We start from the raw sequence: 57671 nt of genomic DNA, 5'->3' as shown, positions 1-57671 counted from the left end.
AAGTACCAGGGCGGGGCCGCCGGGTAGATGTGGTACGTGGTGAAACCGATGACGTTGAGCGCCAACCAGCCCCAGGTGAAACGCTGCATGGCCACGAAGTCGCGCTTGAAGAGGAACGCGGCAAACAGGATGCAGTAAAAGAGGAACGTGCCGTAGGGCACCGAGCACAGAAGATCGAGCCACGTGGTCGCATGTGCCTGGAACCAATCGTGGAGCGTGACGCGCGTCCCCCCCATATCGAGGCCGAACCAACGCAACTCAACCGCGCGCAGATCGCACAGGTGCACGCCAAACGTGTCGAACCCTGCGTGCTGAAAGAGCCGCATGGAATCGAAAAGTAGGGCGACGAGTCCCATTGGGTAGAGGCCTACGCACAGCTTCTTCGTGAAGCGGGTGCCATAAGCGAGCCCGATGACGACCAACGTGATGAGAACGTGGTCCCACCGCGCCTCGCCACGGTAGACGTTCATCGCGAGGTTGAGCACGAAGGGAACCGGCGGGAGCCACGCCCAGCGCGGCCAGAGCGTGCGCACGTGCGCGAGCGCCCTCTCCGTGAAGCTGGTGATGGCGAGCTCCGTCACGTGAGCCCCCAGAGATTCGTGCGCTTCGCCTCATCGAACACTTCACGCAAAACAGCGATGCCGTTCTTCGCCGTCTCGAGGTCGATGGTGAGCGCGGGTTGAATGCGGAAGCTCGGCGCGTACGACATGGTGAGCAGCCCACGCTGAACACACTCGTCGAAGATCCGGCGCGTCACCGCGCGCGAGAGGGGCTCCTTGGTCTTCTTGTCGGCCACGAGCTCGATGCCCATGAAGAGGCCGCGTCCGCGCACGTGCCCGACGAACGGGTACGCGTCGACGAAGGCAGCGAGCTCTTCGAGCATGGCCGCACCGACGGTGCGCGCGTTCTCGACCAGGCCGTCTTCCTCGATGGCCGTGAGGGCCGCGACACCGGCCGCCGCCGCCAAAGGATTGCCGCCGTAGCTCGACGACGAGCCCGACGGATTGGACCAGGGCTTCGCCTGCGCGATGGCGTCCGTGGTGAGCACGCCGCTGAGCGGGAAGCCTCCACCGAAGGCCTTGCCCAGGGTGACGATGTCGGGTTTGGCCCCCGAGTGCTCCACGCCCCAATAGCGCCCCGTGCGGCCGAAGCCGGTGATCATCTCGTCGGCGATGAAGAGCGCGCCGAACTCGTGCGCGAGCTCGCGCACCGCGGGGATGAAGTCGTCCGGCGGAACGACGTTGCCGGCCGTGCCCTGCATCGGCTCCACGATGAACGCCGCAATGGAGTTCGTCGCCGCATATTTCAGCTGCTTGCGGCCCTGGTCGATGCACCCGAGGCCGCACGAGGGGTACGTCGACTCGAGCGGGCAACGGTAGCAATCCGCGTACGGCAGAATGTGCGAACCCGGCACCATGGGGCCGAGGCCCTCTTTGAAGTTGGACCCCATGAGCGAAAGCGCGCCCATGGTTTTGCCGTGGAAGCCGCCCCAGAACGAGACGAATTCGGTTTTCTTGGTGTGGCTCTTGGCAAGGCGCAGAGCGCTTTCGACGGCCTCCGCGCCGCTCGAATACAGCTGCAGGCGGTGAACGCCCTCGGCCGGCGGGTGCTTGGCCACACGCTCGAGGAGCTCCACGCGGGCCTCCGAGGTGAACGAGCCTACCGAGGCGCGCGCCACTTGGTCCTGAATCGCCTTCACCACGCCGGGGTGGCTGTGACCGAGGGCGCCGACCCCAATGCCACCAATGAAGTCCAAGAACGTATTGCCGTCGACGTCGGTCACCGCGCTGCCTTCGGCGCGCTCGACCGCGATGCCCGCCATGACGGCATAACCCTGCAGGCCAGGGGCCACGTGCGCATCTTCGCGCTGGCGCAACGCCGTGCTGCGCGGACCGGGCACGATGGTCTTCAGATGGACTCTTTGCTTCTTCGGCGTACTGCTCATGTTTTGGGGGCCCCGAAAACGAAGTGACGTTGCAGGGGGAAATTCCAGAGAATGCTAACGACGATGGATACGCCCACCCGCGCGAGCAGGTAGTGCGCTCCGAGACTGTGATGAAGGATGTAAACGCCCAGGGAGTTGAACGCTGCGCTCGCCGCCGACACGATGGCGTAGCGAGCGGCCTGCGGCGCCGCCGAGCGCGAGGTGGCTCGGAAGATGCGACGTCCGAGGAGGAAGTTCACCACGGCACCGAACACGGCACCGACGAGCGTCGCAATGGCGGGGGAGAGAACGCCGAGCTCGACGAGCACGGTCATGGTCCCGAAGTCGAGCGCCGTTGCCACGACCGAGGCCATTTGGTGTCGCCCCAAGAGATGCAGCGTACTTGGCCCCAGGCGAACGCGGGATTCTGTTGTCATAGTTCGATTCATGATGCCGCCGAGGTGACTTCGGACCGGATGGCCGACGAGGCTGGCGGCGCCGCCTCGATGGATTCTTCTTCTTCTCGTTCGACGACGGGTTCCTGCGGGAGCGGCGACGCCGCATCCCGTGCCCGCAAGGTGGCTGCCAGTGCGGCGAGCCGGCGGATCGCGCTCACGTTGGAGAAGAGCGCCACCACCGCGAGGGCCGCAATCATCGGCACCTTGCCCAAGAGGGGAACCAAGGTGATGCCCACATTGAGATAGACCGCGCGCTCCGAACGACGCATCCACCCGCGCGGAACCTCCGCGTGGCAGGCCTCGGCCTTCGCCGTGGCGTAGCTCACCATGAAGGAACCGAGAAGCGCGGCGAGCGCGATGATCAGCGTGGGAACGTCGTCGCGGTAGTAGATCGCCAAGCCCGAGAGAAAGGTTCCCTCGAAGTAGCGATCCACCGCCGCGTCGAGCACCTCGCCCGCGTCCGACGCCACCCCGGTGCTGCGCGCGACCAAGCCGTCGAGCGCATCGCCCAGGGCTGCGACCGCCGTGATGACGGCGGCCACGCCGAAGTGACCGAAGGCGAGTGCACCTGCCGCGATCAGCGCAAGCCCCATCGAGGCCAGCGTGATGGCATTCGGACCGATTCCGAGCCGGATGCACAGGCGCGCCACCGGCTGGAGAGACCAGTAGGCCATCTCCATGAGCCGGCGGCCCAACAGCGGCGACGAGCCCGCCGCATCGACGCGCGCGAAGTGCGCCTCTCCCCGCAGGACGAGCCGCACCCCGTACGCGACGACGACCGCCACGAGCAGAGAGAGGAGTGCGAGCGAGCAGATTACGTCGATCACCGGTTCGTACCTTCTTCCAACACGTCTCTACCTTGCGATCACCTTGCCACCGACACGGCCGGACGGCGCGTGCGGTTGAGCCGGGCTGCGTCACCGAGCGGAAGCTCGCGCGAGCCTTCCGTCGCGGACTGGTAGGCCCGCGTGATGAGCTCGACGCATCGGAGGCTGTCCTCCGCCGACTTCCCAACGTGCTCACCGATCTCGACGGCGCGCGAGAAATCTTCCAGGAGCGACTCGAACCAGGTGACGTGGCTTGCGTCCATCCAGTTCGACGGAATGCTATCGCGCAAAGTTTGCCACTTGTGCGGCTCACCCTCGCGCGAGGTGAGGACGTTCACCTCGACATCGTCGTCCTCGACGCGAATCGCGCCGCGCTCGCCGTGCAAGGTGTAGATGACCTTGCGTACGCCTGCGGTCCACGAAAGATGTGCGCTCGCCGTTGCGCCCGGGAAGCTGATCGCGCAGCTGAGGTTGTCCTCCGTATCGTAGGGTCCCAGCGTAGACATCTTCGCAGTGATGGCCGTGGGGTAAGCCCCCAGCCAATCGAATGCGAGGTAGAACGTGTGGCTTCCGTGATCCATGGCGATGCCGCCACCCGACCAACGCTTTTCGCGGCGCCAGTCCGGACGGAATTCGGGAACGCCCCGCGCGTGGGTACTGCGAAACGTTTGCAGAGTGACCATCGACACACGGCCGATTCGGTCGGCGTCGAGCGCGCGCCGCACGGCCTTAATGACCGGGGCATGGCGGTAGTTGTGACAGGGATACAGAACGCGGCCCACGCGGCGGGCCCGCGCCAACATCGCGCGTGCAGCATCCGTCGTGGTGGCGAGGGGCTTCTCGCAAAGAACGTGCAGCCCGCGGTCGAGCGCCTTCAACGCCAGTGGCGCGTGCTCGGACGGGGGGGCGGAGATGTCCACGAAATCGAGCTTCGAATCCTCGGTGGCAAAAAGAGCATCCGCACTTTCGTAAATGCGAACACCCGGCATCTCGGCGCGCGCCCTCTCGCGGCGTGCCGCGCAGGTGTCGACGACGGCCACGATTTCCAGCGGGGCGCCCTTGTTGGCGAGCGCCTTGTACGCTGGAGCGTGTCCGCGCTCCGAAATGAAGCCATACCCAATGATCGCCCCGCGAAGTGACGGCCGACGATCGCTCATGGTTACCATCCCCTTTCCATCGACGCGCCCAAAGCTGGACGGAGTGCGCTTACCGCGCGGGCGCCGTTAACCGCAAAACTAGAATCGACCAACGCACTAAATGCGCCAAACACCGACGACTCGTTGACGCAGCGACTGTAAACGGCACGTAACGGCAACTGGGTTGCCGAGCTTCCGCCCTTCCTTGAAAAAGAACCAGTTTTTGTAAGTTCCAAGCCCAAAACGCTGGAATGTCTCGTTGGGTTCATCGCCAAATTCATCGCGTTCGTTCCTCGCCCTTGCGGGAGACCGCCGCCGTATTGCGAAAGCAGTGCCCGCGGCCCAGGCGAGCGTTCAGTGGAGCGTTCGAAAACCTGCGCGTTCAACCAGAGAAGCCTTTCGGGTGCAAGGATCACGTGCGGCTCCTCGTCCGGGGAACCGCACCGGCTCCGCGCAAAAAGAGGTCGACCACGCGCTCCGCTTCCTCGGAAACCGGCCGTGCCGCCGGGGACTCGAGCCGGTCCAGGAGGATAGCCCGCACCACACCCATGAGAAGCGCCGGATACAGGTCCGCCGCCTCCGGCCGAAGAGCTTTTTCTTTCAGCCCCAACTTGACGATGTCTGCCGCCTGTTGCTCGATTTTCAGCAGGGCAGAGCGCTCGGCCGGGTCGATCCGATCGAGGCATTGCAAGCGCAAATGTTCCGTCTGAAGCACGATAGACAGAAAATCGTGCCGGTTTTCGAAGTGCTGCAGTACGGCCTGAACGAACGCCGTCAGCTTTTCGCGAAACGGCAATTTTTGCGCTTCTTTGAGGACGGAATCGACTTCCGCGAACATTTGCGCGCGACGCGTGGTGAACAACTGACGAATGAGCTCGTCGCGATCGCGGAAGTGATTGTAAATCGTGCCCACTGCAATTCCTGCACGGGCTGCAACCGCGTTCAGGCTGAAGGACTCGACCCCCGCCTCGGACATCACCTCTTCGGTAGCGTCCAGTATCGCCATGGCCGTTGCCTCGCGTAGGCGACTACGCAGCCTTGAAGTGCGCATGGCATTTGATGAACGCGGATTCACGACTTGAAGGCCGGAAGATTTGGGGCTGCCAAGGCCCACCGTCAAGCGATTATTCCCTGTTTTTCTCGCTTTTTACCGGGCCTTAACGGTTCTTAACCGACGGCAGAAGTCGCCGTACGGTTACTTACGCGGACGGCGTGCCGGCGGTTTCACAGAATCGACAGGTACCGCTCGACAAAGTTCCCCAACTGGTTACTTAGGACCGATTCACGAGGTACCAAGTAATCGGTAAGGTCCCGCTTCGGGCCTTTTTCTGGGGCGTCTTTTCTGGGGCGTCTTTTCCGGGGCGTCTTTTCCGGGGACGGTCCGGCCGGCCGCCCTATCGTTGCTAGGGCAACGTTTCAGCGCGCAACGAGGGTGAAGTTGGCATAGTCGGCTTCGGCGAGCGTCTTGGTGCCGTCGCCGTCGGTTACTACGCCCACATAAAGGACTTTTTGGCCTTCGCAGGCGCCGTATTCTTTACGGTAGAGGGCGCAAAGGTCGACGCTCTCTTGGCGCCATTCGGGGCCTGCCGGTTCGCTCCGCAATGGGACCTGCAAGAGTCCGTGCTGGTGCGTGCCCGTCGCGCCGGGTTTGGCCAACCAACCGAACTTGAATCCGCGGCCGCCCACGATCATCGAGGGCTGCTTGATGATGACGTAGATGCCCGCCGCGCAATCCTCCCAGGCATCGTCCTTGACTTGAGGATGCCGGGTGACCCGCCACTTCCACTCGAGACTGGCCACTTTGTCGAGTGGCGCTGGATTCTGCTGGAACGGTTGGCCGTAGTGCATCGCCGGCGGACGGTCCTTCACCGCGCCGTCGTAGCGAGCGTGGAGGAAGCTAAAGTCGCCCTCCGTCCGCAGCGAATACACGCGGGCCAGGGTGTCGCGGTCGTGATCGAAGGGATCGAGCCACGCGAGCGGCCGTTTGGTGAATTGCTCCTGCCAATAGACCTGACGCGGAGCGGACGCATCGGATTTCGTGGGCGCGGCGGGCGCGGCGTTCGGCTCGGCGGCGGCATTGGATGCCGCGACCATCAGCCCCGTGGCGAGGAAACTCGCTGCCAGGGCAGCCAATGCGGAATTACGCCACGTGAAAATGAATCGGGATAATCGCTGCATGGAAACACGGGATCTTTAAGGCGACGCGGGCGCCCCTGCATTAGCACGAGGGTCTGCCCGGCGCCCACAAAGTACGATTCCCTAGCTTGGACGGTGCGCCACGGGGCCCTGATACAAATCAGAGCAAAATTAGCGGGTCGATGCCGGGCCGCCGCGTGACGAAAGCGGACGGCTCGAAGCCACGGCGCGGGCGCGAACGACTTGGCCCTCGGCGATGATTTCCACGCCGATGGTGCGGGCTCGGCGCGAGAGGCGCTCGGGATCGACCCCGGGCTGGACGATGAGTCCGCCGGGCGGCGACGGATCGACGAACAGCTCGGTCGTGGCACGGCGCGTTCGGAGCATCTCGCGCACGTTGGCATCGTCGACCCAAAGGAAGCCACCGGCGGCGACGAAGCTGCCCCGCCCCACGACCACACTGGCTTGCGCCAGGGTGCGCGAAAGGGTGTCGGGCAAGGGAGCGAGCGCTTCGAGGCGCTGTCGGAGCGACTCGGGATCGAAGCCCGCGGAAAGCGCGCGAGACAGCGTCTGCGGCGCGACGATGAGATCGATGGTCTCGGTGGCGCGGCCAACCTCGACGAAGGGTGCAATCTGCATGATGTTGCAGATGCGCGCGTGCACGCCCACGCGGAGCACGTTGCCCTCTTGGAATTGCGAGGGGGTGATCTCCGTGGACATCGGCCGGTCGAAGAGCAGCGAGCGACCGCGCGGCGTGAGGCGCAAGGTGACGGAGGCGTAACGATCGACCTCGCCGTTCTCGGAACGCGCGCCCTCGCCGTACGAGTCTTCCTCGCCCAGGTCGAGCACACCGAGCGCCGGAAGGCTCTCGTGCACGATGCGCGCAGCGACATCCATCGGATCGACGGCCTCGACCCCGACACGCTCGGCCCAGCGGCGCAAAAGGCGCGTGATGCCCGGGATGCGGTCGTCGCTCTTGAGGTAGCCCGCGAGCGAGGACCAGGGCACCCAGCCGCCCTCGGCCAGCTCGGCGACCGCGTCGAGCACCATCTCGCGCAGGACGCCGACCGGGCTCGGATCGCGTGACTCGGTGTTGATGCGAAAGAGCTCCGGCTCGGGCCGCGCTTCGTCCCACGAACCGCCGCGCCGCCAGGTGCGGAAGAGCGCCGGCGTGAGCTCGCCCAAGGTGAACGAGCCAGGGGGCGCCGAGGCGCTCATCGCGGAGTTGTCCCAAAGGCCCGCGGCGCGCGACAGCGTGATGAGCAGGCCCACCTGCGTGAGGTCGCGCCCGAAGCGCGTGGCGAGCCTTTGCACGAGCGACTTGGGCGTACCGATGCCCGCGCGCACTTCGTTGCCGCCCTCGCGGGCGACGATGGCGAGTGCAATGGCCAGCACCGAAGGATCCGCCGCGAAGCGCGCGCGCCTGGGCGCATGATCGCCCGAGACGACGAACGACTTCACCTGCTCGCGGCGCTCTGCGCGCTCGGCGAGGCGCGTGGCGCCGACGATGGCCGCCACCTCGGTGGGGATGATGTGACGGTTCGGATAAACCGGGATCAGGAAGCCGCGGCGTTCGAGCGACACGCCGACCCCGCGCCGCGAGGGCGTGGGGCCCGATGCGCTGCGCATGCGAAGGGGCTCGCGCTCGAGCTCGAGCAGCTCCTCGGTGGAGACTTCACCGCCCTCGCGATCGACCCCGTCGAGCAACCGACGCTCCGTCGGAGCAAGGCGCTCGATCTCCTGCTCGAGCCGGTTCTGATCCGTCAGCGCTTCCCACGCGACCTCGAGCGAGAGCGCGAACGGCTGCGTGGCCGGGCGCCCGAGGTAGTGACTCGCCACGGCGCTCATCGTTTCCGGCGAAGCTTGTGCGAGCAGCGCGCGCAGGCCATGCGGGTCTTCCCCTTCCCACGTGCGCAACTGCACGAGGTATGCGGGGGGCAAGATCAGCTCCACGGCGGGTCGCTTTTCCGACGACAGGGCATGCCCGAGCGCGGCGCGCGCGAACATCAACCCGCGGGCACTCAACGGTTCGAGGGCAGGTGGCACCGTCGGCACCACGAGCGAACCTCGAGCCTCCGCCACGCGATGCAGAAGCTCGACGCACGCATTCGGCAGCCGGCTCGGATCGCGAAGATCGGGCTGCGAAACGAGCGCGCGCGCGACCTGCGAAGGAACATCGAGCCGTTTGGCCGGATCGATGCGAATGTTGAGCCTCGCGATCAGCGACTCGAGCTCCGCCGCGGGAAAAGCGCGTAGGATCTCCACGAGCCGGTGCGTCGGCTTGGGTGAAACGGGAGGGGGGGATTGGTTCGGGGAGGGCGTCAAACGAAAACGGCGGGGCTAGGACGACGGAAAGAGTTTGCGAAATTTTCGCGGGTCTACAGCTAAAACCAGATGGTAACCCGAAAGTGAATTCGAAAGACTAGCATGAGCTGGCGAATTGGCACACAGGGCCACACTTCATCACCTGGATTACATTCAACTCCCCATAAAACTCCATGATCTTGCGCGATCCGGTTCACGGTCTGGTGTCGTTTGAAACCGACGAGGAGAACGTCGTCGAGCTTTTGATGGACACGCCCGAGGTTCAGCGGCTGCGGCGGGTGCGTCAGCTCGGGGTGACGTCGCTGGCCTTTCCCGGGGCGGAGCACACGCGTTTTGCGCACGCCGTGGGTGCGGCGCACGTGATGAAGCTCCTCTTGGCGCGCCTGCGGGCCATCCAGGAGGAGATCCCGTTCTGGCAGCAGGTGACGACGGACCGCGCGCGCGATGCGCTGGCGGCCGCCTTTCTCCATGACGTGGGGCACGGGCCGCTCTCGCATCTGTTCGAGGACGCGGTGCCAGGCACGCCGCACCACGAGGTGTGGACGGAGCGCGTGGTGCTCGATCCCGGGACGGGCGTGCACAAGTGCCTTTCATCGCTCGACCCGGCGATGCCGGAGCGGGTGGCGGCGCTGGTGCGCGGCGAGCATCCCCTGCCCTATCTGGCCAAGGCGGTGAGCGGCACGTTCGACGTCGATCGCTGCGATTACCTGCTGCGCGATGCGCATGCGACGGGCGTGCGCTACGGCGTCTACGATCTCGACTGGCTCCTTCGCAGCTTGCGCTTCGCGCCCGCGAAGGAAAACACGGCCCCGGCGTTGGCCATCGATGGGGCGAAAGGGCTACCGGCCATCGAGGCGTTCTTGCTGGCGCGGCTCTTCATGTTCCAACAGGTTTACCTGCACAAGGCGACGCGCTCGGCGGAGTGGATGATCCGCGCGGTGCTGGCGCGCGCCTCGTCGCGCATCATGGATGGAGACCGCCTGCCGCTCACGCCGCGCGCGATCGAGCATGCGTCGCATGGCGAGAACATCGCGCTGGGCGACTACCTGGAGCTCGACGACGCGGTGCTCACCGTCGCGATGCATGCCTGGGAGGACGCGAAGGATCCGGTATTGGCGGACCTCTCGCGGCGGGTTCGCAGCCGGCAGCTGTTCAAGACGTTGGAGCTGTTCGGCGAGCAGGCGAGCCTCTCCGGGCGCGAGCAAGCCTACGAGGAGGCGCGGGCCATCGCGGTGGCGCGTGGGCTCGATCCCGATGGCTACGTGGGGCTGGACGTGGCCACGAACACACCGTTCGGAGGCGAGCCCGATCCGCTATTGGTGGTGTTCGCCAAGGGTCCGCCGCGGCATCTGAGCGACGTGTCCTTCTTGCTCGCACGGCTCGCGGGCCAGGTGCTCTCGCGCGTGCGTCTCATCTTCGCCCCCGAGCTGCGTGAGGACATCACGCGCGCGATCGCAGGATGAAACGGGCTCTCGGTTCGGCCAGCGTTCTGGCCTTTCTCCTTTTGGCAACGCCGGCGCACGCAGAACGGGCGGGGATGCGCGGGGCGGATACGTCGTACGGCCGCATCGAAGGCGATCTGACCTTCGTGTTCGGCCTCGGTGCCACCCTCGGTCCGCGCGCACCGCGCGGCACGGTGGATGTTCGGCTCCGCTACTTGGACACCATCGGGATGTTCGCGACCTACGAAGAGGGCTTCGGCGGGGCCGCGGAACCGCGGCGGGTGCTGGCCACCGGTGTGGAGCTGCGGCCGTTGTTCATTGCGCGCTGGCTGCAGGGACGCGAACTCGACTCGCCGCGGCTGGACCTGGCGATTGACTCGTTCGGCCTCGAGCTGGGCGCGTTCTTCGCACATCCGGTGGGCGACACCTTCGGATCGCGGCGCGGACTTCAAGCGGGGCTCGGGCTCGAGCTTCCCATTTTCGCGCAGGCGAACGGGCCGTGGATCGGGCTCCACGGCGGTGTACGCTGGAGCGATGACGCGCTCGGGGGCGCGCCGCTGCGGGGCCCCTCCGATCGCGCCGCGTATTTCACCGTTACGCTGGCGTGGCACGCCATCTTCGGCGCCCACGTGGTCGACATCCAGGATCGGAGGCCCGAGCGATGAAGGAGCTGCTCGTCCAGGCATTTCGCGAGGTGTTGCGCTCCCTCGATTTCGAGGCGGCGGTGCGCGAGGGCATCGCCCGGCTTCCCGACGCGCCGCCGCGACGCGTGCTGGCCGTGGCCATCGGTAAGGCGGCGCCCGCGATGATGGCGGGCGCCCTCGCCTCGCCCTGGAACATCGAGCGCGCCCTCGTCGTGTGCCCGGACGGGACACCGTGCGAGCTCGCAGCGGGCCCGCATCTTCAGGTGCTGCGCGCTTCACATCCGCTTCCCGATGCGCGCAGCGTCGAAGCCGGCGCGCGCATTCTCCAGCTGGCCGAAAGCACGACCGCCGAGGACCTGCTGCTCGTGATGGTCTCCGGGGGAGCCTCCGCCCTGGCGTGCGCCCCGCACCCGGGCATCGACTTCGCGATGAAGCTCGACGTCACCCACGCGCTGCTGCGCGCAGGGGCATCCATCGTCGAGTTCAACACGGTGCGGCGGCATCTTTCGCGCCTCAAAGGCGGTGGCCTCACGCGCGCCGCCCGCGGGCCCGTGGTCGCCTTCCTGGCGAGCGACGTCATCGGCGGAAAGGCGCACGACATCGGCTCTGGCCCGACGGCGCCCGATCCCACGAGCGTCGACGATGCACGCGCCGTGCTGCAGCGGTATGCACCGCAGTTCGCGTCCCTCGAGCTGGTCCCCTCCCTCGCCGCATCGGACGAAGCGGCCGCGCGCGAGCGGCACTTCATCGTCATCGAGCCCGAGCTGCTCGCCGAGCGCGGAGCCCGGGCCCTCGAGCGCGCGGGATGGTCGGCCAAGGTGCTCCCTCCATCCATGGCCCCGGTCTCCGAGCTCGCGGACGACTATGCGCGGCTCGCGCGGTCGCTCGCGCCCGGTCAGGCGGTGGTGCGCGTCGCGGAGCCATCGCTCGAGGTCGACCCTGCCACGGCGGGCCGGGGCGGACGCTCGGGACACCTCGCCGCGGTGATCGCACCGCGTCTTCCTCGGGACGTCGCCTTTCTCGCGGGCGCTTCCGACGGCGCCGACGGCACCAGCAGCGCGGCGGGCGCGGTGGTGGACGCGGCATGGGCCGCGGCCGTCGACCCTTCGCGCCGGGCCGAGCACATTGCCCGCTTCGACACCGCCGCCCTTCATGCGGGCACGGGAAGCGCCATCGTCACCGGTCCCTCCGGTGTAAATCTATGCGATCTACATCTATTGGTTCGCGCTACGACTTCTTCCGGCGCGGCATGACGATGGCCACCTCGGTGCCTTTGCCAACCTCGCTCCGGATTTCCACCCTGCCGCCCAGCGCGCTCACCAGGCCGTAGACGGCGCTGAGACCGAGACCGCTCTTCGACGTCTGCCGCGGGCCGCGGGAGTAGAACGGATCGAACACGCGCGCGAGCTCGCCCTCGGGAATGCCGTGTCCTTCGTCGCTCACCGAGAGCACGACCCGGTCGCCGTCGTTGCGCACGCTGGCCTGGATGGTTCCACCGCCCGGCATGGCCTCCACCGCGTTGCGCGCGATTTGGAAGAGCGCCTCGGCCAAGGCCGCAACGTGGCACTCGATGGCCCCCACCGTCGGATCGTAATTGCGCAGCACGATGACGCCGGAACGGGCGCGCCCGATGGCGCTTTCCAGCGCGAAGTCGAGCATGGCGCCGACGTCGGCCGGCTCGAGGATGCCCTCGGCCGCCATGGCGAAGCGGCGCAGGCGATCGACGGTGCGGCGGATGCGTTTGAGCCCTCCGTCGCTCTTTTGGATGGCCGACAGCGAAGGCTCGAGCGGCTCCGAGAGCATTTTCGCGGCTTGCTGGTTCGAGGCGACGCTGACGGCGAGCGCGTTGTTCAACTCGTGCGCCATGCCGCCGACGAGCACGCGAAGCGCCTCCAGCTTCTCCACCACGACGAGCTGCTCTTGCACGCGCCGCATACGCGAAACCGCCGCACTGAGCCGCTCGATGCGGCGAAAGGTCGCGATGCTCACGCGGTGGCGCGACTGCGCGAGCACGACGCCGGCCACGCCGCTCATGAAGAGCGTCACGTGCGCATAGAGCGGCGGCTCCCCTGCGATCCAGAGGCCCGCGTACGACGCACACGCGTTGATCAGGGCGATGCCCGGCGGCAGCGGCACGGTGGCGGCCATGGCGAAGCCGGCCAGCGCGATGATCATGACGTAGTGGCTCTCCGGGCCGCCGGTGGCGCGCGCGATGAGGCCCCAGCCGAGCATCGTCACGCAGGAGACGGCGGTGGCGACGCCCAAGAGCGCTTCCACCCTGCGGTGGACGATGCGCGGCACCACCAGGCTGCAGAGCCCCACCAAGATGGCCACCGCAGCACCGGCGATGGTGGCCATGGCGGGCGGATTGCGCAGGTACAGGTCGAGCACCGTCAGGATGCCGGTGAGCGCTCCGATGGCCGCACTTGTCGGGAGCAGGCGTCCGGCGAGTTTCAGCCGCTGTTCAGCGAAATAACGGCGCCGCGAACGGCCGCTGCGGCCCGACTTCTCGTGGACGTGATCCGCGCGCTGACGCAGCGCACTCGGTGGCTGCAGCGAAAGGCTCGCCCTGGGCGCGGGCCCGGTTCGATCGGCAGAAGCCACGGTCGTGCGAGCAGGTTCCGTCATTCTAAAAGGATCCAACGATGGCCGCATGGCCCGGCGAGACGGCCAAGTGCGCGCTCTTCACGGCGGCACTTCCTTCTTTACCTTCTCCTTTGGACGCAGGCGCGCTGAGAAGCAAGTAAACGCCGATGCCCGCGGTCGCAAAACCCACCAGAAAGGATACATCCGCCAGGGTGCGAAAGGTGACACCGCTCGACTTGGCGTCGCTCGCCCCCGTGCGCTCGTATTCGTTCGCCAGCGACAGGGCACGCAGGCCGGCGTAGGTGCCAAAGCCCGCGACGGCCACGCCCCCGGCCACGAGCCCCCAACCCATCGCGCGCACGTTGGACGTTCCCGCGTCGGCCGGCGGCGTCGTCGCCAACGCCGGGGTCTCCGACTTGGAGCGCTCGACCTTCGCGACGTCCGCTTTCGGCCCGCTCGCTCCGTCGGCGTCCGCGACGCGCGCGTCGAGGGTCACGTTCTTCGGCGTGTTCTTCCCGGGCGATACGCGGATCGTCTCGTCGAAGGGCTCGTAGCCATCGGCCTCCGCATGGAGGGCATGCTCACCGGCCACGACGCGCACCTCGGAAACGCCCCCCGGAACGAGGGGCAACGGCTTCTTGTCGAGCGTCGCCCGCGCGCCGTCCGGTGCCACCTGGATGCGCAACGTCCCCAGATGCAACCGCACCTCCGCGAGGGCCGCGCGCGCGCTCTTCTGTTCTTCCGGCGCCGCCCCGCCGTCGTCGACCAGGAACGACAACAGATTCTGCTCGGCCTCGACGTACTCGCCCGTTTTGGCCCGCGCGAGGCCCAAGTTGAGCAGGATGCTCGGGTGCGAAAAGAGGCGGTAAGCCTCCTCGAATGCATCGCGCGCAACCGCGTAGTTTCCCGCCTTGGCCGCCGCCACGCCGCGACGAAATGCCGCGCGCGAGCGCTCCCGCGCCGCCTGGTCCTCCCGAGTTTCCGGTCCCCGCGGCGAAGGCGGGGCCGCGGGTGCAACGCGCACGACGAACAGGCTCGAGAGAATCAAGAAAAGCGGCCAAAGGACTCGCATCACGGGGTCAGTATTTGGGCCTTTCGATCCAGGTTGGGGAAGATCCTGCAGGCGGCGGTGTCACTTTGCGTTTCGTTCCCGTCGGAGCTTTCCAGCGTGCCTTCGCAGGCTCGCCCACAGGCGCCGTTTCCGCTCCCTCCGCAGGCACCGAAGGCTCGACCACCGCCGCATCGATGTCGTCCTCGGGCATCGCCTGCTCGACCACCGCCGCCGACGGAACCGCGAGCCCGTCGACCGCCGCCGCGTTGGCGCGCGCATGCCGGGTGACCACCGCGGCTACGGCCGCCGTTCCCAGGAGCACGGTGCCAATCGCAATGACCAACGCCGATCGCGAGCCTTTGGGCGGCGCGGGGTGCACCTCGATGCTGCTGGCCGTGGGCAAGGCCAGCGAGCCCGTGGACCCCACGGACACCGAAGGCAGCGACACCGGCGGCTGCAACGGGGGACCCATGGCATGCCACGCGTGCAAAAGCTCCGCGGCATTGGCATACCGATCGGCGGGCTTGCGTGCGAGGCACCGCGCGATGAGCCCATCGAGGTCCAGCGGGATGGCCACCTGCGTCACCGTCTTCAGGCTGCGGGCGGGCCGTTCCAGCTTGCTCGCCAGGATGGCCATTTGGCCCGCTGCGTCGTACGCGATGCGGCCCGAGAGCGCCTCGAAAATGACCATGCCAAAGGAATACAGGTCGGCACGCTCGTCGACGCGCGAGGCCCCGCGAATCTGCTCCGGGGCCATGTACGCGATGGTTCCCACCGACTCGCCGGTGACGGTCAGCTTTTCTGCGTCCTGCAAATCCAGCTTGCACACGCCGAAGTCGAGCACCTTGGCATGCTGGGTGCCGTCGTTCGCGTACTCGATGAAAATGTTGCCCGGCTTCAAATCGCGATGCACCACGCCCGCCGCGTGCGCGTCGATGAGCGCGCGCAGCACGTTGTCGCCCATCGCGTGGACTTCGTCCCAGGGAAGCGGCCCGCCCGCCCGCTTCATGCGCTCGGACAGCGATTCGCCGTGGAGCAGCTCCATCACCAGGAAAAGCTCGCCCTCCTCGGTGCCGTCCACGTCCAGCAGCTGCGGGATGTAGTCGCTGCGGATCCGGGCGACGGCCGCGGCCTCGCGTTCGAGGCGGGCCATGAGCATGTCGCCGATCATGGCGCGGCTCACGACCTTGATGGCGACGTTCGTGCCCGAGGCAATGTGCACCGCGTGGAACACCTCGCCCATACCCCCACGGCCGATGACGGCCAGGAGTTGGTACTTGTCACCTAGAACGGCGCCCACCTGCATACGGCAGGTACGAGCTTACCTTGTTTTGACGTCAGGCGCGCCAAACGCGGAGGTCGCGCTTGATCACCTTGCCCGTCGCGTTGCGCGGAAGAGCGTCGAGAAACACGAAATCGCGCGGGACTTTCGGCCCGGCGAGGCGTTCGCGTGTCCACGTTTTCAAGTATGCGTCATCGAGCTGGCTGCCGGGCCTGGCCACGACGAACGCACGCACCCTCTCGCCCCACTCCGCATCTTCGACCCCGACGACCGCCACTTCGGCGACATCGGGGTGTGCCTCCAACGCGGATTCCACCTCCGCCGGGTAGATGTTCACGCCGCCGGAGATGATCATGTCGCGCTTGCGCCCTTCGATGAAATAGCGCCCATCGCGGTCTTTTCGCGCCAGATCGCCCACGCTGAAGAAGCCCTCGCGCATGCTCGCGGCCGTCGCCTCGTCGTCCTTGTGGTACCCGGCCACCAAGAGCTTGTTCTTGACGTAAAGCTCCCCCACTTCCCCACGTGCCACCTCGATCCCGGCATCGTCGAGCAGGCGAATGTCGTTGCCGGGGATGGGCCGCCCGATGGTGCCGGGCGCGGCCCGCAGATCCTGCGGATTCGCCAAGGTGACCAGGCCCGTTTCGGTGGCTCCGTAAAAATTGAAGAGGATGTCACCGAAATGATCCATCACCCGAAGGCCGAGCGGCCCCGGGAGCGGCGCGCCTCCGCAGATGATCGTCCGCAGCGATCGCGTGCGGTAACGCCCGAACACCTCGGGCTCCAGCGACAGAACGCGGTGCATCATCGTGGGCACCACCGCCGTGGAGGTCACGCCCCAACGGTCCACGTCGCGCAGGAAAAACTCGGGCTTGAACTCGTCCATGAGCACCGCCGTGGCGCCGAGGACCTGGCTCAGGACGAGAAAGCCAAACGCCGTCGAGTGGTAGAGCGGGCAGGCCACGAGGTGCACGTCGTCGGCGCGCATGGGCGTCTGCGCGATGAAGCGAAGGGCCGCCGGGAAGGCATCCTTCGGGAACTTGCGCACCGCCCCTTTGGGTTTGCCCGTCGTTCCCGACGTGTAGATCACCACCGCCGCTTCCTGGTCCCCCGCACCATTGGCAGGAGCATAATTTTCCAGCGGCGTTTCATCGAACAGCTCTTCGTAGGCGGTGACGCCCTTGGGCACCTCGCCCGGCTCGGCGCCTACGACCACGAACTGCGACTTTTTCAGGTGCGGAAGCGCGCGACTCGCCTCCTCCACGACCGGCCAGAGCTCCGGGTTGAAGAAGATGAATTTCGCGCCGGAATGCGTGGCCAGGTAGCCCAACTCCGCGGCCGTGGAACGCCAGGAAACGCTCACGGCGGCCGCGCCAACGCGGGTGGCCGCATTTTGCGCCTCGACGAATTCGGGCCGGTTTTTCATCATCACGATGAGGCTGGATCCCCGGGAAAGGCCTCGGGACGACAAGCCCGCCGCCAAGCGCGAAATGCGCATTTCCAGCTCCCCGAAGGTCAGGGCCTGATCGCGCCAGCGCAAAGCCACCTTGTCCGGCGTATTGGCCGCGTGCACTTGGTACATCTGCGACGGATTTTGCGACCGCTGCGTGAGCACGTCCATCAGCGCCCGCACGCCCGGCACGTGGAGTTGCCACATCAGGCCCGTCTGATTGGCCACTTTGGCCATGACCCGCACGCGCCCGGGCGCGTCGACCAGGCGTTCTTTCAAGTCCGTCAACTTGGCAGCACTAGGAAGACGAGGCATCGATTTATTGTGATATCTTTACCTTCGCATGGAAAGCAATCCGCCGGGGTCAGTCCTAAACGGGCGATCGGCCTCCGCAGGCGAAAGTGGCGTGGATGACCTTTCCACCGAGTTGCCCTTCTCCTTGGAGAAGCGCACCGAAGAACGTTCCACGATCACGTTGCGTGTAGACTACAAGCGGCTCAATACGTTCTTTGCCGACTATACGAAGAACATCTCCAAAGGCGGGACGTTCATCCGCACCGCCAAGCCGCTCGACGTGGGGACGAAGTTCGTTTTCGTCCTTTCGTTTCCCTCGCGCGAAGGGCAACTTCGCCTGAAGGGAGAGGTCATGTGGACGGTGAGTGACGACCGTGCAACGGACGAGCAACCCCCCGGCATGGGCATTCGCTTCCTCTTCAACGACGACGCCGAACGGGAAAAAGTGGCGGTGTTCGTGGAGAAGCTCATGGCCGAGGCGTTGGGCGAACATATTTCGTCCCGTTTGCTCAAGCGACCCGTGCCGGTGCGGTAGCTTCTGGGCCGCTTCCAGGTATCTTGAGGAAGCGTGAACGGCACGCTGGCGACTCAGTGCGTGCTTGACAGAACCGAGGCCGGACCGCAAAGGTTACCGGCCTGTAAGCATAATGAAGCAGTCTGCGCTGTGGTTTGCCATGCTGGTTTTCGCCCTCATCATGATGGTGTGGGTCGTTTTTCCGCGTGCAGCCGTGGCGCAGGGCGTGGTCTACATTCCGAACGTCCAAGGCGTGTCGGTGCCGCTCGTGCAGGCGATGCCCGAGAGCGAGGAAGAGCTTTCCGACTCCGCGCTTCTCGATGTCGGCGGTGGCATGGAGAGCGACGGGCCGGACGTAGTTCATGCGGGCCTCGGGCTGGCGCCCCAGCCGACCGTCGTGCTGGGCGCGTCGGACGGGCATAGCAAGAGGCCGCTCGAGCCTTTGGTCCGAATTTCCCAGCCCTTCATCGGGTTGCACGACAAAGTTCCGCGATGAGGCGATAGCGTGCGCCAAAAGCGCCCGCTGCCGCGTGTCCCAATCCCGGAAGCTTGGATCAACCCCCCGTGCTGGAGGTTCGTGGTGTCTCGTTCTTCGTGTGCCTTCATTCGCGCTGTCGCCGCGATGTTGCTCGTACCTGCGGTGTCCATGGCGCTCGTCGCGTTGATGGAAAAGCCAGCCAATGCCGCTTGGCCCCCTCTTGCCGAAGTGTATCGGCGCGCCCGCGAACGCGCGCTCGCCGTCACGGAAGCGCAAGGAAACGTGGGGGTGGCCAAGTCGAGCATCACAGGCGCCCGCGTGTCGTCGCTGGGCAATCCTTCGCTCCAAGTCATTCTCGATCATGGCCGGGACGTCACTCGTGACGCTCAGGTGCTCGGGCAACTGCAGCTCCCCATCGAGGTCGCAGGCCAGCGTGGAAAGCGTATCCGCGAGGCGGAGACGTTCGTCGACTGGCGCACCATGAACCGCGAGGAGGTGCGCGCGCGGGTTGCCGGTGCGGCCATCGCGGCCTACGGGGATGCGCTGGTGGCGCGCGCGCGGCAAGTGCTCGCCGAACGCGGTGAGCGCGAGGCGCAGGCCGAGGCGCAGTACTTTGCCGCGCGGCTTGCTGCCGGCGACGTCAATTTGGTCGATCGCAGCTTGGCCGACGCCGAGCTCGCACGATGGTCGCAGCTGAGTGCAGAGGCAGGCATCATCCTGCTTCGCGCGCGGCAGGAGCTCGAGCTCCTGATGGGCATGGGGCACCTCGACGATCCGCCGGCCACGGCGGCGCCCGAGGCGCCCGAGCTGCACGTCAACACGGCCGATGTGTTCGTCGGAAGGGTGCTCAACGTATCGCCGCTCCTGCGCAGTCTGAGCAAGGAGTCGCAATACTGGCAGGCGCAACGCGACCGCGCGGAGTCCGAGAAGAATCCCCCCATTGCCGTCATTCTTTCCGGCGGACGGGGTGACACCGGCGAGGTGCGCTACGGAGGAGGTCTCGGGTGGACCTTCCCCATCACGCGGCGCAATCAAGGCGAAATCGCGCGGGCTTACGCGGAGCAGGGACGAACGGAAGGCGTTCGCGAGGCGACGCAACGAGCCCTCGGCATCGAGGCGGACCACGCTTTCGAGGCCTACTCCAAAGTGCGCTCCGGAATCGAAGCGCTCGATAAAGTTGGTATTCCCGCTGCGCAGCGCGTCGTAGACGCCACGCAGGCGGCATTTTTAGCTGGAAAGGTCGAGCTCGTGCGTACCTTCATTGCCCGTCGTGATCTTGCCGCCGCACAGGGGCGTCGGCTTGATTTTCTCTCCACCGCTTGGCACACGTACGGCGACATGGTCGCGCTCATGGGGGATTTGCCATGAGATCCAAATGGACCGTACTCATCGCAAGCGCTACGTATGTGGTTGCCCTGGCAACGAACGGCTGCGGCAAATCAGCCGCCAGTGAGAAGACGCAAACCACCGCCGCGACGACGCCGCAGGGACCGCGCACGGTGAAGTTGGAGCTCGAGTCGCTCAAGCGCCTGGGCGTGCGCGTGGAGGCACTCGGAGCGAATGCACCGAGCCGCACACTGCGCGTGCCCGGTACGCTGGATTACAACTTCGATCACTACGCCGAAATCGGCGTGCCGCTCGAAGGCCGCGTGGCCACGGTCAACGTGCGCGCGGGCGATGCCGTGAAGAAGGGCAAAGTGCTCGGCACGGTGGTCATTCCGTCCATCGCCTCGGCGCAGGCCGAGTTCCTCTCGGCGCAAGCCAACGCCACGGCGGCGGCCAAGAACCGACAACGCGAGGCCGAGCTTCTGCAGCGCCAATTGACCACCGCCCGCGAGTCGGAAGTGGCCCGCAGCGAGGCCGATCAGGCGCAGGCCCACCTGGCTGCGGCCGAAGCGCGTCTGCGCGCGCTCCGCGTCGGCGTGCCGCAAAACGAGAACGTGGTGGCCGGCGCCGGAACGCTCTCTTTGAGCTCGCCCATCGATGGCGTGGTGGTGGCCCGAAAGGTCAACCTCGGCGCCTTCATCCAGCCCGCCGACAAGGCCTTCATCGTGGCCGATCTAAGGGAGCTTTGGGCAACGCTCGACGTGCACGAGTCCGACGTGTCGTACTTGAAGATCGGCGCCGAGGTCGAGCTGTCGATCGATGCGCACCCGGGACAGGGCTTCAAAGGCAAGATCACCTTGCTCGATCCGCAGGTCGGCGGTGTCACCCGTTCGGTGCGCGCACGCGTTTCGGTGCCGAATGCCGACGGGCAACTGAAACCAGGCCTCTTCTTGCGCGCACAGATCCAGATCCCGGCCGATGAAGCCGGGCGCATGATGATCGCCGGCGGCGCGGTGCAGCCCCTCGGGGAAGAAGACGTCGTCTTCGTCGAGCGCGAACCGGGCACGTTCGAGATCCGCCCCGTCAAAGTGGGGCGGCGCACGGTCGACTTGGTGGAAATCCTCGAGGGGGTCACTTCGGGAGAACGCGTCGCCGTCGACGGGGCGTTTTTGCTCCGCGGCGAGGCCTCGAAGCAATGAAAGCGCTCATCGCTTGGGCGGCGGCCAATCCGTTGGTCGTCGGGCTCATCACCGTGATCGGAATCGTGTCGGGCGGTGTCGCCTTCACGAACATGCCGATCGACGCCGTTCCCGATGTGACGAACATCCAGGTGCAGGTGGTCACGCGCGTCCCCGCGCTGTCGGCCACCGAGGTGGAGCTGCAGATCACGCAACCCCTCGAGCGCACCATGGCCGGCGTGCCGGGCCTCAAGGAGATGCGCAGCATCACGAAGCTCGGCATCAGCGTTCTGACCTTGGTCTTCCGCGACGAAGTGGACGTGTATTTCGCGCGCGCCTTGGTCAACGAGCGACTCAGCTCGATCCGTGCGGTCATCCCCGAGGACATCGGCCGCCCCGAATTGGGGCCCATCGCCACCGGTCTCGGTGAGATCTACATGTTCGAACTCCGCACGGAGCACGAGGACGCGCGTGCGGAAGAGGAGCTGCGCACCATCGTCGAATGGCAGATCGGCCCGCGCCTGCGCCAAGTTCGCGGCGTCATCGACGTGGTCGGTTTCGGCGGCTCCGTGAAGCAGTACCAGGTCACCTTGGATCCGGCGCGCATGGCCGCCCAGAACGTCTCCATCGAGGACGTGCGCCGCGCGCTCGAACGCGACAACGCGCTCGCCGGCGGCGGTTACATCGAGCACGCGGGCGAGCAGATCGTCTTGCGCGGCGATGCACGTTTCCGCGGCCTGGAGGACATCGCGAGCAGCGTCATTCGCTCGGACGAGCACAACAACGTGCCCATCCGCGTGGGCATGGTCAGCAACGTCGACACCGGCCCGGCCCTGCGCCAGGGCGCCATGACCCGCGACGGCCGCGGCGAGGTGGTCGGCGCCAGCGTGTGGATGCTCAAAGGCGAAAACAGCCGCGAGGTCGTCCAGCGCGTGAAGGAAGCGCTGGACGAGATCAAGCCGCGGCTCCCCAAAGGCGTCTACATCGACCCGTACTACGACCGCGCGGAGTTCATCGACCGCGTGCTCAAGACGGTCATGTCGAACCTCGCCGAGGGCGCGACGCTCGTCGTGGTCTGCTTGCTGCTCACCTTGGGCAGCATCCGCGCGGGATTGCTGGTGGCCGGCGCCATCCCGTTCGCCATGCTGATGGCCTTCATCGGCCTCACGGCCATGGGGCTCGGCGGCAACGTCATGTCGCTGGGCGCAGTCGACTTCGGCATCGTCGTCGAAGGCGCCGTCGTCGTGGTCGAGCACCTGATGACCCACCTCGGCTCGCCCGAAGACCGCCTGAGACGGCGGCACGCGATGATTCACTCGATGCAGGAGGTCGCGCGCCCCGTGATTTTCAGCGTCATCATCGTGACCCTGGTGTTCCTCCCGCTGGTCACCCTGGAAGACGTCGAGGGCAAGATGTTCCGCCCCGTCGTCTACTCCCTGGTGTTCATGCTCTTGGGTGCGCTCTTCTACGCGCTGGTCATCGTCCCGGCCATCGCCCCTGCCCTCTTCCGCAGCGTCCCGGAGCCCACGGAGCCGTGGCTCGCGCGCAGGCTCGCCAAGATCTACGCGCCCGCCGTGGACTTCGCGGTGCATCGGCCCCTCATCACCACGGGGGCCACGTTCGCGCTGGGCATCGTCATGCTGGGCTTCGGCAGCACCTTGGGCGCGGAGTTCTTGCCCAAGATTTTCGAAGGCTCGTTCGCCATCGATGCCCGCCGGCCGCCCAGCGTCTCGCTGACACAGGCGATCGACTTGGGCGCGGAGACGGAACGCAGCCTCAAGGACATTCCCGAGGTGAAGACAATCGTCAACCGCATCGGGCGTCCCGAGGGCGCGGTCGACCCGGCCGGGCCCGAGTCGAGCGACCTGTTCGTCATCCTCAAACCGCAGAAAGAGTGGCGCCACGGCATCAAGCCCGAGGACCTCGTCGAAGAGATGTCCAAGCGGCTGAACACGCACGTGCCCGCGACGATCCACGCCTTCAGCATGCCCATCGACATGCGCGTCAACGACCTGATCGCCGGCGTGAAGAGCGACTTGGCCATCAAAGTGTTCGGCTACGACCTCGAGGAGATGCGCAAAACCGCGGATCAGATCCGCCGCACGATTGCGCAGGTCCCCGGCGCGGCCGACGTGAAGATGGAAATCCCCACGGGGCTTCCGTCGATCAAGGTCAAACTCGCGCGCGATCGCGCGGCGCGCCTCGGTGTGCCGCCGCGATCGGTGCTCGATGCGGTCACCATGACCCGCGCCGGCGAGAACATCGCCGAGGTGCGCGAGGGCGAGCGCGTGTTCGATTTGAACCTGCGCATCGGCGGCAACAACATTCAGAACGAGTACGATCTGGCGCGCCTGCCGGTGTACACCGAGCGCGGCTCGCTGGTCCCCATGTCGTTGGTGGCCGACATCGAGCAAGAATCGACGGTCGTGCAGATCAGCCGAGAGCAGATGAAGCGCCGTCTGGTCGTGGAGGCGAACATCCGCGGACGCGACCTCGTCGGCTTCGTGAACGAGGCGCAGGCCAAGGTGGATCAGCTGAAGATTCCGCAGGGCATCGAGATCACCTGGGGCGGTCAGTTCCAGAACTTCAACCGCGCCAAGACGAGGCTGTCGCTTCTGGTTCCGGTCGCACTGGGGGTCATCGCCTTGATGCTGGTGATGGCCTTCAAGTCGGTGAAGTACATGCTCGTCACCGTGCTGAATCTGCCGTTCGCCATTGCGGGCGGTGCGATTTCGCTGGTGGGGCGCGGCCTTCCGTTCAGCATTCCGGCGGGCGTCGGCTTCATCGCGCTCTCCGGCGTGTCCGTCATGACGGGCGTGGTCATGACCACGAACCTGCTCGCGCAATCCAGCGAGCTACCGCCCGAGGAACGCGTCAAGAACGCCGCCATGATGTCCCTGCGCCCCATCGCCAGCACCGCCCTGGTGGCCGCCATCGGCTTCGTGCCCATGGCGATCGCAACCGGTCCCGGCGCCGAGGTGCAGCGCCCCCTGGCCACGGTGGTCATCGGCGGCCTGATCGCCGCCGCGATCCTGTCGCTGCCGGCGTTGCCCGCGATGCTTCTCTGGGTCGTGCGCCGCGACGCGCCGCGGGTCGACGAAGAAGAGGGCCGCCGGCACGCACCGCTGGATTGAGCGGCCTCCGAAGCCGCGGAGCGGGCTCAGTAGGCCACGCCTTTACTGAGCCCGTGTGCGGGCCTAGATTCCCCGCATGACGTCCCCCGCGCCCATCGATCCGTCCCTCGATTTGGAAGAGGAAGTTGCGCGACTGAAGAAGGAGCGCAACGCCATCCTTCTCGCGCACTATTACCAGGACTCCGACATTCAAGACGTCGCCGACGTCATCGGCGACTCGCTCCAGCTTTCCCAGGCCGCCGCCAAGACCGACGCCGACGTCATCTGCTTCGCCGGTGTGCACTTCATGGCGGAGACCGCGAAGATCTTGAACCCCGACAAGATCGTGGTCCTGCCCGATCTCGACGCCGGTTGTTCGCTGGCCGACGGCTGCCCGCCGGACAAGTTCGCCGCGTGGAAGGCGCAGTACCCGGACTCGGTGGTTGTAAGCTACATCAATTGCTCGGCGGAGGTGAAAGCCCTCTCGGACTATATCGTCACGTCGTCCAACGCCGAGAAGATCGTCGACCACATCCCCGCGGACAAGACGATCCTCTTCGCCCCCGATCGAAACCTCGGCGCGTACCTGGAGAAAAAGCTCGGACGCAACATGGTTCTCTGGCAAGGCAGCTGCGTCGTCCACGAGACGTTCAGCGAACGAAAGCTCATCGCGCTGAAGACGCGCCACCCCGAAGCCCGCGTGCTCGCCCACCCCGAATGCGAGCCCACGATTCTCAAAATGGCCGACTACATCGGCTCGACCACGGGCATCCTGAAACACGCAATCGCCGCGCCCCAGAAGGAATTCATCGTCGCGACCGAAGCCGGCATCCTGCATCAAATGCAAAAGGCCGCGCCGGAGAAAACCTTCATCCCCGCCCCGCCCGTAGCCAATTGCGCCTGCAACGAATGCCCCTTCATGAAGCGCAACACCCTCGAGAAGGTCTACTTGGCATTGCGCGATCTCCAACCCCGCCTCGAGCTCCCCGCCCACCTATTGAGCGCCGCGCGCACTCCAATCGACCGTATGCTCGCTCTCAGCTAAGAGAGAGAAATTCACAGGAAGACGGGAAGACAGGAAGGTTTTGAGGTTTCCAATCGGCCCAATGGGTCCAATTGAAAACCCCCAAAAAAGCGTTCCGCGCTGCTGCGCGCCGAAACTCCTTCCCGTCTTCCCGTCTTCCTGTGAATTCTCTCTGCCGCAGACCGCTCACAGCTCCGTCATGATGGAGGTGAGTACGTAGTCGGCGGCGAAGATGGCGACGATGCTCGCGACCACGGCTTTGGCGGTGGCTTCGCCGACGCCGCGGGCGCCGCCGGAGGCGAAGAAGCCCTTTTTGCAGCAGATGACGCTCACGATGAGGCCGAAAAGGCCGCTCTTCGTGCCGAGCATGCGCAGGTCGCTCGGCTGCACGAATTGCTCGACCCGGTCGAAGAAGATGCCCGGGTCGATGCCCTGCCAGAGGACGGCCACCACGTAGGCGCCCAGCATGCCCGCAAGGCCGAAGCACATGGCGAGGAGCGGCAGCATCAAGGTCGTGGCCACCACGCGGGGCACCACGAGGAATTGCACGGGGCTCACGCCCATGGTCGTGATCGCGTCGATTTGCTCGGTGACGCGCATGTTCCCCAGTTCGCTCGCCATGGTGCTGCCTGCGCGCGCCGTGACCACGACGGCGGCGAGCACCGGAGCCAGCTCGCGGGCGAGGGCCAGGGCCACGACCCCGCCGACCATGCCCTCTGCGGAAAACTGCCGGAAGCCCACGATGCTGGAGAGCGTGAAGGCCATGCCCGTGAAGACCCCCACCAGGCCGACGATGAAGGTCGAACCGGCGCCGATGAACTCGAGCGAGCCCATAAGCTGCGACCACCGGTAAGGCGGCCGGATCATCCACGCAAACGTGCGGCTCGCGAGCAATGCCGTGGCGCCCAGCTCGTCGAGCAGATCCAACACGGGACCGACGGTGCGATCGAAGGCTACCGCCAAAAGAGCGGGTTTTTCGCCCTTGTTCGCGCCCTCCTCGCCGTTTCCTGCTTCCTGGGACGTGGCTTCGCTCATTCGCTTAACGCGGGCTGGAAGTCTATCATCCAACGACCTACGGCATGGTAGTGGAGGGGCGTGAATTTTCTCCGACGGGACCGACTCCCAGGCCTGGCGACGCTGCGCGCGCGCCTACGCGCCTCGGTTCGCTCGCCCCTCGCGTGGATCCTCGTGATCTCGGCCGTCCTGCGCGTCGTCGGGATCGGGTGGGGCCTGCCGGCGTCGGACGGCTGGGACAATGACGGCATCGCCCCGCGCGATTTCCTTGCCGGACTCGTCGAAACATTCACCCCGGGCCACTATTTCACGTATCCGCCGCTGCATCTCCTTTTGCTCGGCGTGCTGACGTTCCCCGTCACGGCGATTGCGCTGCTGCATGCGCCGTCGCTCGCCCCACACGACGTCATCGGCGAGATTCTCAAGGTCCCGTACATGACCAGCATCGCGTACATCGCGCGGGCAACGACCTTGGTCATGTCGGTCGGTGTGACGTATGCGGTCGCGAAAATCGCGGAGACCGCGCGCGGCCGGCGTGCGGGATGGTGCGCCGCCGCGGTGTGCGCGGTCGATCCCATCCTGACGTACTACAGCCACACGACCAACTTGGACGTGCCCTACCTCTTTTGGGGCATGTTCGCGCTGCTCGCGCTCACGCGGGCCATCGCGTGGAACGAGCCCCGGCGCCTGCGGCACTTCGTCATTCTGGCCTTGCTCGGTGTGGCCACGAAGGACCAAGCGTATGCGCTCTTCCTCGTCGCAGCGCCCATCGCCTTCTTGGCATGGCTGGCCATCGACCCGGTTGCGCGCGGCGATGCCCGGGCCATCGTGCGCGAGCTTCTGACCGCGGTGGGCATCGGCGCCGTGCTCTTCGTCTTCGTCGACGGCATCATCTGGAACCCCACGGGCTTTCGCGCCCGCCTCGCCTTCCTCGTCGGCCCTGCGAGCAAGGACTTCGCGAACTACGCCAACGATGCCGCGGGCTGGTTGCGCGTCCTGCATGACATCATCGAGATGTACTCCAGGCTATGGCCCACGGCCTTTCTCGTGCTCGCGGCCGGAGGACTACTTCTCCAGCTCCGACGGCGCGCGGGGGAGGATCGCGCGACGTGGTTGGCGGGCCTGGTGCCCTTCTTGGCAGCCGTTTCCTTCACGGTCGCGTTCAACTGCGTGGCACTGCGCGTCGAGCACCGCTTCATCCTGCCGCAGTCGATCATCTTCTCCATCTACGCGGGCCTGGCGGTCCACGCCTTTCTGTTCGAGCTGCGCGGCCGGTTCGCGCGCGTGGTCGCCCAGGCGGCCCTTTCCGTCGCCTTCGCGAGCGCCATCTTCCGCGCCGTGGCCGTCGACGTGAGCCTCCTTTTCGACCCGCGCTACGACGCCGAACGGTACATGCGCGAGCACTTCGCTCCCGGCGATCGCGTCGAGACCTACGGGCTCAACGTGTATCTTACACGCTTCCCGGACAATGTGCATGTTGCACGCGTTGGGCTCGATGCTCCGCAGAAGCGCAACCCCATGCCGGGGTTCGAAGAGATCGAAGATCGCTTCGAGAACGTCGAAGCGCGAAAACCTCGGTGGATCGTGCTCCCGTACGGCTGGGCGTGGCGCTACCTCATTCCCATTCCCGACACGCAGGACACCGGCAAGACGACGCCGACGACGCAGATCAAGACCCGGGGCGACCATGTCGTGGTTAGCTTCTTTCACGAACTCCTGGAAGGCCGCCGCGGCTACCGCGTCGTGCACATCGCCGAGTACAATCGCAAAGTCTGGCCGCGCGTCGACATCCACGCCAGCACCGATTCGGCCGTCTGGATCCTCGAGCGCATGTAGCGGAACAGAGCGGATCGAACCGCCAAGACGCCAAGAACGCCAAGGGTCTGAGATTGGTTGACGAGGGCGTTCCTCGCCGCTCCACGACACCATTCATCTCTTGGCGTACTTGGGCGTCTTGGCGATTCCATTCTCCACAAGGCAAAACGGCCCGAATGCCGAAGCATTCGAGCCGTTTCAGCCTGCTGAAAACTCGATCAGCCCTTGGCGGGGCCTGCCGGGGGGGCGAACTCGTAAACCCAGGTGCCCTCGCCCTTCTTCGCATCCGGCGGCGTGATGGCCACGCCGTTGATGTTCTTCGTCACGCAGTCCGAGACCGGATCGGGCGCGGTGGTGTTGGCCTTGTCGACGGCCGCGTTCTGGATCTTGCCGGCTTCCGTCTCGACCTCGAACTTGACGGTGACCTTGCCGGCGGCCGTCGGATTCGACTTGAGCACGTCGTCGTAGCACGCACGAATGTCGGGGTCCTTCGCCGACAGGGCGGCGCGGGTGTCGTCTCGGTACACGTCGGGGCTGCGAACGGCGCCGGAGCAGCCGACAACGAGTGCCATGAACGGAACAGCGGCTAGCAACGATTTCATCACTTCTTCTCCTCCGGCTTCTTGGCATCGCCCTTCTTGTGGTGAGCCTCGTCGGGCTTCTTGGCCGCGCCCTCGGCGCCCGGCTTCTTCTTGCCTTCGGCATTCAGCTTCTTGCTGTCAGCGGCGGCGTCTGCACCCGCTGCCGGAGCAGCATTGGGCGCCTCGACCAAGCTCTTCTTCTCGTCGATGATCCGCTCTTTGCCGGTGGCGGGATCGATCTCGACCTTCTTCGCAGTCACTTCCTGCTCGGTCACGAGGAATTCGACGCGGCGGTTCTTCTCACGCCCCTCCTCGTTGTCGTTGCTGGCGATCGGCTTCTCGACGCCCCAGCCCTTCGAGGCGAGACGGCCCACATCGACGCCCTCTTTCTTGACCAAGAACTCGGCGACTGCCTTTGCGCGGGCATCCGACAGCTTCTTGTTCGCTGCGGCGCTGCCTTCGGCGCTGGCGTGACCCTCGATCGAGATCTTCTTGACCTGCGGGTTCTGCTTGATGACCTCGGCAATGTCATGCAGGAGGGAGAAGCTCTCCTCCTTGATGATCGCCTTGTTCACTTGGAACTGGATCTTCTCTTTGAAGTCGATCTTGTTGTCGCGCAGCTCGACGCGCGGGGGCGGCTTGGGCGCTTCCGGCGGGGGCGGCGGCGCGGGCGGAGGCGGCGGCGGCGTCCCATTGATCGCGACGGCCTGGGCCGACTGGAATTGCGTGGAGCCGCCGCAAGCAGCCACACCCAACAAGAGCGACGCCGCAACGACTTGCGGCAGGATGCGATGGGAAGTCATCGATGAACCCTGTTCTGGCAAAAGACCGAATAGTTGGGAAAGCGAAGTGAAACGAAGCGTTTCACGGAGCTCTCAACTGCATGAGTGGCGAATTGCTTCCTGAAAATTCGATCTGCTTAACCTTCAACCGCGAGCGACGACCGAGCATCGGCGCGCCGTCCGGACCCATGACATAGCCGCCAGGAGCGCGCACGTCTACGTCTTATTGACGGATGAGGATGGTGGACACTCGTGCACCCTGACATTGTTGTCAGAGCACAACCACTTTGAATAACCATCCATCGACAGATGACAGGTTATGACAAGTCCCCCATCGTCGACTTTCACGGAGGTAAGGCCAAGATCGCACGTGTATGGCGAGGGACCACCCGACCGGCAGACGCCGACATATATCTGGATTATATCCAACGTACCGGCACCGCTCATTGCCTCGACACGCCAGGCAATCGAGGTGTTCGGATCGTTCGACACATCGTCGATGGCAAAGCGGAATTCCTTTTCGTATCACTCTGGAAATCCATGGATGCGATCCATGCTTTTGCGGGTCCCAATCCCGAAAAGACCGTCGACTATCCCGAAGAAGCGCCAAAGAAGCCCCAAAGAAGATCGATATCTGCTGGAATTACAGCCGACCGTTGCGCACTACGACGTCATTTCTACGACACGTCCGGCGTGATGCCGGATCGTCATGACGATTGAAGGCGCAGCACAGTATGTGCATCCTGGCTGAGCCAGAGAGGCCAAAGCCATGATCCATCGACGACACGTTACAATTCCTCTTTTCGCCGCGACGGCAACACTCTGTTTCGTGGGGGTCGCGTGGATGAACGGTTGCGGCGGAGAAGATCCATCGGGCCCGCTGTTTCCAGACGCTTCGGTGGACGGAGCGCGCGACGGCACCGCGGGTGACGGCGGCAGCTCGGATGCGGGGGACGCGGGGTCGGACAAGACGTGTCCGGAGATGCGCAAGGAAATGGAGCGCTGGCGTGAACTCGCACGCGCTTGCAATCCGAATGGGCGCGACGAATGCGGGGTGCAGGTCGACGACGAGTGCTGCCCGATCTCGGTGACCGATCCCGATCGCGACGAGGTTAAAAAATTCGTGGCCGCCGTAAAGGAATTCCAGAACTCCTCGTGCTCGAAGATCTGCCCGTTCAGCGTCTGCCCCGGCGACGCTTCGCATTCCTGCACGGCGTCGGGCCGCAACCAAGGCACCTGCGATATCGGCAACGGGAGGTGATCGGCCCTGGCCGAAGCTAAACCGAGGCACTACACGTGAGGGCTATACCATGAATGGAATCGCCCCCTCGTCGCTCGGAACATTGGCCGTGATCGTCTGTAGCTCGATGGTGTTCGGCTGTTCGACGAAAACGCCGCCGCCCGCGTCCGAGCCTACGCCGTCCACGTCCTCCGGGCAGGCCGGGGGGCAGGCCACGGGGGTGCGCTTCGCCGTGAGCTTCCCCTCGACGGTGGACGCCGGTGCCGCAGGGTCCCTCGATGGGCGCGTCTACGTGATTCTTTCCAACGACGAATCGAACGAACCGCGATTTCAAATCAGCGGTGGACTGAAGACGCAGCAGATCTTCGGTGTGGACGTGGAGGGGCTCGCCGCGGGCAAGGAGGCCATCGTCGACGTCACCTCCGTGGGCTATCCGCGCGCCACGTTGGCCGACGTGCCACCGGGAACGTACACCGTGCAGGCCGTCTTGCACCGCTACGAGACGTTCAAGCGCAGCGATGGGCACACGGTCAAGCTGCCCATGGATCGGGGCGAAGGACAGCATTGGCAGCATGCGCCGGGCAATCTGTACAGCGCTCCGCAAAAGCTCACCGTCGATCCGTCGAAGCCCGACACCCTTCGCATCACGCTCGACAAGGTCATCCCGCCCATCGAAGCGCCGGCGGACACCAAGTACGTCAAACACGAGCGCATTCAGAGCCAGCTTTTGACCAAATTCTGGGGCCGCCCCATGTTTCTCGGCGCCCACGTGATCGTGCCCGAAGGGTTCGACGCGCATCCGAACGCGCGCTACCCACTCGTGATTTCGCACGGACACTTCATGCGCGACATCGGATACTTCCGCGAGACACCGCCCGATCCCAATTTGAAACCGGATTACAGCGAACGGTTTCACCTGCCGGGGTACAACCGCATCGAGCAGGAGTCCGCCCACCAGCTCTATCGCGATTGGACGGGACCGAAATTTCCACGCATGATCCTGGTGGAGATTCAGCACGCCAATCCATATTACGACGATTCGTACGCCGTCAATTCGGAGAACCTGGGACCGTACGGCGACGCCATCATGGACGAGTTGGTCCCATACCTGGAGAAGAAATACCGCGCGATCGGCGAAGGTTGGGCGCGATTCGCCTATGGCGGCTCCACCGGTGGCTGGGAATCGTTGGCGGTGCAGACCTTTTATCCCGACAGGTTCAATGGCATCTGGGCCGCGTGCCCCGACCCGGTCGACTTTCACGATTACATGACCGTGAATCTCTACGACGACAAGAATGCATTCGTGTCCGACCAGTTCTGGAAGAAGGTTCCTCGCGGAGCCTTTACCAATTACCTCGGGCACCTCGCGGCGACGCAGGAAGACTCCAGCCGCTTCGAGCTAGCCTTGGGCTCGCGAGGTCGCTCGGGGGAGCAGCTGGACATCTGGCAGGCCGTTTATTCGCCGGTTGGCGCGGATGGGTATCCGCAGCCCATCTGGGACAAACTCACCGGCGTGATCGATCACAAGGTGGCGGCCCATTGGCGCGACCACTACGATTTGGGTCACATTCTCTCGCGCGATTGGTCCACGCTGGGGCCGAAGCTTCGCGGCAAGATTCATATCTACGTTGGAGATATGGACAATTACTATCTCAACAATGCCGTGTATCGCATCGAGCAGTTTCTCAAGGGAACGACGAACCCGCCCTACGAGGGCGAGGTCGACTACGGCGATCGCGCGGAGCACTGCTGGAACGGCGATCACACGCGGCCCAATGCCTATTCGCGCCTTCGGTATCCGCAGCTCTATTTCCCGAAGATCCTGGAGCGACTCCGAAAATCTGCGCCAGCCGGCGCCAACTTGAAGAGCTTCCAGTACTAAGTCGCAAATACCGGGAGTCGTGCTAGAGCCGTGGTCTGTCCACGATGATTCCCGCAATCCAGAACCCGTTCTTTCCCACCCACAAGAAAATTGCCGGTGCAGGCCATCAGTTGGTCTGCTTTCCCTACGCGGGCGGAGCCTCCGTGGCGTACCGCACCTGGGAGACCAAGCTCGCCCCGAGCATCGAGGTGTGCTCCGCGGAGCTGCCTGGGCGCGGGCGCCGCTTTCGTGAGCCGCCGTACCAGCGGCTGGACGCGTTGGTTCCGGTGTTGGTGGATTCCATGATGAAGGTGCTCGATGGGCGGCCGTTTGCGTTCTTCGGGCACAGCATGGGCGGGGTCATCGCCTTCGAGGTCGCGCACCATCTGCAGCGCATCGGCGCACGGCTTCCGAGCGTCCTCTTCCTTTCGGCCCGTGGCACCGGCGAGCGCGACAATCCGATTCATCACCTGAGCGAGCCGGCCTTCATCGCGAAACTACGTGGCTACAGCGGCACGCCGGAGGAGGTTCTCGCGAACCCGGAGCTGATGGAGCTGTTTCTGCCCACGCTCCGCGCGGACTTCGCCATTGCGCTCGCCTCGAAGGGCATCGCCACCGAGGGGCCTCTCCCCATCCCCATCGAGGCCATGGGCGGCAGCCACGACCCGCACGTGCCGACGGAGGACCTTCCCAAGTGGGCGGCCCGAACGACGGCGGCGTTCAACTCGACCGTGTTTGCGGGTGGGCATTTCTACATCCGCGAGGCAGAGGATGACGTCCATCGCCTGATCAAGGCGCGGCTCGCCGGGGTCGCGTGATCTCCTGCCGCACCCGCGTACCTGCCTGATAGAGGATCTTTCCATGAAACTCGTCACCTTCCGCACGCAGGCATCCTCCTCCGAGCGCCACGGCATCCTCGAGGGCGAGCGCATCATCGATCTGGAAGCCGGCCTTCGCTGGCTCGAAAAGGACCAGGGACGGGCGGCCGATCGCGCCGCCGTGGTCGAGCGCTACGGGAACGGGCTGCTCGGCTTCATCGAACACGCGGAGCAGGCGCGGCCCGCAGCGGACGAGCTCCAGCGGCGCGCGCGCGAGGGCAAGCTGCCCGATGCACACGATGGGGCTCCCATCGTGCGTGCAGCGTCCGACGTGGCGTTGCTCGCGCCGTTGCCCAGGCCACCGTCGATGCGCGATGGGTACGCGTTCCGCCAGCACGTGGAGACGGCGCGCCGCAACCGCGGGGTGGCGATGATCCCCGAGTTCGACCTGTTTCCGGTGTTCTACTTCACGAACCACCAAGCGGTGATCGGCCCGGGCGAGCTTCGCGTGTTGCCGAAGCACCTCGAGCGGCTCGACTTCGAGTTGGAAGCGGCCATCGTCATCGGCAAACGCGGGCGCAACGTGCCCGCCGCGCGCGCGGACGAGTTGATCTTCGGGCTGACCATCATGAACGACTTCTCCGCCCGCGATCTGCAGATGGAGGAGATGAAGCTGTCGCTCGGCCCCGCCAAGGGGAAAGACTTCGCCACGGCGCTCGGGCCGTACCTCTGCACCCTGGACGAGCTGACGGCGAACACGACGCGCACGGACAAGGGCAACGTGTTCGATCTGGGGATGCGCGCCTTCGTGAACGACGTGCAGGTCTCCACCGGCAACGTGAAGGACATGAACTGGACCTTCGCGCAGATCCTCGAGCGAGCCAGTTACGGCGTGACGCTCTACCCCGGTGACGTCATCGGCTCGGGAACGTGCGGCACGGGGTGTTTCCTCGAGCTGAATGGCTCGAAGATCACGAAGGACCAGTGGCTGCGCCCTGGCGATCGCATGGCCCTGGAGATCGACGGGCTGGGCCGCCTCGAGCACACGGTGGTGCTCGACGACGGCGCCTGCGCGATCGGATAAAGAATTCGAACCGTCAAGACGCCAAGAGCGCCAAGATTTTGGGGTTGGTGAACCCACCAACTCCTCTTGGCGTCCTTGGCGTCTTGGCGGTTGAATCAGGCTCTTACTTCTTCGAGCCCTGAAGAACCATCAGGTGGAACTTGTTGAACTCGGTCTGGCCGAGGGTGAAGAGCACCTCGACCAAGAGCCGGTACGGCGTGTCCTTGTCGGCGATGATGATCGCTTCGCTGCCGCTCGGATCCTTGCCGGTGCTCGCGCGGACTTGCTTGTCGCGATCGCGCCAGTTCTGAAGGCGGCTCGCCAGCTCGGTGATGTACAGATCGTTCGGGCCGCCGCGCTTGTAGCGACCTTCGACGCCGTGGGTGGGATCGCCCGGGACGGGCACCACCTGGTTGTCGTCGACCACGATCCACGACTTCGACACCAGCACGGCTACGCCCTGCTGCGAGGCCTCGGTCGTCAGAATGCTCTTCGGAATCGTCAGGTCGGACGACTGCGGAATCGACGCCGTCTGCGCGCTCATGCTCTTGAGCAAGAAGACCAAGATGATGGTCATCATGTCGAGCATGGCGGTGATGTTCAGAAAGTTGATCTCGGGCTCGAGCGCCCGGCGACGGGTCTCGCGGCGAAGCTCGCGCTTGAAAACGGCCATCGACGCCGCAGGCGCACGCGGCGGCGGAGCCCCACCACCACCCGGCGACGTGGGTCCCAATTCTCCGGGGGATCCGGCATACGGCGGCTGGTTCACGATGCCCTCACCTTGCCACCCCGAAGCTCACGTCGGGGAAAAGTTCGAGGTCCTTGCCCGACGGATCGGGCACGCTGCGCACGGCATCGATGGTGCTGATGATCGTTTGATAAGGGATATTCGGATTCCCGCTGATGGTCACGGACGTCTCGTCCTTGAAGTCGGGAGACGACGCCTTCAGCTTCTGCACGCACGCCGTGAGCTTCGCGAAATCGTATTCGTTGCCGGTCTTGCCCACCGCCAAGCCGGGCGCGACGTCGTCGCACCCCGGCGCGACGTTGCCGCCGCGCGCTTTGACGCTGAAGCCCTCGGGGACCACCAAAATGGTGAGCCCCAACGTGGGCGTCGTCGGCGGGCGCGCCGACGAGCCACCCGCACGCGGCGGGAACGAATCGATCGTCGCGGTGAAGGTGACCGTGATCGTCGCGAGCACGAACATCATGACGTTGGTGATGATGTCCAAGAACGGCACGATGTTGAGCTCTCCGCCCTCTTCATCGGGCGCGAGCTCCTTCGGCTGCGACAATCGCCGAATTTTGCTGCGTTGATAGGCGCTCAGTCTCTCCATGAACGGCTCCGCGCGCGAGGCGCGCTCTTAGAAGACTAGTAGCCGCCGGGCCGGGTCTGAATGGTCAGCAGGTTGAAGACGCGCTCCTGCGTTGCGTCCAAGTCGTGCTGAATGTTCTTCGAGCGCTGGTGCAAGATCAGGTGGGCAATCATGCACATAACCGCGATGCCGAGACCGAATGCGGTGTTGTACATGGCTTCCGCGATACCGTTCGCCAAGATGCGCTGGCGATCGGCCGCGGAGATGCCCTCGCGCGAGACAGCGCCGAAGGTGTGAATCAGACCGTAAACCGTTCCGAGAAGTCCGATCAGCGTCGCGATGTTCGCGAGTGACCAGAGCGACCCAATCCTCTTTTCGACGGCGGGCTTGAGCTCGCCAATCTTTTCGCTCATCGCCGCGTCGATCTCATCCGGGCCTTTGTTGGCGTGGGTGAGACCAGCCTTAACAAGCTGTAAGGTCGGGTAGTCGCCCGCATCACACAACTTGATGGCCCGGTCGATGTTGCCTGCAGTGACCAGCTTTTTGATCTGCGCGAAGAATTCCTTCGAGTTCACCCGGTACTTGGTGAACTGGAACGCCACGCGCTCGACGATCATGGCGATGACGACCGCGCTGACCACGAGATTGATCGAAAGGAAGAGCGGACTCTCTCGGAACGCCTCCATCAGGCTATTGCCGCCGGTGCTGCTGGCCGTCGCCGCTGCCTGACCTCCCTCTAGAAGGGCAACAAACATCCTCGACGCTCCTTTCGACCTCGTATCTGAGAAGGTGACCGCTTCAGTAAGACCACGTCGGGCGAGGACGATACCGCCTCGAGATCGGCGAAGTCAACGCCGCTCCCACACGGGCTGGCTGGGAACCTGCGGCAGAGAAAGCCGGACAATGGCAGGAACTTGCACGGTGCGGCAAGACCTTCCGGCGTTCATGTCTCTCGAAGCTTCTCTGCGCTCGAGCTCTTTCTTTTCACGCCACGCGGGTTGAGCGCTCTCCGTAAACGTGCTCGTGCCCTTGCCCGTCTTCCGATCGTCACGTTGCATTCGTCGGGCACGGGCACGGGCACGGGCTGAGTTATTCGGATTCGGAATCGCGATGCATCGATGTCCGAACGCATGGACGTGGCCAACATACCTTTCGCGATGAAGCCGGAGAAGGCGAGAGAACACGCGAGAGCACCGCCTCCGGCGACGACGGAAGAGGATAGGCGGACAGTCATTTTGCCAGGTTTTTTGCTGGAAACTTTTGTCTGGGCGACAATCTGAAGTCACTCGTGCATTTCTGGCCAAAGTCGGTTGACGGGACGAAGTCCAAACCGGCATCCTGTAAAAAAGAAAGTGGGAGTAGTCTCTCTACCCACTTCATGAAGCCGCAGCCCGAAAGGCATCGGTGAGTCGAAACGAGGGGATGTGAGCCGGGAAAAACCAATGCCGAACGCTTGCTTCTTCCGGTTGCGTTCAGATAACGTTTTTGCCCTGCCCAAAGCAGGAACGCGTTTCCGTGATGCACTTTCTGCGAGAGATACGCTGCGGTGCTGGCCGTTACAGCATCCACTTATCCGGTCTGTCTGCGGATCGATGAATTGAACGACTTCGAACCGATTCAGTACGCCAGCGCTTATGTAACGAGCGAATCAACGCGAACGAAGTGACGTGATTTCTGGGCACTCGGCCCATCGGTTGATGCTCAGGTTTTTTGCCGGTATTTCGAGGAGGACAACAAAAATGGCTGCTCTTTGGACGCACTTCAAGCAGGGGGGTTGGGGCATGTACCTGATCCTCTTCTGGTCGATCATCACCATCGGGATCATCATCGAGCGCGCGCTCTACCTCTACGGCTCGTCCATCAACAAGGATGTGTTCCTGGCAACGATGCAGAAGTGCATTCTCGCTGGGGATGTCGCCAAAGCCGTAAAGATGTGTTCGGCCGCGAACGCTCCGCTCGCCCGCATCGTGCAGGCCGGCCTGGTCAAAGTGAATCGCTCGGACGAAGAAGTGCAGGCGGCGATGGATGAAGCGGCGCTCCGCGAGATCCCCAAGATCGCCAAGCGCACGGGCTTCCTCGCCCTTCTCGCCAACCTCGCGATGCTCTCGGGTCTGCTCGGCACCGTGTCCGGTCTGATCACGAGCTTCGGCGCGGTCTCCGGTGAGAGCGTCGACCCGAGCCAGAAGGCCCGCATTCTCGCCGAAGGTATCTCGGAAGCGATGAACTGCACCGCCTTCGGTCTCATCATCGCCATCATCGGTCTGATCGGTTACGCCGTGCTGAACGGCAAGACGCAGACCCTGGAAGACGACATCAACGAGGCGAGCGTTCAGGTGCTCAATCTGGTGGTGAACAACCGCCAGAAGGTGAACCTCGGCGGCGTTGCCCACGCAGCCTGATTCCGGAGCGAACGCTCCCTGCGCCCATCCATTTGGGCTGCGACGTCTCATCCTTAAGTAAGTTTTCGAATTAGCTTCCAATAGAGATCAGCCAACCTCGAACGGGTACGGGACCCGAGCAGCGGGTCCCGTAGTGCCGTAATTGCGACGGAGCCAGGACGATGGCAGGTGTAAGCGTCGACGGTGGAAGCGGTGGTAGGAGATCGCTCGACTCCGAGATCAACATGATCCCGATGATCGACCTTCTCATGGTGACCATCTCGTTCTTGCTCATCACGGCAGTGTGGTCGCACATGGCCCGCTTGAATGCGGATGCCCAGGTGCCGGGCCCGCCGAGACCGGACGAGGAAATCACCAAGGTGGAGCCTGAAAAGCAGCTCCACATCGAGATGCGCGATCAGGACAAGTCGAAGTTCACGCTCATCTGGAAGCAGGGTGCGACCGTGGTGAACACGATCGAAGTGCCCCGCAAAGACCAGGTGACGCAGGACGGGACGACCAAAGTGGTCCGCTACCCCGAGCTCGCCTTGAAGATCACCGACGAGTGGAAGAACGTCGGCTCGCATCGCGATGCCACGGACAGGAAGCTCGACCAAGCGGTCTTGCACACCGACAACAACATTCCGTATTCGCAGATCATCGGCGTGATCGACGCGGTCTACCAGACGCACCGCCCGATGAGCCTCGGCAGCAAGACCGAGCCGGTTTCAGCCTTCAACGTCACGTTCAGCGTGAACTAGCGCCAACTGAGGGAACGAGTATGCCCGTACATAATCCTGGCCGGCGCTTGATGCATGCGGTGCCGTTGCGTTTCGTTCAGAAGAAGGTCCTCGGGTTCGGCCATCGCAACATCAATGCGAACCTGTCGCTGACGAGCATGATCGACTTCCTCGTCGTGACCGTCGTCTTCTTGCTCATGACGTTCAGCGCGTCGGGTGAGACACCGGTCCAGAAGGGTGTGAACCTGCCGAAGGCAGAGAACACGCTCGACATGATCGACGCGCCGCTCGTGGCCGTGGCGGGCAGCCAAGTGCTGGTCGACGGCGCCCCCGCAGGCAACACGCGCGCGATCGAGGAATCGGGCCCGCCGCCGCGCATGCAGCGCATCGACGAGCTTTACAACATGCTCAAGGGCAAGCGCGAGACGTGGAAGCAAGCGCGTCCCGGCAAGGAATTCCCGGGCGTGGTGGTCCTTCAGATCGACCAAGAAGTGCCGGCGGTGGTCGTGAAGAGCGTGTTCCAGACGGCCGCGTTCGCGGGCTATCCGAACGTGAGCTTCATGGTGAACATGATTCCGAAGACGGATCATTGAGGGCGTTTCGTCCGCTGTTTTGAGTGCCTGCTCCCCCTCCTGAACCAAAGAAGCCCGGGCTAAAAGCCGTCCACGAAATGCGCGAACAGCGCTTGCGTGGACGATTCAGCCGGGCTTCACCCAATTTTTGGCTCTTCGCGCTGGCCGGCGTGCTCGTGACGTTGCTCGGGTACCGCTTCTTCGCGATGCGCAAACTCGACGACTCGAAGGACGGGCTCCTGGCAAAGCAGCGGGCGGTGCAGGTCACCGTCGGTGTGGAGTGGGAGAAGGTTCGCGATCAGATCGAGAAGTTCACGCTCGAGAACGCGACGAGCTGGTCGGGCGACTGGAAGGATTCGAACGCGGGCGATTGGGACTTTCGCTCCACGCCGGGCGTGTACCTGCGGCTGCGGGTCGCCGAGGCGAGCGATGTGAACCGGCTACGCAAGGCGACCCAGGATTCGCTGCGCGATGGGTTCGTCGCGTGCTTTCTGCGAGAGCCCAACGCCGCGGGCGCGAGGGGCGAGCTCGATGGGGGGCTCTTTCCGGACCAACCGTGGAACTTGCGGCAGGCGTATGCCTCGACGCGCATCCTGACGGACGATTGGGTCCGCGAGGTGAAAGAGTCGGGCGACGACTTGCGCTTGAGGGTGTTCGAGCAGCAGTTCAAACAGGGCATCGAGCGCGAGATCCCGCAGGCCGTGGAGATCATCAAGCGCGCGCAGTTCTTCCTGCTCGTGCTCGACGAGGATGCACCGGAGGCCGCGTCGCTCGCCGATGGTGGGACGGTCACGTCGGACGTGCTTCAGATGGTGCCGCACGACGCGCGGGTGTCGATTCTGAATCTGCGAAGTGGCAACGCGATCGCACGCTTCCGCCGTCGCGCCAGCGGAACCGCGGTCTCTGCGGGGGAAAAGCCGATCAGCGATCCGGACATCGCCAACGCGGTGAAGCGGCAAGTGAACAATTGCTCGCTTGCGATGGCGATCAGCAGCGCCATCGGCTTCCAACGGAAGTAGAGTTCCATGCGTGCGCTTGGGGCTGGGGATCTGCGGGCTGCTGCTGATCGCGTGCGGTGCGCACCCGCAGGATGACGCGTCCCGCGAGAGTCCCCTGTCCGGTGCGGCGAGCGCGTGCGACTTCTACGCGAGCTCGGTGGAAGCCGAGCGTCCGTGCGGTGTCGACGGTTACGCCTTGGGCTACGGAGAGAAGTACTGCCACCGTTTCATGAACCAGGTTGGTCTCTCGGAGCGGGGCATCGCCTGGCGCGACGCGACAATGCGCTGCCTGCAGGGCGAGTTTCTCGAGGCAAGCCGAACGAACGCGAGCTGCAGCTCGTTGACCGACGCGGCCTTCGCCTCGCACCCCGTGTGCTACACGCAGACCGAGCACTCGATCTGCGCGCTGCCCATGAGCGACGTGTGGACGATCCTGCGGACCTTGGACGGGAGTGACACGTTCTCACTGCGCGGCGCGAAGCAAATTCGCAGCGTGATGGCCACGTGCCTGCAGTGAAACGGCCAGAAGAGAGTTCACAGGAAGACGGGAAGACGGGAAGGACTGACGGCGCGCACGACGCGGAACGCTTTTTTGGGGTTTCCAATTCGCTCACTGGGCGAATTGGAAACTCAAAAACCTTCCCGTCTTCCCGTCTTCCTGTGAAATTCTCTGGGAGTCGTTTCAGCCGATGACGTGGACGCGGATCGTGTTGGTGCTGCCGCTGACGCCGATGGGGGCGCCGAAGACGATGACGACGCGTTCGCCCGGGGCGGCGAGGCCGCCGGCCATGAGGTCGCCGGTACACCAGTCGACGAGTTGATCCATGTCGTGCATCGCAGGCATTTCGCGCGGGATGACGCCCCAGTAGAGGGCCATGCGGCGGCGGGTGCGCGCGTTGGTGGAGAAGGCGATGATGGGGACGTGCGGGCGCGCGAGGCTGACGTTCATCGCGCTCGAACCGCTTTCGGTGAAGGCGACGAGGTACTTGGCGCCGATTTCGCGGGCCGTGTTGCAGGCGCCGCGCGCGATGGCCTCGGCCACGCTGGTTGCGCGGGAGGCGTACGTCGGGGAGCTCGTGTCGAAGAAGGGGCTTCCTTCGGCCTCGAGCGCGATGCGGCTCATCATCGACGCGGACAACGTCGGGAACTGGCCGTTCGCGGTTTCGCCCGAGAGCATGACCGCGTCGGTGCCCGAGTAGACGGCGTTCGCGACGTCGCTCGCTTCGGCGCGCGTGGGACGCGGCGACTTGGTCATCGATTGGAGCATCTCGGTGGCCACGATGACGGGGCGGCGAACGCGGCGAGCCACGCTGAGGATCTGACGCTGGATGACCGGCACCCGCTCCGGCGGGAACTCGACGCCCAGATCGCCACGAGCGACCATGACGCCATCCGAGGCGGCCACCACGCTCTCCAAGTTGTCGACGGCGTCGGGGGTCTCGATCTTCGCGATGATGGGCGTGGGCTGTCCCCACGCCGTGGCGATGTTGCGCACGAGGTGCAGATCTTCCGCGCGACGGACGAACGACAGGGCGATGTAGTCGATGCCCTGCGTGAGGCCGAAGGCGAGATCTTCCTTGTCCTTCTCCGTCAGCGGGCTCACCCGCATGGTGCGGCTGGGCAAGTGCACGCCGACGTGGTTTCGCATGCCGCCACCCTGGTCGACGCGGGCGTAGACTTGGTCGCCCTCGATGCGCAGGACGGTGAGGCCGAGGCGGCCGTCGTCGAAGAGGATGCGGTCGTCCGTGCGGACGTCACCGGCGAGCCCCTCGTACTGAATGGGGATGCGCATCCCATCACGGGATTCGTCCCCCTCGTAGAGGACCACCTCCGAGCCGGTGGGTAGGTCGTAGGGTGCGGGGAATTTCCCGGTTCGAACTTTGGGGCCACAGAGATCCTGAAGGATGGCAACGCTCTTCTTCTTCTGTTGGCTCACCTCGCGGAGGCGGGCGATGCGCGCCCCGTGCTCCTCGTGCGAACCGTGGGAGAAGTTGAACCGAGCGACATCCATCCCGGCATCGATCAAATCGCCGAGGCCCTCCAAAGAATCGCAAGCGGGTCCAAGTGTGCAGACGAGCTTCGCGCGACGCATGGTCATCGTGGGACTGAGCATGCCACAAAACAAATGCACAAACGTGCAAACCTGAGGCAAAACGTGAGCGCGTAGCTTCGCCTTGATGAAGATGCGTGAACAACACGCACACGGCGCGTGAATGTGATAACGATGTTTCCCTCTCGTGGCAGAGGCATTTGGCAATTCACCGCGCCGTGACTCCAACGGCCGGGCTCTACTGGGGGGCCTCGCGCTCTCGGATCTCGTGCGTTCGGGAAGCATCCGCACGCCGAGCTACGTCTACGATCTCGACGCGATCGCCGCCGGCGCGCGCGAGCTTCGTGAGGCATTCGGAAACGAATCGCATCTCGTCGCCTACGCCGTAAAGGCGAACACCGCGGGTCCCGTGGTGCGCGCACTCGCCGCGCAAGGCTGCGGCGCCGACGTCGTGAGCGGGGCCGAGCTTTCGGTGGCGCTCGCCTGCGGCGTTCCTCCGCTGTCCATCGTTTACAACGGTGTGGCCAAGCGCGATGACGAGATCGACAAGGCGCTCGGCGCCGGGATCCTGTCCATCCAGATCGAGAGCGTGGAGGAGATCGTGCGCGTCGCCGCGCGCGCCCGAGCCCTTTCGCTCGGACGGGGAGCGCGCGCGCGCATTTCGTTGCGCATCAACCCGGCGCTCGACTTCGAGGCGCTGGAGACGCACGCGAACATCGCGACGGGGCACGATGCGGCCAAGTTCGGGATCGCGCAGGACGATCTTCCGCGCGCGCTCGAGATCATCAAGGCGTCGCCGGAGGTCGAGCTCGTCGGTCTGGGGCACCACATCGGGTCGCAGATCCCGTCGGTGCCGGCATACCGCACGGCCGCACGCACGCTCTTCTCGCTGGGCGTCGCCGTTCGGGCGGGCGGGGTGAGCACGTTGCGCTTTCTCGATACGGGCGGCGGGTTCGGTATCGACTATGGCGCGGGCGCGGTTCCGAAGCCGGGCGACTACGTGCGCGCCGCGCTCGAGGAGCGCAAGGCCGCCGAGGTGGACGACACGATGCTCATGGTGGAGCCGGGTCGCTCGATGGTGGCTGCCCATGGCGTCCTCGTTTCGCGCGTGGTGCAGACCAAGGTGAGCACGGTGCGCGGCACCGCCCGCCGCTGGCTGATGATCGACGCGGGCATGAACGACTTGATCCGCCCGGCGCTCTACCAAGCGCGCCACCGCGTGGTTCCGCTGGAGACCAACGGCGCCTCGGCAGACTTCACCGCGACACTCTGGCGCGTGGTCGGTCCCGTGTGCGAGAGCTCGGACGACTTCGGCGTGCACGCATTGCCGGACAGCCCACCGGAGCACGTGGCGCTCCTCGACGCCGGCGCCTACGGCTACGTGATGTCCAACCAGTACAACGGCCGCGCACTGCCCGACGAGGTGTTCCTGCGCGGCGGACAAATCGTCACGATCAACCGCGCAAAGTCCCAGGACGACTGGGTCCAAGAGCGCGTCGCAATCCAAGGCTGATTCACGCACTCCAGCCGGCCGGAGGCCGGCGCACCGCCGGCTGGAAGCCGGCGCTCCATCGTGCGCGCATCACGTCGTCGTAAACGTCACGCACACGCGCATCGAGCGTCGTAGACATCGCGCGTCGTAGACGTCACGTCTTCGTGCATCGCGCTCTACTTGGAGCGTCGCGCTTTCACGGCGTAGCACGAAGTGGGTGTCGCTCTCTCGCATGGAGCGCCGCCGTCTCGGCGGCGGTTCGCCGAGGACGCGTGGCGAGTGGGGGCAGCAAATCCCCTCATTCCTTCTTCTTCGAAAGAAAGGTCCTCTGCCTCTCCACAAGCAAGACCGATCTCGATCGTCAATATGAACTAGGCGCTGCTGCTGCCGGTGCCCTTGAAGCGGCGGGGGCCGGCGGTGGTGGAGTCCCACGCCAAGAATTGCGCTTCGGTGCCCGATTCGCGGGGGTGGATGACCAGGTGGGTGCGCGCGGCTTGGTAGGCGACGTGTTTGTCGGACGCGGCAACCTCTTCGTCCTCGGCCCACGAGCCCAGGTTGATGTACGTGACGCCGTCCTGCACCGGCACCTCGGTCGGGATGTGCGTGTGGCCCATCACGACGAAGGCCGCCGGAAAGAGGCGCGCGAGCTTGGCGGCGCGATCGACCAGCTCCTCGGCCGGATCGACCTTGCGCAGGCGCGCGAGGTAAAGATGCGCGCCCACCCAGGTGCCCACGACGAGGGCTGCACCATAGGCGGCGTGGCCGCTCTTCACGCCGAGGAAGTACCCCACGCCGAGCAACGCAACGGTGCCGGCCATCGCGAGCGCGATGCGATCGAGCAGCACGCTGGCCATGATGCCGCGAATCGACGACGTCACCGGCTGGACCTGCAGGGCGGCGAGGGCGCGCAATCGGTCCGTGCCGATGCGCATCTTTTCGCCGAACGCGGCGACGCGGCGGTCGTGCTCTTTGCGCAGTGTTTCCGCGGCCTCGGTGAAGTAGCCGCGGCGCAGGCGGAACAGTTCGCACACCGCGCGGAAGAAGCGCAGGCCGAGCTTCACCATGCCGCCGAGGCCGAGCCCCACGCCGAACTTCACGTAGTCGACGATGCCGAGGTTCTCGTGTCCGTACTCGGGAAGGCCCTTGGTGGGGCGCACCACGAAGCGAAGGAGCACGTCGCAGAAGCCGCGCGCGATGCGCCGCGGATCGAGCGGCGAGAGCGGCGCCATCACGTGCGACGTGGCGCAGAATGGATCGTACATGTGCCCGTGCTCGATGTACGCGAGGTCGGGCACGTAGAAGAACCACGGGTTGAACTCGACGCGCGCGAGGAACGTCGCCTCGTGCGTGCCCGGCGGGGCCGAGGCGGCGAGGATCTTTTTGAACTCTTCTTTGACGGCGTCCCAGTGAAACTCGACGTCGTGGTTGCCATGCACGATGGTCAGCTTGTGGCCGTCGGCGACGAACGATGCGAGCGCGGTGAAGACCTCGACGTGACGCTCCCCTACCCGCCGCATCTTGATGCGCGCGTGATCCTCGGCATTGCCGAGGCCATGGGCCAGCTCTTCTTCGCTGGGCTCGGTCGTCAGTTCGTCCACCGGCGCCGGCAGCGACATGCCGATGAAGTCGATGAAGTCGCCCGCGATGACCAAACGCCAGCGCTCGCCCAGCGGAGGCGTGCTCCGGTAGTGCTCGAGCAGTCGGACCAGATCGTCGTCGACCTGTTTCGAGCGACGGCCGAAGCCGGTGGTTCGCGCTTGATCGTGCAAGTCGCTCCCCAAATGCACGTCCGAGAGGATCAGGAGGCTCTCGTTGCTTCTTCTCTCGGAAGGAGGGGCTGCGTTGGACACGGGATACCTTTCAATCTGGGGCCCGCCGCGAACCCGGGCAACCAGACGAAGGCTCGATCCCCCATGGATGGCCGAATCATGACGGATTCTCCCGCCTTAGCGGCCTCACCCATAAAACACGCAAGAAATGAGGCTCGCCTCAGGTGTCAGTCTCCGAAAGCCTAAGGTATCGTCGGGGAACCATGACGACTTCCGCCGAGACCCATCGCACGACCGAATCAAAAACGAACGGCGGCGTGACGGCCACCGCTACATCGTCGGGCGCCACACAGACGCAAGCGCCCCCCGGGACGACGGAATCGAAGACGGCCGACCGTCCCGACATGCACACGGTTCTGAAGACGATGCGGGCAGCCCACAAGGCCTCGCCGGCACCAACGTACGAAGAGCGCATTGCCTCGCTCGACAAGCTGGAGGCCGCGCTTCTCGCGCACAAGGAAGACATCGTCCGTGCCATCTCCACGGACTTCGGCAATCGCTCGCGCCACGAGTCGCTCGTCTCCGAAGTGTTCGTGGTGGTGGGCGCGATCAAGCATGCACGCGACCATTTGCGCGACTGGATGGAGCCCGAGGGGCGTGAGGTCGCTTGGGCCTTTCTGCCCGCGAGCGCCGAGGTCCAGATGCAGCCGCTCGGCGTGGTGGGAATCATCGCGCCGTGGAATTACCCGATTCAGCTCGGGCTCTCGCCGCTGGTCGGCGCGCTCGCCGCCGGCAACCGCGTGATGATCAAGCCGTCGGAGCTCACGCCGAGCGCATCCGACGTGCTCGACCAGATCGTGCGCGAGGTGTTCAAGCCGGACCACGTCGCGGTCATCACCGGAGGACCGGAGGTGGGCGAGGAGTTCTCCAAGCTGCCGTTCGATCACCTGGTGTTCACCGGTTCGACCCGCGTTGGCAAAATCGTGATGCGCAATGCATCCGAGCACCTGACGCCCGTCACTCTGGAGCTGGGCGGCAAGTCGCCGACCATCATCGGCGACGACTTTGCCATCGAGGAAGCCGCCCTGCGCATCATCGCGGGCAAAGCTTTCAACGCCGGGCAGACGTGCATCGCACCGGACTACGTGTTCGTCCCCGCCAAGAAGGTGGAGGCGTTCATCGCCGGGTGCAAGAAGGCGGTGGCCAAGCTTTACCCGGACCTTCGCCGCAACGAGGATTACACGACCATCGTCAACGAGCGGCACTTCGATCGGCTGCGCGGTTACCTGGACGATGCGCGCGAAAAGGGCGCCCACATCATCGAGCTGGCCGACGCCGAGGCCGACCGTGCGACGCGCAAGATGGGCCCCATCTTGGTGGTGCAGCCCCGCGAAGACACGGTGGTGATGCAGGAGGAAATCTTCGGCCCCATCCTCCCCATCTTGGCGTACGAGAAGCTCGACGACGTGATCGACTACGTCAACGAGCACCCGCGCCCCCTCGCCCTCTACTACTTCGGCTACGATCAGTCGCAGATCGACCGCGTGCTGGAGCGCACCGTCTCGGGCGGCGTGTCGATCAACGAGACGATGCTCCACGTTGCACAGGACGACCTGCCCTTCGGCGGCGTCGGGCCGAGCGGCATGGGGCACTACCACGCGCACGAGGGCTTCGTGGCCTTCTCGAAGAAGAAGCCCGTCTTCTATCAGAGCCGGCTGAACGCGCGCTCGCTGCTCTTGCCGCCGTACGGCAAGGCCGCGAACATGTTCTTCCGGCTCACGCTCGGAAAGTAGCTAGCCGCCGCTAAAAGCCGGCTCCGTCCTGGTTCAGGAACTCGACCTCCTCGGGCGTGCTTTCACGCCCGAGGGTCGCGTTGCGGTGCGGAAAGCGACCGAAACGCTCGACGATGTGCATGTGCTTCTCGGCAAAGCCAATGACCACGGACGCACTGGGCGAGCCTTCGAGGGCCTTGAAGCGCGCCACGGCATCGCGTTGGCGTTCGATCGACTCGCAGTGTTCGAGCGGCATGTAGAAGAACCAACGCGCGACCGGAGCGACTTGGCGGTCATGCCCATGATCGAGCGCGTAGAGGCAGTGCTGCATGGCCGCGGGATCGTTGGCGAACGCGCGCGCGGTGCCGCGGTAAACGTTGCGTGAGAACTGATCGAGCAACAGCAAGAGCGCCAGACAGCTCGCAGGGCTCTTACGCCATGCGTCGTGCTCTCCCCTCCCTGCCTCCTCGAGCAGCGTGCCGAAGCGCTCTGCGATGGTTCGGTCGAATTCCGCGTCCTTGGCGAACCACGCGCGCCTCGGGGCGAGCTGTTTCGTCAGGTCGTTCGTACCGAACCAAAACGTGAGGACGTCGTCGTAGCTGACCATGGATTTCCTAGGATCGCAGGTTTTTCGTTGGTAAAAGCGAAACTCGAGTGACCCCTTTCTATCACTCGGAGCCAATCGTGAGCCACCCCCTCCACGTCAACGTCCGCCGCCTCACTGCTGTCACAGCGCTTTCTATTCTCCCGCTCGCATGCGGCGGAAGTCCAAGCGCAGAACCGCAACAACCTTCCTCTTCTGCTGCAACGAAGGATGTCGGTCCGCCCTCAACACCAGTGCCCACTGCATCGCCGAGCGCAACACCGGAAGATGCACAGCGCTTCGCCGCACAGGTGGATCAAGATCTGCGAAAGCGTTGGGTCGCGCGCGATCAGGCCAGCTGGGTGAATCAAAATTTCATCACCGACGACACCGAAGCGGTGGCTGCATCACGTGAGTCGGAGACCGCGGAATACGTGACGAAGGCCATCAAGGCCGCGACGCGCTTCGACAAGGTTCCGGGGGTGAGCCCCGAGGTAGCGCGGCAGCTTTGGCTGCTCAAACTCGCGCAAGTGGTCCCCGCGCCGAGCGATGCGAAGGAACGCGACGAGCTCGCGGAGATCGAATCGTGGATGACCGGCACCTACGGCAAAGGCAAATACAAGCCGCAGCCGAACGGCGCGCTGGCGAAGGGCGCGGCGAAATATTTGAAGGCGGCCAAAGGCAAGGACGCGAAGACCGAGTACACGCTCGGGGACCTTTCGCGCGTGCTGGCCAAGAGCCGCAACTACGACGAGCTCACGGAAGCATGGGCCGGGTGGCACTCCATTTCGGCGGTGATGAAGGACAAGTTCGCGCGCTACACCGAATTGGGAAACAAGGGCGCGCGCGAAATCGGCTTCACCGATATGGGTGCGCTCTGGCGCTCCGCCTACGACATGCCGCCCGATGCCTTCGAGGCCGATCTCGAGCGCCTGTGGCAGCAGGTGAAGCCGCTCTACGATCAGCTCCACTGCTTCGTGCGTTCGCGGCTGCGCGAGAAGTACGGCAAGGACAAGGTTTCCGAGCAGGGGCCCATCCCCGCGCAGCTTCTGGGAAACATGTGGTCGCAGGAATGGGGCGATATTTACGATTTGGTGGAGCCCTACAAGGGTGAAGCCTCGCTCGACGTGAGCAAGAGCCTGCGCGACAAGAAGTACGACGCGGTGAAGATGGTGAAGCTGGGCGAGTCGTTCTTCACGTCGCTCGGGTTCGATCCGCTGCCCAAGTCGTTCTGGGAGCGCTCGCTGTTCACCAAGCCGGAGGGCCGCGAGGTCGTCTGCCACGCGAGCGCGTGGGACGTGACCTGGAACAACGACCTGCGCATCAAGATGTGCATCGAGCCGACGGAGAACGACTTAATTACGATTCACCACGAGCTCGGGCACGATTACTACTTTCATCAATATTACAAATTGCCGATTCTCTTCCAGAGCGGCGCCAACGACGGATTCCACGAGGGCATTGGCGACACCTTGGCCCTCAGCGTGACGCCGCAGTACCTGAAAGGGCTGGGGCTCCTCAACGCGGCGCCGGACAACCCGAAGGCCACGGTGAACCAGCAGATGAAGAACGCGCTCGAGAAGATCGCGTTCTTGCCCTTCGGGTTGGTGATCGACAAGTGGCGCTGGGACGTGTTCGCCGGCAAGACGCCGAAGGACAAGTACAACGAGTCATGGTGGGCGCTGCGCACGAAGTACCAGGGCATTGCGCCGCCGGTCTCGCGCTCCGAGGCCGACTTCGATCCAGGCGCGAAGTACCACGTGCCCGCAAGCACGCCGTACATCCGCTACTTCTTGGCGCGGATTTACCAGTTCCAATTCCACCGCGCCTTGTGCAAGGCCGCCGGCCACACGGGCCGCCTCGACACGTGCTCGATCTACGGGAACAAGGAAGCCGGCAAGAAGCTCGCGGCCATGCTCTCGATGGGCTCGAGCAAACCTTGGCCCGAGGCGCTTGCGGCGATGAGCGGCGAAACCAAGGCCGACGCCTCCGCGATGCTCGAATACTTCGCGCCGCTCAAGGACTACCTGGGCGAGCAAACCAAGGGCATGAAGTGCGGCTGGTAAACCCCACCTGAAGATTGAACAGGAAGACGGGAAGACGGGAAGGGCGAACGGCAAGCGCGGTGCGGAACGCTTTTTTGGGGTTTCAGTGGGCTCACTGAGCCGATTGGAAACCTCAAAAAACTTCCCGTCTTCCCGTCTTCCTGTGAATTCTCTTCTCTCTTAGCGCCACGTGACGTTGACCGACGTCGCTCCGAGGCCGGTGGCGAGGGTGCGGAGTTGGCGTTCGGCTTGGCGTTTGGCGCGGTCGGTGACGTCGGTTTCGCGGGCGGCTTTTTCGATGGATTCGACGGCTTGCTGGCGCGCCTGCGTTTCGAGTTGGGCGTTGGGTTCGGCGATGAGGCTCGTGGTGCGGCGGTAGACGTAGGTCTTCTTCTCGTCGAGGTGCACGGAGAAGATTTCTGGCTCGGGGAGACGGAGGGTCGCGACCTTGGTCTTCGCGTCCATGCTCACGTCGTCTTCGCGCAGCTTCGACAGATCCACGCCGATGGAGACGTCACCCGAGGCGACGAGAAGGATGGCGTCCGTGCCCTGCACCAAGCCGAAGAAGCGGCTTTGTGTGTCGGTCAGGTCGATGACCTTCTCCATGTGAAGCTCGGTGGTCTCGAGGCGCGCGAGATCGTGCACGGCCACGAGGAGCGTGGCCGATGGGCGCACGGAAACGACGGAACTCGCGCTGGTTGGCGCGCGGAACACGTAGTTCGACACGAAGTACGCCGCGGTGCCGATCAAGCATACGAGGCCGACGAGCAGCATCGGCCAGAGCGGCATCGCGCGGCGCGAGGACGGCGATGAGGGAATGGCGTCGTCGGCGTTGGCACTCACGACGCCAAGTATGCGTCATCGACGCGTGAAGCGCTCCTCGATGGCCTTCACTTTCGCGAGGCGGCGCACGTGACGCTCCTCGTGCGTATACTTCGCCGCCACGAACGCGAGAACGAGCTCGGTCGCCAGCGCCGAGCCGATGATGCGCGCGCCGATGCACAGCACGTTCATGTCGTCGTGCTCCACGCCTTGGTGCGCCGAGTACGTGTCGTGACAGAGCCCGGCACGCACTCCTGGAAATTTGTTGACGGCAACGGAAATGCCGACACCGCTGCCGCACACCAGCACGCCGCGTTCCACGTCGCCGCGAGACAGGGCTTCGCCCATGGCCACCGCGAAATCCGGGTAGTCGGACGGCTTGGAACCGTCGTTCGTGCCGAGGTTTTTCACCTCGTGGCCGGCATCCGTGAGGACTTTGGCTAGCGCTTCCTTGAGCTCGAATCCTGCGTGATCCCCCGCAATCGCGATCTTCATGGGCGCCCATTTGGCACCTCTTTCGGCTCAAGGAAAGCCGGTCGAACGCAATTTAGGCTCCGAAGGTTTGACGCTCGGGGCGCTGGCGGTGCAACGTGGGCCCATCGCAATGCGAAATGCTCGATTTTTGGCTGGGCTGGCGCTGGCTGCGTCCCTCTTGGGGCTGCTGTTCGCCGCGTACTCCACGTACGACTACGCGCAACACCTCGACCGGCAGATCCACACGATCCACTGCAGCTTCATCCCCGGCGCTTCCGGCGACACCACCGCGGAAAATCCCTGCAAAGTCGCGCTCTTCAGCTCGTACTCGGCGATCTTTCGCGCGTCGTACTGGGGCGGGGTGCCCATCTCGCTGTTCGCGGTCGGGGCCTTCAGCTTTTTCCTCGGGTTCTCCGTCTACCTGCTGATGTCGAACCTGCGAGCGCCCAAGCGAGCCTATCTGTTCTTCGGCATCGCCGGCGTGACGCCGCTCATGGCCTCGCTGATCATGTTCTTCATCTCGCTGACCCGATTGCATGCATTCTGCAAGGTCTGCGTCGGCATCTACTTCTCCTCGGCCTTGCTCGCCGCTTCGGCGGTGATGGCGCTCCTGCATTACCGGCGCATCGCGCACGTGCACCTGCCGCCCGATCCGCATGGGCCGACGCAGGTCGATTCGGCGGCCGGCAATCCCCTGCTGCTCGTGGGCTGGCTCGCCGCGCTGGGACTCGCGGCCATTCTTCCGGCGTTGGTCTACGTGGCCGCGCTTCCCGACTACCGCCCGTACCTCTCGAGCTGCGGAAAGCTCGAGGTGCCGCAGGAGCAGCACAACGCGCTGCTCAAGCTGCCGACCGCGCATCCGGTGAAGGCGGTCACTTTCTTCGAGGATCCCCTGTGCCCGACCTGCCGCGCGTTTCACGAGCGGCTCATCGACGAGGGCGTGCTGGAAAACCTGGACGTCACCCTGGTGATGTTCCCCCTCGACAGCGAGTGCAACTGGATGCTCGATCGGTCGCTGCACCCGGGGGCGTGCATGCTCTCCAAGGCGGTCCTCTGCGGGGGCAACCAGGCGCGCGCGATCCTCGAGTGGTCGTACTCCGAGCAGGACAGCTTGCGTGAGCTGGGCAAGGGCAACCCGGCGGCCATCGAGAAGAAGATCCGCGAGCGCTTCGGCAGCGACGTGATGCAGTGCGCGCAGGACAAGAAGACGGCCGCGCGGCTCAATCAACACTTGCACTATGCATCGAACAACCACATCCCGGTGTCGACACCCCAGATGTTCCTGGGGGACAAGCGCATTTGCGACGAAGACACCGACCTGGGGCTAAAGTATACGCTGTCCCAGCTTTCCCCCGAGGTCTTGCGATGAGCGCTTACTCTCCGCACCAACCGCCCAATCCAAACCGCAGGGCCATCGACGCCGTCGATGCACCGCCCGGCGGAGGCTCGCCCCCGTTTCTGCCCGCGCTGGTCGGCGGCGTGGCCGGCGTGATCGTGCTCCTCGCCACCACGCTCACCGTGCGTGCGACGGTGAGCGGCGCGGCCGATCGGCTCACGCACCCGCAGACACCGGCGGCCTCCACGCCAGAGAGCAAGGTGGCCGTGGCCGATCAGAGCGAGGAAAAGTACTGCACACCGGGGTTCAAGACGGTGCTTCAGCGCGTGCTCAACGCCTGCGGGCTCGTGGGCGGGGAATCGCGGCGCGGCTGCCAGCCGGCCGACGTGAAGACGTTCGCCTCGATCAACGACGAAGACTTCAACGCGCTCTTCACGCCGCTCAAAGATCGCGGCGCAGTCATCATGTTCGACGACGGATCGGACGCGCTCGATCCGGGCGCGAAGAAGCTGCTCGAGGAACGCTGGCTCGATCGAAAGGGTGCGCGCTACTTCTTCATCGTGGCGCGCGCCTCGCGCACGGGGTCGGCGGACTTCAACCGGACCTTGTCGCACAAGCGCGCGAACAGCGTGCACTTCTTCCTGCAGGAGCAATTCAAGGATCCGGACCTGGAGAAGCAGGTCGGGATGCTCTGGCTTGGCAACGAGTTCGCGCAGCTCACCAAAGAGTACTGCGACTGGCCCGCGTCACGTTCGTCGGCGAAGTGCAACGCCGACGCCCTCAATCGGAGTGCCTTCGTATCATGGGTCGATTGCCGTCTTTAGGTTGTGCCCTCGCCGTTCTGTTGATCGGCTGCGACAAGTCGGACGCATCGAGCTCGCGGACCTCCGGACGGAGCGAGGTCGTCGTGGCCACGGGGAGCATGCCCACCGCGGCCCCTGCCCCTTCGCCGCAGCCCGCGCACACGGCACCGGCCGCGCCCCGCAAGCTGTGCGAAGGCGAAACGGCGTCGCGTACGTTGCCGAAGATGGCGCTCGCACGCGCGCAGGCCTCCGGCGCAACGCCGCTCGCGCCCGAGATTTCCACGGGCAATGGGCGCTGGACGTGGTTGAACTTCTTCGCCGCGTGGTGTGGGCCGTGCAAAGAGGAGATCCCGCGCCTGCGCACCTGGGAGAAGAAGCTCGCGCAGGCCGGCACCAAGGTGGAGCTGGTGTTTCTCTCGGTGGACGACGACGAACGGCAGCTCGCCAAGTTCCTCGACGCGCAGCCGCAAGACGGCGTGCGGGCGGCGCTCTGGATCAAGGAGACCGTGCGCGATGGCTGGCTCGGCGCGATGAAGATGAAGAACCCGCCGGAGCTGCCGGAACATGCGCTCATCGACCCCACGGGAAAAGTGCGTTGCGTGATCGAGGGGGCGCTCGAGGACAGCGATTACGGGCCCTTCGCGGCCTACCTGGCGAAATAGGCCCCTCGACGCAGGGGGGAGCCGGCCCTATGGAGCCCAGTAAAAATGGTTCCCCCAGAATGTTTGCGCTCCGAAGGCGCCCGTACGGAACATGGCGCCTAATCTTTTCCGGTATCGAGACTTCCGTCTCTACCAGTGTGCGCGCTTCTTACTGACCATCGCCATTCAAATGCAGAGCGTGGCCGTCGCGTGGCAGGTCTACGACCTCACGCGGCGACCTCTGGATCTCGGCTACGTCGGTCTCGCGCAGTTTCTCCCGCTGGTGTGCCTTTCGCCCATCACCGGCGCCGCGGCGGATCGCTTCGATCGACGCCATGTGGTGCTGGTGACCAACCTCGGCATCGCCCTCTCGGCGGTGCTCCTCTTCACGTCGGCCATGGCGCATGTCGAGCACGCGTACTTCATCTACGCGATCCTCGCGTTTTTCGGCACCGTGCGCGCCTTCTCCGGACCGGCGGCCTCCGCGCTGATCACGCACCTCGTGCCGATGGAGGAGTTTCCGCGCTCGGTCGCATGGAGCTCCACGGTATGGCAAATCGCGACGGTGCTCGGGCCTGCGTTGGGCGGCATCGTCTATGGCCTTTTCGGCGGGCCCGCAGGCGTCTACGCCATCAGCGCGCTGCTCGCCACCGCGGCCTTCACGTGCGTGCTCGCGCTCAACGTGCGCACGGGGCGCATGGAGCGCACGGCCACGTCGCTGGCCACGCTTTCGGCGGGCGTGCGCTACGTCTTTTCGCAGAAGCTCCTTCTCGGATCGATCACGCTCGACCTGTTCGCCGTGCTGCTGGGCGGCGCTGTGGCACTTCTGCCGATCTTCGCCCGCGATATCCTGCACACGGGTCCGTGGGGCCTCGGCCTGTTGCGCAGCGGCCCGGCATTGGGCGCATCGATGATGGCCATCTGGCTGGCCTTCCACCCGCTGCGGCAGAAGGTGGGGCTGCTCATGTTTGCGTGCGTCGGCCTCTACGGCCTGGCCACCATCGTCTTCGCCGTGTCGCAGACGTACGTGCTCTCGCTGCTGGCCCTCGTGGTCGCTGGCGCCTCGGACATGGTGAGCGTGGTGGTGCGCGGTACCCTGGTGCAAATCGCCACGCCACCTGCGATGCGCGGACGGGTGAGTGCGGTCAACCAAGTCTTCGTCGGCGCCTCCAACGAGCTCGGCGAGTTCGAATCGGGCCTCACCGCCGCGTGGCTCGGCGCGGTACGCGCAGCCGTCCTGGGCGGCGCCGCCACATGCATCGTCGTGCTGGCCTGCATGAAGCTCTTTCCAGCCCTCCGCAACGTCGACCGCATCGACCGCGTCCCCCAAGGCAACCCCTAGGAGAGAGAGAGAATTCACAGGAAGACGGGAAGACGGGAAGGGGTTCCGGCGCGAGGCAGCGCGGAACGCTTTTTTTGGGGTTCAGTTGGCCAAACTGGGCCAATTGAAATCCTAAAAACCTTCCCGTCTTCCCGTCTTCCTGTGAATTTCTCTCTTCTCTAGCGGAGGGCGGCGGTGATGGTTTCGGTGATGTATTGGGCGGCGAGGGCGACGGTGCGTTCCGTTCCGCCTGGATAGCGGGGGATGGGGGGCGCGACCTCCATGATGTCGCCCGCACAAAGGTGGAACTCCTTACCCAAGCGGTGGATTAGGCCGAGCACGAAGTCGGGCTGCAGGCCGTGGGGCTCGGGTGTGCCGGTTGCATCGGCGAACTGATCGTCGGTGCCGTCGATGTCGTTCGAGAAGTAAATGGACTCGATGCCGCGGGCCAAAAGGTGTTCCACGATGGCGTCGATGGCGGCCGCGGGATCGCGATTGCATTCGTCGGCCCAAAACTGCCTCACCCCTACGTCATTTTCCCAATGCGCGCGCGGGTGGCGGGTGGCGCGAATACCGACTTGCACCATATGGTCGGGTCGCGCGAGCAGGCGGCTCGCGTGGTAGCTCCATGTCGCAAAACAATAACGAATACCGAGTCTTTCCTCGAGCAAGTCGGTATGCGCGTCCATTTGGACGATGCCCCAGGCTGGTTTGGCTGGTTTGGCTGGGTTGGCTGGGTTGACCGACGCCGCGCGCGCGCGGGCCAACGCCGCCGACACGGGCCATGCGCACGAATGGTCGCCGCCCAAAACGATGGGAACGACCTTTGGGTTGATGGCGAACAGCAAATCGATGGCGCGCTCCAAGATGGAAAGCGGCGAGACAGGCAGCGAGGCCCGAACCGCGGGCTCGACCCCGGGATAGAGCGCCCGCGCCGAGGCTTCCCGCTGCGCGGGCGCCAGCATGTCGTCGTGGAGAAGCTGCGGCACGACGAAGACATCGCCGGCGTCCACCACCCCCGCCGGTAGGCCGCCTCCCGTCTTTTTGGCCTTCAACAGCTCCTGCCGAATCGCCTGCGGCCCCATGTTGGCACCCCGCAAAAACCCGGCTCCAACGTCGGATGGCGCACCGAGAATGACCACCTTCGCCGCTGCAATTTCAGCCAGTGCGGCACGCCATTTTTGTCCTACCTCCTCCTCAGTTGCTGCACCGTAGATGGTTTTTTGCAGCTCGATTTGCTCGGCGCGCCCGGTCGAAACCAGGAAAAGACCACCGCCGGCGGGGCGAAGTAGGGTTGCAAGCTCCTCATACGGATTCATCGGCGATCATGGTATGGTCGACCGCGCCTCGGCAAAAAGTCCAAAATAGACAGTTTCTATATCGAGGAGTCGGATGAAACAGATCGCGTTGACGGCGGCGGCAACCATCACAGCCTGGCTCATGGCTGGATGCGGTTCGTACCCTGCGCCAAATGGACGCCTTGCAGATTCCCAAGCGTCCGTACGTGCGGCCCAGGAAGTAGGCGCTCAGAACAACCCGCAAGCCGCGCTTCACTTAAAGTTGGCCCAAGAGCAGATCGACCAGGCAAAGGCACTCATCAACGACGGCGACAACAAGCGCGCCGAGTTCGTGCTCCTTCGCGCCGAGGCAGACGCCGAGCTCGCTGTGGCCCTGGCGCGCGAGTCCACGGCACGCGCGGAGGCTCAACAAGCGCTGGACGAGCTCAAGTCCCTCAAATCAGGAGACAGGAAATGATTCGGGCGTACCCCAAGACCGTCGGATTGGTGGCCTTGAGTCTCCTCGTCGGGTGTGGCTCCACCCCGCCGCCGAAGGAGCTGTTGGAGGCGCGCACGGCCTATCAAAAGGCGCAGACGGGCCAGGCCAACCAGGTGAACCCGGCGCAAGTGCACGTGGCCAAAGGCTCGCTCGATCAGGCCGAGAAATCCTACGACGACGAGCCGGGCTCGCCGGAAACGCGCGACCGCGCGTACATCGCGCTTCGCAAGTCGCAACTCGCCGATGCGCAAGCCGGCATGATGGTCGCCGAACGCCAGCGCGAGCAGGCGCAGAAGGAGCTCCAGACCACGCAGGTAGCGATGGGCAGGAAGACGGAGCGCGAGCTCGAAAGCGCGAAAAAGCAGCTCGAGCGCTCGCAGCAGCAGCTCGAGGACGAGCGTCGCCGCACCAAGGAAGCGCTCGA

53 protein-coding genes (2 of these 53 only partly in view) are annotated in these 57671 nt (G+C 64.8%); 29 read left to right on the top strand and 24 right to left on the bottom strand.

Features of this window, described 5'->3' with window-relative positions:
- The 8 genes from LVJ94_10050 to LVJ94_10015 all read right to left on the bottom strand — a co-directional run.
- Positions 1–581: the 5' portion of a phosphatase PAP2 family protein gene (locus LVJ94_10050; protein ID WXB07574.1), read on the bottom strand. The gene continues 424 nt to the left of window position 1, outside the view; only the first 581 of its 1005 coding nucleotides appear in the window; its start codon is at positions 579–581; its stop codon lies off the left edge, out of view.
- Positions 578–1945 carry an aspartate aminotransferase family protein gene (locus tag LVJ94_10045; GenBank protein WXB07573.1) on the bottom strand — a complete coding sequence of 456 codons (1368 nt, stop codon included), beginning with the start codon at positions 1943–1945 and terminating at the stop codon, positions 578–580. Before LVJ94_10045 ends, LVJ94_10050 begins: the two co-directional genes overlap by 4 nt.
- On the bottom strand, positions 1942–2361 hold the full coding sequence (locus LVJ94_10040; protein WXB07572.1) for a GtrA family protein: 420 nt from the start codon (positions 2359–2361) through the stop codon (positions 1942–1944). Before LVJ94_10040 ends, LVJ94_10045 begins: the two co-directional genes overlap by 4 nt.
- Before the next feature lie 8 nt (positions 2362–2369).
- A complete protein-coding gene (locus tag LVJ94_10035; protein WXB07571.1) occupies positions 2370–3209 on the bottom strand; it encodes a CDP-alcohol phosphatidyltransferase family protein in 840 nt (279 codons plus the stop codon).
- A gap of 38 nt (positions 3210–3247) precedes the next feature.
- A complete protein-coding gene (locus tag LVJ94_10030; GenBank protein WXB07570.1) occupies positions 3248–4366 on the bottom strand; it encodes a Gfo/Idh/MocA family oxidoreductase in 1119 nt (372 codons plus the stop codon).
- Between the two features lie 391 nt (positions 4367–4757).
- Complete coding sequence (locus LVJ94_10025; protein ID WXB10698.1) at positions 4758–5459, bottom strand: TetR/AcrR family transcriptional regulator; 702 nt, start codon at positions 5457–5459, stop codon at positions 4758–4760.
- A gap of 302 nt (positions 5460–5761) precedes the next feature.
- Positions 5762–6523 carry a DUF3047 domain-containing protein gene (locus LVJ94_10020; GenBank protein WXB07569.1) on the bottom strand — a complete coding sequence of 254 codons (762 nt, stop codon included), beginning with the start codon at positions 6521–6523 and terminating at the stop codon, positions 5762–5764.
- A 129-nt stretch (positions 6524–6652) separates the two neighbouring features.
- Positions 6653–8746, bottom strand: coding sequence for a hypothetical protein (locus tag LVJ94_10015; protein WXB07568.1), 2094 nt, complete (start codon positions 8744–8746; stop codon positions 6653–6655).
- 233 nt (positions 8747–8979) lie between these two features.
- Here LVJ94_10015 and LVJ94_10010 point away from each other — a divergent pair, with 233 nt between their 5' ends.
- From LVJ94_10010 to LVJ94_10000, 3 genes are read left to right on the top strand one after another with little or no spacing between them, the layout of a single operon-like run.
- Positions 8980–10269: an HD domain-containing protein gene (locus tag LVJ94_10010; GenBank protein WXB07567.1), complete on the top strand. Its 1290-nt coding sequence runs from the start codon at positions 8980–8982 to the stop codon at positions 10267–10269.
- Positions 10266–10913: a hypothetical protein gene (locus tag LVJ94_10005; protein ID WXB07566.1), complete on the top strand. Its 648-nt coding sequence runs from the start codon at positions 10266–10268 to the stop codon at positions 10911–10913. Before LVJ94_10010 ends, LVJ94_10005 begins: the two co-directional genes overlap by 4 nt.
- Positions 10910–12145 carry a glycerate kinase gene (locus tag LVJ94_10000; GenBank protein WXB07565.1) on the top strand — a complete coding sequence of 412 codons (1236 nt, stop codon included), beginning with the start codon at positions 10910–10912 and terminating at the stop codon, positions 12143–12145. The genes LVJ94_10005 and LVJ94_10000 overlap by 4 nt, the downstream gene beginning before the upstream one ends.
- Here the strand turns inward: LVJ94_10000 and LVJ94_09995 are convergent.
- Genes LVJ94_09995 through LVJ94_09980 form a run of 4 tightly spaced genes read right to left on the bottom strand, consistent with a single transcriptional unit; the run spans position 12120 to position 17573 of the window.
- A complete protein-coding gene (locus tag LVJ94_09995) occupies positions 12120–13496 on the bottom strand; it encodes a HAMP domain-containing histidine kinase (GenBank protein WXB07564.1) in 1377 nt (458 codons plus the stop codon). The genes LVJ94_10000 and LVJ94_09995 overlap by 26 nt on opposite strands.
- A 25-nt stretch (positions 13497–13521) precedes the next feature.
- Positions 13522–14550: a PEGA domain-containing protein gene (locus LVJ94_09990; protein ID WXB10697.1), complete on the bottom strand. Its 1029-nt coding sequence runs from the start codon at positions 14548–14550 to the stop codon at positions 13522–13524.
- A gap of 7 nt (positions 14551–14557) precedes the next feature.
- Positions 14558–15829 carry a protein kinase gene (locus LVJ94_09985; GenBank protein ID WXB07563.1) on the bottom strand — a complete coding sequence of 424 codons (1272 nt, stop codon included), beginning with the start codon at positions 15827–15829 and terminating at the stop codon, positions 14558–14560.
- A gap of 37 nt (positions 15830–15866) precedes the next feature.
- Complete coding sequence (locus LVJ94_09980) at positions 15867–17573, bottom strand: AMP-binding protein (GenBank protein WXB07562.1); 1707 nt, start codon at positions 17571–17573, stop codon at positions 15867–15869.
- A gap of 91 nt (positions 17574–17664) precedes the next feature.
- Between LVJ94_09980 and LVJ94_09975 the strand changes: the two genes are divergently transcribed.
- The 6 genes from LVJ94_09975 to nadA all read left to right on the top strand — a co-directional run bounded on the left by LVJ94_09975 (position 17665) and on the right by nadA (position 25206).
- Complete coding sequence (locus tag LVJ94_09975) at positions 17665–18087, top strand: TIGR02266 family protein (GenBank protein ID WXB07561.1); 423 nt, start codon at positions 17665–17667, stop codon at positions 18085–18087.
- Between the two features lie 139 nt (positions 18088–18226).
- A complete protein-coding gene (locus LVJ94_09970) occupies positions 18227–18562 on the top strand; it encodes a hypothetical protein (protein WXB07560.1) in 336 nt (111 codons plus the stop codon).
- 84 nt (positions 18563–18646) lie between these two features.
- A complete protein-coding gene (locus tag LVJ94_09965) occupies positions 18647–19912 on the top strand; it encodes a TolC family protein (protein ID WXB07559.1) in 1266 nt (421 codons plus the stop codon).
- On the top strand, positions 19909–21069 hold the full coding sequence (locus tag LVJ94_09960) for an efflux RND transporter periplasmic adaptor subunit (GenBank protein WXB07558.1): 1161 nt from the start codon (positions 19909–19911) through the stop codon (positions 21067–21069). Before LVJ94_09965 ends, LVJ94_09960 begins: the two co-directional genes overlap by 4 nt.
- On the top strand, positions 21066–24182 hold the full coding sequence (locus tag LVJ94_09955; protein WXB07557.1) for a CusA/CzcA family heavy metal efflux RND transporter: 3117 nt from the start codon (positions 21066–21068) through the stop codon (positions 24180–24182). The genes LVJ94_09960 and LVJ94_09955 overlap by 4 nt, the downstream gene beginning before the upstream one ends.
- 76 nt (positions 24183–24258) lie before the next feature.
- The gene (gene nadA / locus LVJ94_09950) at positions 24259–25206 is read left to right on the top strand and encodes a quinolinate synthase NadA (protein WXB07556.1); all 948 of its coding nucleotides are present in this window, start codon (positions 24259–24261) and stop codon (positions 25204–25206) included.
- Between the two features lie 165 nt (positions 25207–25371).
- On the opposite strand, the gene LVJ94_09945 is transcribed toward nadA, so the two are convergent.
- Complete coding sequence (locus LVJ94_09945) at positions 25372–26220, bottom strand: ABC transporter permease (GenBank protein WXB07555.1); 849 nt, start codon at positions 26218–26220, stop codon at positions 25372–25374.
- Positions 26221–26280: 60 nt separating this feature from the next.
- Here LVJ94_09945 and LVJ94_09940 point away from each other — a divergent pair, with 60 nt between their 5' ends.
- Positions 26281–28035 (top strand): glycosyltransferase family 39 protein, encoded by a 1755-nt coding sequence (locus LVJ94_09940; GenBank protein WXB07554.1) that lies wholly within the window; start codon positions 26281–26283, stop codon positions 28033–28035.
- Positions 28036–28232: 197 nt separating this feature from the next.
- Here the strand turns inward: LVJ94_09940 and LVJ94_09935 are convergent, their stop codons facing one another.
- The gene (locus LVJ94_09935) at positions 28233–28616 is read right to left on the bottom strand and encodes an AgmX/PglI C-terminal domain-containing protein (protein WXB07553.1); all 384 of its coding nucleotides are present in this window, start codon (positions 28614–28616) and stop codon (positions 28233–28235) included.
- Positions 28616–29398, bottom strand: a complete 783-nt coding sequence (locus LVJ94_09930; protein ID WXB07552.1) for an OmpA family protein — start codon at positions 29396–29398, stop codon at positions 28616–28618. The genes LVJ94_09935 and LVJ94_09930 overlap by 1 nt, the downstream gene beginning before the upstream one ends.
- A gap of 288 nt (positions 29399–29686) precedes the next feature.
- On the opposite strand from LVJ94_09930, the gene LVJ94_09925 reads away from it, so the two are divergent.
- From LVJ94_09925 to LVJ94_09905, 5 genes are read left to right on the top strand one after another with little or no spacing between them, the layout of a single operon-like run.
- Positions 29687–30097, top strand: coding sequence for a hypothetical protein (locus LVJ94_09925; protein WXB07551.1), 411 nt, complete (start codon positions 29687–29689; stop codon positions 30095–30097).
- Between the two features lie 49 nt (positions 30098–30146).
- Complete coding sequence (locus tag LVJ94_09920; protein WXB07550.1) at positions 30147–30638, top strand: hypothetical protein; 492 nt, start codon at positions 30147–30149, stop codon at positions 30636–30638.
- A gap of 49 nt (positions 30639–30687) precedes the next feature.
- Positions 30688–32499, top strand: coding sequence for a hypothetical protein (locus LVJ94_09915; GenBank protein WXB07549.1), 1812 nt, complete (start codon positions 30688–30690; stop codon positions 32497–32499).
- Positions 32500–32543: 44 nt separating this feature from the next.
- Positions 32544–33296, top strand: coding sequence for an alpha/beta fold hydrolase (locus tag LVJ94_09910; protein WXB07548.1), 753 nt, complete (start codon positions 32544–32546; stop codon positions 33294–33296).
- Positions 33297–33339: 43 nt separating this feature from the next.
- Positions 33340–34380, top strand: a complete 1041-nt coding sequence (locus LVJ94_09905; GenBank protein ID WXB07547.1) for a fumarylacetoacetate hydrolase family protein — start codon at positions 33340–33342, stop codon at positions 34378–34380.
- A 103-nt stretch (positions 34381–34483) separates the two neighbouring features.
- Here LVJ94_09905 and LVJ94_09900 read toward each other — a convergent pair whose 3' ends face one another.
- The 3 genes from LVJ94_09900 to LVJ94_09890 are packed head-to-tail and all read right to left on the bottom strand — an operon-like array spanning position 34484 to position 36430.
- Positions 34484–35128 carry a biopolymer transporter ExbD gene (locus tag LVJ94_09900; protein ID WXB07546.1) on the bottom strand — a complete coding sequence of 215 codons (645 nt, stop codon included), beginning with the start codon at positions 35126–35128 and terminating at the stop codon, positions 34484–34486.
- 7 nt (positions 35129–35135) lie between these two features.
- Positions 35136–35696: a biopolymer transporter ExbD gene (locus LVJ94_09895; protein WXB07545.1), complete on the bottom strand. Its 561-nt coding sequence runs from the start codon at positions 35694–35696 to the stop codon at positions 35136–35138.
- A gap of 35 nt (positions 35697–35731) precedes the next feature.
- Positions 35732–36430 (bottom strand): MotA/TolQ/ExbB proton channel family protein, encoded by a 699-nt coding sequence (locus LVJ94_09890; GenBank protein ID WXB07544.1) that lies wholly within the window; start codon positions 36428–36430, stop codon positions 35732–35734.
- A 1026-nt stretch (positions 36431–37456) separates the two neighbouring features.
- On the opposite strand from LVJ94_09890, the gene LVJ94_09885 reads away from it, so the two are divergent.
- The 5 genes from LVJ94_09885 (at position 37457) to LVJ94_09865 (ending at position 40880) form a co-directional block, all read left to right on the top strand.
- The gene (locus tag LVJ94_09885; GenBank protein WXB07543.1) at positions 37457–38074 is read left to right on the top strand and encodes a MotA/TolQ/ExbB proton channel family protein; all 618 of its coding nucleotides are present in this window, start codon (positions 37457–37459) and stop codon (positions 38072–38074) included.
- A gap of 161 nt (positions 38075–38235) precedes the next feature.
- Positions 38236–38814 carry a biopolymer transporter ExbD gene (locus LVJ94_09880; GenBank protein WXB07542.1) on the top strand — a complete coding sequence of 193 codons (579 nt, stop codon included), beginning with the start codon at positions 38236–38238 and terminating at the stop codon, positions 38812–38814.
- A 20-nt stretch (positions 38815–38834) separates the two neighbouring features.
- Positions 38835–39386 carry a biopolymer transporter ExbD gene (locus LVJ94_09875; protein WXB07541.1) on the top strand — a complete coding sequence of 184 codons (552 nt, stop codon included), beginning with the start codon at positions 38835–38837 and terminating at the stop codon, positions 39384–39386.
- Positions 39387–39463: 77 nt separating this feature from the next.
- Positions 39464–40384 (top strand): hypothetical protein, encoded by a 921-nt coding sequence (locus tag LVJ94_09870; protein ID WXB07540.1) that lies wholly within the window; start codon positions 39464–39466, stop codon positions 40382–40384.
- A gap of 10 nt (positions 40385–40394) precedes the next feature.
- Complete coding sequence (locus LVJ94_09865; GenBank protein ID WXB07539.1) at positions 40395–40880, top strand: hypothetical protein; 486 nt, start codon at positions 40395–40397, stop codon at positions 40878–40880.
- A gap of 165 nt (positions 40881–41045) precedes the next feature.
- Here the strand turns inward: LVJ94_09865 and pyk are convergent, their stop codons facing one another.
- On the bottom strand, positions 41046–42461 hold the full coding sequence (gene pyk, locus LVJ94_09860; GenBank protein WXB07538.1) for a pyruvate kinase: 1416 nt from the start codon (positions 42459–42461) through the stop codon (positions 41046–41048).
- Between the two features lie 139 nt (positions 42462–42600).
- Between pyk and lysA the strand changes: the two genes are divergently transcribed.
- Positions 42601–43926, top strand: coding sequence for a diaminopimelate decarboxylase (gene lysA / locus LVJ94_09855; protein ID WXB07537.1), 1326 nt, complete (start codon positions 42601–42603; stop codon positions 43924–43926).
- Between the two features lie 350 nt (positions 43927–44276).
- Here the strand turns inward: lysA and LVJ94_09850 are convergent, their stop codons facing one another.
- Positions 44277–45755, bottom strand: coding sequence for a hypothetical protein (locus LVJ94_09850; GenBank protein ID WXB07536.1), 1479 nt, complete (start codon positions 45753–45755; stop codon positions 44277–44279).
- A gap of 182 nt (positions 45756–45937) precedes the next feature.
- Between LVJ94_09850 and LVJ94_09845 the strand changes: the two genes are divergently transcribed.
- Entirely contained in the window at positions 45938–47467 is a 1530-nt protein-coding gene (locus LVJ94_09845; protein WXB07535.1) for a coniferyl aldehyde dehydrogenase, read from the top strand.
- Positions 47468–47477: 10 nt separating this feature from the next.
- Here LVJ94_09845 and LVJ94_09840 read toward each other — a convergent pair whose 3' ends face one another.
- A complete protein-coding gene (locus LVJ94_09840) occupies positions 47478–48053 on the bottom strand; it encodes a DUF924 domain-containing protein (GenBank protein ID WXB07534.1) in 576 nt (191 codons plus the stop codon).
- A gap of 230 nt (positions 48054–48283) precedes the next feature.
- Between LVJ94_09840 and LVJ94_09835 the strand changes: the two genes are divergently transcribed.
- A complete protein-coding gene (locus LVJ94_09835; GenBank protein ID WXB07533.1) occupies positions 48284–50095 on the top strand; it encodes a M2 family metallopeptidase in 1812 nt (603 codons plus the stop codon).
- A gap of 159 nt (positions 50096–50254) precedes the next feature.
- On the opposite strand, the gene LVJ94_09830 is transcribed toward LVJ94_09835, so the two are convergent.
- The gene (locus LVJ94_09830) at positions 50255–50917 is read right to left on the bottom strand and encodes a DUF4230 domain-containing protein (protein ID WXB07532.1); all 663 of its coding nucleotides are present in this window, start codon (positions 50915–50917) and stop codon (positions 50255–50257) included.
- 15 nt (positions 50918–50932) lie between these two features.
- Positions 50933–51391, bottom strand: a complete 459-nt coding sequence (rpiB, locus tag LVJ94_09825; GenBank protein WXB07531.1) for a ribose 5-phosphate isomerase B — start codon at positions 51389–51391, stop codon at positions 50933–50935.
- A gap of 109 nt (positions 51392–51500) precedes the next feature.
- On the opposite strand from rpiB, the gene LVJ94_09820 reads away from it, so the two are divergent.
- From LVJ94_09820 to LVJ94_09805, 4 genes are all read left to right on the top strand, one after another.
- Entirely contained in the window at positions 51501–52739 is a 1239-nt protein-coding gene (locus tag LVJ94_09820; GenBank protein ID WXB07530.1) for a hypothetical protein, read from the top strand.
- A complete protein-coding gene (locus tag LVJ94_09815) occupies positions 52736–53530 on the top strand; it encodes a hypothetical protein (protein ID WXB07529.1) in 795 nt (264 codons plus the stop codon). Before LVJ94_09820 ends, LVJ94_09815 begins: the two co-directional genes overlap by 4 nt.
- Positions 53509–54171: a TlpA family protein disulfide reductase gene (locus tag LVJ94_09810; GenBank protein WXB07528.1), complete on the top strand. Its 663-nt coding sequence runs from the start codon at positions 53509–53511 to the stop codon at positions 54169–54171. The genes LVJ94_09815 and LVJ94_09810 overlap by 22 nt, the downstream gene beginning before the upstream one ends.
- Before the next feature lie 91 nt (positions 54172–54262).
- Positions 54263–55492: an MFS transporter gene (locus LVJ94_09805; protein WXB07527.1), complete on the top strand. Its 1230-nt coding sequence runs from the start codon at positions 54263–54265 to the stop codon at positions 55490–55492.
- A 158-nt stretch (positions 55493–55650) separates the two neighbouring features.
- Here LVJ94_09805 and LVJ94_09800 read toward each other — a convergent pair whose 3' ends face one another.
- Complete coding sequence (locus LVJ94_09800) at positions 55651–56790, bottom strand: arginase family protein (protein ID WXB07526.1); 1140 nt, start codon at positions 56788–56790, stop codon at positions 55651–55653.
- A 73-nt stretch (positions 56791–56863) separates the two neighbouring features.
- Between LVJ94_09800 and LVJ94_09795 the strand changes: the two genes are divergently transcribed.
- Both LVJ94_09795 and LVJ94_09790 read left to right on the top strand, forming a co-directional pair.
- Positions 56864–57226, top strand: coding sequence for a DUF4398 domain-containing protein (locus LVJ94_09795; GenBank protein WXB07525.1), 363 nt, complete (start codon positions 56864–56866; stop codon positions 57224–57226).
- A protein-coding gene (locus tag LVJ94_09790) for an OmpA family protein (GenBank protein ID WXB07524.1) crosses the window boundary here: on the top strand, positions 57223–57671 show its 5' portion. It continues 397 nt past the right edge of the window; only the first 449 of its 846 coding nucleotides appear in the window; its start codon is at positions 57223–57225; its stop codon lies off the right edge, out of view. Before LVJ94_09795 ends, LVJ94_09790 begins: the two co-directional genes overlap by 4 nt.

Source organism: Sorangiineae bacterium MSr11367, from assembly GCA_037157805.1.
In the GTDB taxonomy this organism is placed as follows: domain Bacteria; phylum Myxococcota_A; class Polyangia; order Polyangiales; family Polyangiaceae; genus Pendulispora; species Pendulispora rubella.
Note: the sequence above shows the minus strand (reverse complement) of the source record. Positions and strands in the feature narration are given on the sequence as shown.

What these genes read in the sequence shown, in the direction of transcription:
- LVJ94_09990 (WXB10697.1), bottom strand. Translation starts at nt 14,550, where the DNA reads ATGCGAGTCCTTTGGCCGCTTTTCTTGATTCTCTCGAGCCTGTTCGTC.
- LVJ94_09880 (WXB07542.1), top strand. Translation starts at nt 38,236, where the DNA reads ATGGCAGGTGTAAGCGTCGACGGTGGAAGCGGTGGTAGGAGATCGCTC.
- LVJ94_09970 (WXB07560.1), top strand. Translation starts at nt 18,227, where the DNA reads ATGCTGGTTTTCGCCCTCATCATGATGGTGTGGGTCGTTTTTCCGCGT.
- LVJ94_09875 (WXB07541.1), top strand. Translation starts at nt 38,835, where the DNA reads ATGCCCGTACATAATCCTGGCCGGCGCTTGATGCATGCGGTGCCGTTG.
- LVJ94_09905 (WXB07547.1), top strand. Translation starts at nt 33,340, where the DNA reads ATGAAACTCGTCACCTTCCGCACGCAGGCATCCTCCTCCGAGCGCCAC.
- LVJ94_09935 (WXB07553.1), bottom strand. Translation starts at nt 28,616, where the DNA reads ATGAAATCGTTGCTAGCCGCTGTTCCGTTCATGGCACTCGTTGTCGGC.
- LVJ94_09890 (WXB07544.1), bottom strand. Translation starts at nt 36,430, where the DNA reads ATGTTTGTTGCCCTTCTAGAGGGAGGTCAGGCAGCGGCGACGGCCAGC.
- LVJ94_09800 (WXB07526.1), bottom strand. Translation starts at nt 56,790, where the DNA reads ATGAATCCGTATGAGGAGCTTGCAACCCTACTTCGCCCCGCCGGCGGT.
- LVJ94_09870 (WXB07540.1), top strand. Translation starts at nt 39,464, where the DNA reads ATGCGCGAACAGCGCTTGCGTGGACGATTCAGCCGGGCTTCACCCAAT.
- LVJ94_10040 (WXB07572.1), bottom strand. Translation starts at nt 2,361, where the DNA reads ATGACAACAGAATCCCGCGTTCGCCTGGGGCCAAGTACGCTGCATCTC.
- LVJ94_09810 (WXB07528.1), top strand. Translation starts at nt 53,509, where the DNA reads ATGGGTCGATTGCCGTCTTTAGGTTGTGCCCTCGCCGTTCTGTTGATC.
- LVJ94_09795 (WXB07525.1), top strand. Translation starts at nt 56,864, where the DNA reads ATGAAACAGATCGCGTTGACGGCGGCGGCAACCATCACAGCCTGGCTC.
- LVJ94_10010 (WXB07567.1), top strand. Translation starts at nt 8,980, where the DNA reads ATGATCTTGCGCGATCCGGTTCACGGTCTGGTGTCGTTTGAAACCGAC.
- LVJ94_10020 (WXB07569.1), bottom strand. Translation starts at nt 6,523, where the DNA reads ATGCAGCGATTATCCCGATTCATTTTCACGTGGCGTAATTCCGCATTG.
- LVJ94_09920 (WXB07550.1), top strand. Translation starts at nt 30,147, where the DNA reads ATGATCCATCGACGACACGTTACAATTCCTCTTTTCGCCGCGACGGCA.
- LVJ94_09980 (WXB07562.1), bottom strand. Translation starts at nt 17,573, where the DNA reads ATGCCTCGTCTTCCTAGTGCTGCCAAGTTGACGGACTTGAAAGAACGC.
- LVJ94_10030 (WXB07570.1), bottom strand. Translation starts at nt 4,366, where the DNA reads ATGAGCGATCGTCGGCCGTCACTTCGCGGGGCGATCATTGGGTATGGC.
- LVJ94_09805 (WXB07527.1), top strand. Translation starts at nt 54,263, where the DNA reads ATGGCGCCTAATCTTTTCCGGTATCGAGACTTCCGTCTCTACCAGTGT.
- LVJ94_09960 (WXB07558.1), top strand. Translation starts at nt 19,909, where the DNA reads ATGAGATCCAAATGGACCGTACTCATCGCAAGCGCTACGTATGTGGTT.
- LVJ94_09885 (WXB07543.1), top strand. Translation starts at nt 37,457, where the DNA reads ATGTACCTGATCCTCTTCTGGTCGATCATCACCATCGGGATCATCATC.
- LVJ94_09930 (WXB07552.1), bottom strand. Translation starts at nt 29,398, where the DNA reads ATGACTTCCCATCGCATCCTGCCGCAAGTCGTTGCGGCGTCGCTCTTG.
- LVJ94_09925 (WXB07551.1), top strand. Translation starts at nt 29,687, where the DNA reads ATGACAGGTTATGACAAGTCCCCCATCGTCGACTTTCACGGAGGTAAG.
- LVJ94_09910 (WXB07548.1), top strand. Translation starts at nt 32,544, where the DNA reads ATGATTCCCGCAATCCAGAACCCGTTCTTTCCCACCCACAAGAAAATT.
- LVJ94_09915 (WXB07549.1), top strand. Translation starts at nt 30,688, where the DNA reads ATGAATGGAATCGCCCCCTCGTCGCTCGGAACATTGGCCGTGATCGTC.
- LVJ94_09845 (WXB07535.1), top strand. Translation starts at nt 45,938, where the DNA reads ATGACGACTTCCGCCGAGACCCATCGCACGACCGAATCAAAAACGAAC.
- LVJ94_09895 (WXB07545.1), bottom strand. Translation starts at nt 35,696, where the DNA reads ATGGAGAGACTGAGCGCCTATCAACGCAGCAAAATTCGGCGATTGTCG.
- LVJ94_09945 (WXB07555.1), bottom strand. Translation starts at nt 26,220, where the DNA reads ATGAGCGAAGCCACGTCCCAGGAAGCAGGAAACGGCGAGGAGGGCGCG.
- LVJ94_10000 (WXB07565.1), top strand. Translation starts at nt 10,910, where the DNA reads ATGAAGGAGCTGCTCGTCCAGGCATTTCGCGAGGTGTTGCGCTCCCTC.
- LVJ94_10005 (WXB07566.1), top strand. Translation starts at nt 10,266, where the DNA reads ATGAAACGGGCTCTCGGTTCGGCCAGCGTTCTGGCCTTTCTCCTTTTG.
- LVJ94_09955 (WXB07557.1), top strand. Translation starts at nt 21,066, where the DNA reads ATGAAAGCGCTCATCGCTTGGGCGGCGGCCAATCCGTTGGTCGTCGGG.
- LVJ94_09820 (WXB07530.1), top strand. Translation starts at nt 51,501, where the DNA reads ATGCGAAATGCTCGATTTTTGGCTGGGCTGGCGCTGGCTGCGTCCCTC.
- pyk (WXB07538.1), bottom strand. Translation starts at nt 42,461, where the DNA reads ATGACCATGCGTCGCGCGAAGCTCGTCTGCACACTTGGACCCGCTTGC.
- LVJ94_09840 (WXB07534.1), bottom strand. Translation starts at nt 48,053, where the DNA reads ATGGTCAGCTACGACGACGTCCTCACGTTTTGGTTCGGTACGAACGAC.
- rpiB (WXB07531.1), bottom strand. Translation starts at nt 51,391, where the DNA reads ATGAAGATCGCGATTGCGGGGGATCACGCAGGATTCGAGCTCAAGGAA.
- nadA (WXB07556.1), top strand. Translation starts at nt 24,259, where the DNA reads ATGACGTCCCCCGCGCCCATCGATCCGTCCCTCGATTTGGAAGAGGAA.
- LVJ94_09815 (WXB07529.1), top strand. Translation starts at nt 52,736, where the DNA reads ATGAGCGCTTACTCTCCGCACCAACCGCCCAATCCAAACCGCAGGGCC.
- LVJ94_10045 (WXB07573.1), bottom strand. Translation starts at nt 1,945, where the DNA reads ATGAGCAGTACGCCGAAGAAGCAAAGAGTCCATCTGAAGACCATCGTG.